Here is a 56044-nt window from a genome sequence, read left to right on the forward strand (position 1 = left end):
CGCCGGTGCCGGCCTCGGCGGCGGGGTCCGTGTCGTTGCCCGGGGGCAGGCCCCAGGTGATCTTCGGACCGTCGGTGCCCGCCGCGGCGGGCCGCCCGGGCACGGCCTTCCCCGTGTGCTTGCCGGTCCGCTGCTCCGCGGGGGCGGCCGCGCCGGTGCGCAGCACCGTCACGCCTTCCGGGGCCTCGCTGCACACCGCGAGGACGGTCGTCCCGCGGTCGGCGACCGAGCGGAGCAGGGCCCAGGCCTCGACGCGTTCGGCGTCCGAGAGCTTGAGGTCGAGGTCGTCGAGGGCCAGCAGCCGGGGGCCGCCCAGCAGGGCGATGGCCACGGACAGCCGTACGGCCTCCAGCCGTTCCAGGTCGCGTACGGAGGTCCGCTCGCCCTTGGGCAGGGTGGCGGGGTCCAGTCCTACGGCGGCCAGGGCCTCCGCGATCCGGGCCCGGGCGGTGGCACGGCGGTCGCCGCGCGGGCGCAGCAGGGTCCGCAGGGGGGCGTCGTAGCGCCGCTGGAGCATGGCTCCCTCGCGGAGCTGCTCGGCGACGGTGAGGGCCTGGTCGAGGTCGTTGACCCCGGGGACCGGGCCGAGGGCGGCGATCCGGCGGACCGCGGCCATCTTCTTCGGGAGCCGGTGGCGGCCGATCTCGGCGTGCCCTTCGGTGGCCTTCATCCGCCCGGTGAGGGCGAGGAGCAGGCAGGTCCGGCCGCTGCCGGAAGGGCCTTCGAGGGCGATGAGCGATCCGGGGGCCGCGTCGATCCCCACGCCGCGGAACACCCAGCCGCGCGGGCCCTTGAGTCCGAAGCCCTCGGCCTTGACGGCGGCGCCGTGCGGGCTGTCCACGCCCCTCTCCCTCCTTTTGAACTGACCGGTCAGTTCAAAAACTAGCAGGTTCGGGCCCGGGGAGGTGCGCGACGGGGGCCTTTGGCGGGATCCCGACGGGACCGGGGCGGGCTCGGCGAGGGATCGGGGGACGGACCGGGGAGGGATCGGGGCAGGGACCCTTCGGGGAAACATGCAGGTCAGCGCGATTGTCAGTGGCGGCCGTCACGATGGACACACGAACGCAGACACCGGCAGCACGCCGAGCACCACGCAACGACAGGAGGTTCGTCATGGCCACACCGTCCCCGTCCCCTGTCCACCCCGTCCCGCGCAGGACGTCCGCACCGCCGGCCGCCCTCGACCTGCTCGCCAAGGCCCACAGTGGCCTGGCCGAGGCGGCCCTGCTGCCCCGGCCCAACGAGCGGTACGCCACCGCCCACCTGGCGGCGCTGCGCACCGCCGCGGCCGTGCTCGCCGCGCGCGGGCGGCCCGAACCGGTGAACCCCCGGCGGCGGCCCCGGATCCGCAGCGCGTGGGAGGTGCTGCCGGAGATAGCGCCGGAGCTGACCGAGTGGAGCGCGCTGTTCGCCTCGGGTGCGGCCCGCCGGGCCCGGGCCGAGGCGGGGATACCGGACGCGGCGAGCGGCCGGGACGCGGACGACCTCGTACGGGAGGTGAGGATGTTCCTGCGGCTGGTGGAGCGGATGCTCGCGCTGCAGCCCGTGGCGCAGGCCCTGCCGCAGCCTCGCCCGGAGCGTCCGGACGCCGGATGAGCTGGCCGGTCGGCTGAGGCAATAGGGTGGGGCACGCACCGCCCCACCCTTTACGCGCCGAGGAGCCATCAGCCGTGTCGGACACTTCCCGCCCCCGCGCCTCCCTCCGCACCGCCGTGGTGTGGGAGGTCCTCAAGGAGGCCCTCGACCGCCGGGTGAAGGCGACCGGGCGGGCGGCGCTGGAGGTTCTGGACACCGGCGGCGGCACCGGCAAGTTCGCCGTGCCGGTGGCCCGGCTGGGCCACCGCGTGACCGTGGTCGACCCCAGCCCGAACGCGCTGTTCGGGCTGGAGCGCCGGGTCGCCGAGGCCGGCGTCGCCGATCTGGTGCGCGGGGTCCAGGGCGACGCCCAGGGCCTGCTGGACGTCGTCGAGCGGGACGCGTACGACGTGGTGCTCTGCCACGGCGTGCTGGAGTACGTGGACGACCCGGCCGAGGGCGTGGCCAACGCCGTCGCCGCCCTGCGCCCCGGCGGCATCCTCAGCCTGCTCGGCGCCGGCGTCGGCGGGGCCGTGCTGGCGCGGGCGCTCGCCGGCCACTTCACCGAGGCCCGTACCGCCCTCACCGACCCGGCCGGGCGCTGGGGCTCCGGCGACCCGGTGCCGCGCCGCTTCACCGCCGAGCAGCTGGGCGCGCTGGTCGGGGACGCCGGCCTGGAGGTCGGCGCGGTCCACGGCGTGCGCATCTTCGCCGACCTGGTTCCCGGGGTGCTCGTGGACACCGAACCCGGCGCGGTGGAGGCGCTGCTGCGTCTGGAGGAGGCCGCCGCCGAGCTGCCCGCCTTCCACGCGGTGGCCACGCAGCTGCACGTCCTGGGTGAGAAGCCCGCCTGATCTGCGGGCTTGCTCCGGCGGGCTTCCGGCGGATCCCCTACCTTCCGGCGCGCCGACCCGTATGATCGGGTGCACCGGTCGGCATGGCGGACTGCTCATTGGGGAATAAGCGCCTCAATGACCGCCTTGACGCCGGTACGTTCGAAGCACCCGTTCGTTCGGCACCGGGTCCGGCTCGCTGGATTTGCCTGGCACGGTGGTTTGCAGAATGTGGCGTAGAGGGCGGGTATCACGGGGGCGATTCCCCGCCTATCCTGAAGGGGACCCCTGGTCGCTACCCCCCGCGACCGACGGATGAGGAGGACTCCCGTGCCGCTCTCGGAGCACGAGCAGCGAATGCTCGAGCAGATGGAGCGAGCGCTGTACGCCGAAGACCCCAAGTTCGCGACAGCGCTTGAGGGCAGTGGACTGCGCACGTACACCCGGCGACGGGTCTACCAGGCAGTCGTAGGCATTGTGGTGGGTATCGCGCTCCTCATGACTGGTGTGATCTGGCAGGAAGTGCTCTGGATCAGCGTGGTGGGATTCCTCGTCATGCTGGCCTGTACGGTCCTCGTGGTCACCGGTTGGCGCAAGGCACCCAGGCCTGGCGAGCAGCCCGTCTCCGGAAGTGCAGGCGGTTCGGCCCGTGGCCGCAACCGGCAGCGTCGGTCGATGATGACCCGTATCGAGGAACGGTGGCAGCGCCGCCGTGACGAACAGGGGCAGTAGCCCCGCACACACTCCGTCGGTGAGGGGACGGCTGCGCGATCGCGGCCGTCCCCTCACCGTTTCCGCCCGCCCGATGGCCCGCGCTGCGGCATGCTGATCAGATGAGTGTCCTCCCCCTGGTCTTCACCAGTGGCTGGGCCAGCGGGATCAACGCCTACGCCGTGGTCCTGCTGCTCGGCGTCTTCGGCGCGACCGGCCTGTCCGACGATGTCCCCGCCTCGCTCCAGCGCACCGACGTCCTGATCGCCGCCGCCGTGCTGTTCCTGTGCGAGGCCGTGGCGGACAAGATCCCGTACGTGGACTCCTTGTGGGACACCGTCCACACCGTGATCCGGCCCGTCTCCGGAGCGGTGGTCGGCGCCCTCCTGGCCGGGCAGAGCGGCTCGCTCTCCGACCTCGCCGCCGGGGCGGTCGGCGGTTCCACCGCGCTGGCCAGCCATTTCGTCAAGGCCGGTACCCGGATGGCGGTCAACGCCTCCCCGGAGCCGTTCAGCAACATCGTGCTGAGCACCGCCGAGGACCTCGGCGTGGGCGGCATCGTCACCTTCGCCATGTTCAACCCTCAGGCGGCCGCGGTGATCGCGGCCGTGCTGCTGCTCATCGGCCTGGCCATGGTGGTCTATCTCTGGAGCCGGATCCGCCGCTTCCGGCGGCGGCGGGCCCTGCGCCGCGAGGAGAAGCGGATCGGGGGTGCCCGCGCCGCCGGCGGGGCACCGCCCGGCTGACCCGCCGGCCTCGCTCGATAGGCTCGGCGCCATGGCAAGAATTGCGGTGATCGGCGCCGGGATGGGCGCGATGGCGACGGCGGCCCGGCTGGCCGTGGCGGGCCACCAGGTGACGGTGTACGAGCGCGGCACCACGTACGGGGGTGCCGTCGGCCGGTACGAGCGCGACGGCTTCGCCTTCGACACCGGGCCCGGGCTGCTGCACCTGCCCGCCGTCTACCGCGACCTGTTCGTGAAGACCGGCAAGCGGCCGCTGGAGGACTGCGTCGACATGGTCCAGCTGGACCCCGCGGTCCGGCACGTCCTGGACGGCGCCGCCGTCACCCTCCCGGGCGCGTCCCGGGGCGGGGTCGCCACCGCCCTCGACGAGGCCTTCGGCCCGGGCGCGGGCGAACGCTGGAACGCCCTGCTGGGCCGGGCCCGCGACACCTGGGACGCCACCCGCCGCCCCCTGCTGGAGGAGCCGCTGCGCGCCGACTGGCAGGTACTGGGCCGCGACCCGTACCCGGCGCTGCGCGGCAGCGGCCTGCTGCGCCGCCGTCCGCCGACCCTGGCCGAGGTGGCCCGGCGCGAGCTCGGCGGCGGGCTCGGCGAGCTGCTGGCCGGCCGGGTCCTGGCGTACGGGCTGGACCCCGACGCGGCGCCCGCCGCCGCGGCCGCGCTGCCGTACATGGAGCAGACCTTCGGCAGCTGGTACGTCCGCGGCGGCATGCGCGAGCTGGCCACCGCGGTGTACGAGCGCTGCCGGGAGCGGAAGGTGGAGTTCGTCTTCGGCGCCGACGTCCGCTCGGTGCTGACCCACGACGGCAGGGCGGCCGGGGTGCGGCTGGCCGACGGCACCGAGGCCGCCGCCGACCACGTCGTCTGCGGCATCGACCCGAGGCAGCTGCCGGGCGCCTCCGTGCCCCGGCCGCGCGGCGGCGTACCGGCCCAGGGCGGCGAGGTGCCCGGGCGGCTGACCCTGCTGCTGGCCCTGAACGGCCCCCGCCCGGCGGACGCCGTCCACCGCACGCTGGTGCACTCCCCCGGCACCGCCGGCGTCCGGCTGGTCACGGTGCTGCGCCCGGACGACCCCGCCACCCGGCCCGACGCGGACCACGAGGCGGTCACCGTGAGCGCCGTGTGCGGCCCCGCGGGCGGTGCGCCGGTCCCGGACCCGGAGAAGCTGCTGGACCTCGCCGCACGGGCCGTCCCCGGGCTGCGCAAGCGGCTGCTGTGGCAGGAGGTGCGCACCCCGGAGGACGTGGAGGCGGCCACGGGCGCGTGCGGCGGCTCGGTGCCGGCGCCCGCGCTGCCGGGGGACGGCGGCCGGATGCTGTACCCGGCGAACGCGACGGCCCTGCCCGGGCTGTACCTCGCGGGCGGCTGGGCGCATCCCGGCGGCGGGCTCGCGCACGCCGGGATGACGGGGGCCCTGGTGGCCGGGCTGATCGTGGAGGGGGCGGAGTTCCGGGGCTCGCAGTGAGCCCCGGCCCGCCGGGCCCCGTCAGTGGCGGTACTGGCCGCCGTACTCCCCGTTGCCGTTGCCGGGGTACTGGTACGGGTACTCCTGCGGCTGCTGCGGGTCCTGCTCCGGGTAGGGCTGCTGCGGGGCGGCGTCGGTGGCGCGCTGCTGCGGGACCCAGACCCCGCCGGGCGGGGTGTCCATGGAGTACTGCTGGTGGGCCGGGTCGGCGTAGGGCGGGTAGGCCGTGCCGTCGTAGGGCGGGGCCGGGGAGACCTCGCCGCCGGTGCCGATGTACGGGTCCGAGTAGGCGGCGTAGACCTGCTGCTCGCCCCCGGGGTAGTAGCCGCCCTGGCCCTGCTGCTGGTCGTAGTAGGCCGCGTACTGGTGGGCGTCCTGCTCGGCCGTGGTGAACGGCGAGGCGAAGGGGGGCTCGGCGCCGGGCTGCTGGGGCTGCTGCGGCTGGGGGACGAAGCTCTGTATCCCGTACGAACCGGTCTCCTCGGGCACCGGCTGCGGGGTGAACACCGCACCCTGGGACCCGGTGTCGCCGCCGGGGCCCTGGTCCTGGTCGGCGTACTCCAGGCCGGTGACCTCCAGCGCGGGCTCCGGGGCCGGTGCGCCCCCGGAGCGGCGGCGTCTGCTCTGTGCCTCGCCCGGTGCGGGCCGCCCGCCCCGGCGCAGTGCCCAGCCGGCCACGAAGCCCTTGCGGAAGGACAGCGTGACGAGGGTCTGGCCGACGGCGAACGCGGTCGCGCCGGCGGCGATCACGAGCACTGACGGCAATATCACCCCGGCCACCACCCCGACGAAGCCGGTGAAGGCGAGCAGGCGCCAGCGCAGCCGGGCCTTGTACTGCATCAGGACCTCGGCAAGCAGCCACAACGCGACGATGCCGAACGCGATGTAGAGGACCGTCATTCCCATGCAAGGCCCCTCTCGGTACGGCCGCCCGCGCGGGAAGGAGAGGACGGCCGGTCAGGCCCGCTGGTGCAGGCCCAGGTTCTCGTAGATTTCGAGGGTCGCCGTGGAATTGTTCAGCGTGATGAAGTGCAGTCCCGGAACACCCTCGGACAGCAGCCTCGCGCAGAACTCCGTGGCGAACTCGATGCCAATGGAGCGTACAGCGGCCGGATCGTCCTTGACGGCGAGCATGCGTTCTTTGACTGCGTCGGGGAAGACCGCGGTGCTCAGTTGCGGCAGCCGGTCGAGCTGCTTGATGCCCACAACAGGCATGACCTCGGGGATGATCGGGGTTTCACAGCCCGCCTTGGCGACGCCGTCGCGCAGCCGCAGATAATTCTCGGGATCGAAGAACATCTGGGTGATGGCGTAGTCCGCACCGGCGCGGCACTTGTCCACGAAGTGCCGGATGTCCGTGTCCCAGTCCTCCGAGCGCGGGTGCATCTCGGGGAAGGCGGCGACGCCGACGCAGAAATCGCCGGACTCCTTGAGCAGGCGCACCAGGTCGGCCGCGTAGTCGACGCCCTCGGGGTGCTTGACCCAGGGGCCCATGGGGTCGCCCGGCGGGTCGCCGCGCAGCGCGAGCATGTTGCGGATGCCGGCGTCGGCGAACTGGCCGATGACGTGGCGCAGCTCGGCGACGGAGTGGTCCACCGCGGTCAGGTGCGCGACGGGCGTCAGGGTGGTGTCGGAGGCGATCTGCTGGGTGGCGCGTACGGTGCCGCCCCGGGTGGAGCCGCCGGCCCCGTACGTGACGGAGACGAAGCTCGGGGAGACCGCCTCGATCCGGCGGAGGGCGTTCCAGAGGTTGCGCTCGCCCTTCTCGGTCTTGGGAGCCCAGAACTCGAAGGAGTACGAGGCTCCGGACGCGAGGAGGTCGCGGACCGTGTGTGCACGGTCCGCCCAGGTGGAAGCGGTACCAAGGGCCATACCGGCAGGTTAGACGCGCCCCGGCGGACACCGAAGCGCTGTCCACAAGATGGACAGATTTTTGGACACCCCTGTGCCGTCAGCCGAGACGGGCGCGGACCCTCTTGGCGAGTTCGGCGGCGGCGGCACCGGGGTCGGAGGCCTCGGTTATGGCACGGACGACCACGACGCGGGTGGCGCCGGCGTCCAGGACCTCGTCCAGATTGCCGCCGTCGATGCCGCCGATGGCGAACCACGGGCGGTCCTGGGCGAGGGCCGCCGTGTACCGGACGAGGTCGAGTCCGGGGGCGTGGCGGCCGGGCTTGGTGGGGGTGGGCCAGCAGGGGCCGGTGCAGAAGTAGTCCACTCCGGGCTCGGCGACGGCGGCTTCCACCTCGGACTCTGCGTGGCAGGAGCGGCCGATCAGGACCCGGTCGCCGAGGATGGCGCGGGCGGCGGGGACGGGAATGTCCCCCTGGCCGAGGTGCAGGACGTCGGAGCCGATGGCGTGCGCGACGTCGGCGCGGTCGTTGACGGCGAGGAGCTTGCCGTGGTGGCGGGCGGCCTCGGCGAAGACCTGGAGGTGTTCGAGCTCCTCGCCCGCCTCCATGCCCTTGTCGCGGAGCTGGACGATGTCGACGCCGCCGGCCAGGACGGCGTCCAGGAACTCGGGGAGGTCGCCCTGCCGCTTGCGTGCGTCCGTGCACAGGTAGAGCCGGGCGTCGGACAGCTGCTGCATGGGAGTACCCCCCTGGTGGTGACGGTGTGCGGGCGGGCCGAGGTTACCCGGCCCGCCGCATCCGTGGATCAGCCGGTCAGAGGGCGAGCGCCTGGGCGCGGCGCTTCACCTCCGTGCCGCGGTTCTCCCGCAGCGCCTGCACGGGGGTGCCGGGCAGGCTCGCGTCCTCGGTGAAGAGCCACTCCAGCATCTCCTCGTCGGAGAAGCGGTCGTCTCGCAGTACGGTCAGCAGTCCGACGAGGCCCTTGACGACCTTGTCGCCGTCGATGAACTGCGCCGGAACCTGCAGGGCGCGGTTCTCGCCCCGCCGTACGGCGATCAGCTGCCCTTCCTTGACCATCTGGCGGACCCGGGTCACCTCGATGTCGAGCATCTCCGCGATGTCGGGGAGGTACAGCCAGGAGGGGACAAGGGCGTCGATCTTTGCGTCAATCTCGGTCACGGGCACAAGCCTGCCACCTCGGGCGGGCCGCCGGTACCCGACCCCGTCCGTCCGGGGGCGGGCCGGGGGCCGGACGGGGCAGTACTCGGGGCCGGACGGGGCGGCGTGCGGGGCCGGACGGGGCCTGGCGGCGGGCCCGGACGGGGCCGGACGGCGGTGCCCGGCCGGCCCCGGGGGGCGTCAGGCCAGGGCCGCCTTCAGCGGAACGGCCGGGTCCGCGACCTTGGCCGGGTCCACGGGCGCGCCGGTCTCGATCAGCTTGCGGCCCTGCGCCAGGTCCCGTGGGCGGCCCACGGCCAGCACGGCGGCCAGCGCGCCCCCGCGCAGCCAGCACACCGACCAGGTGGGGCCCGCCGGGTCGCCGCGCCACACCAGGGTGTCGGCCCCGCCGTGGTGGCCCGCGTACTGGACGAAGCGGCCGAACTGCTCGGACCAGAAGTACGGCACGGGGTCGTAGACCTGGACCGGCTCCCCGGCCAGGATGTTCGCCGCGACGGCCCGGGGGCCCTGGAGGGCGTTGTCCCAGTGGTGGACCAGCAGCCGCGCCCCGTAGCGGGCCGACGGGAAGGAGGAGCAGTCGCCGACCGCGTACACCCCGGGGAGCGAGGTGCGCAGGTACGCGTCCGCGGTGACGGAGCCGTCGGCGCCGAGCTCGACCCCGGTACCGGCGAGCCAGTCGGTGGCGGGCCGGGCGCCGATGCCGACGACGACGGCCCCGGCGGGCAGCTCCCGGCCGTCCGCCAGCAGGACCCGGCCCTCCTCGATCCCGGCCACCTTCGCGCCGGTGAGCAGGGTCGCGCCGGCCTCGGCGTACCACCGGGCCATCGGCTCGGCGACCTCGGCGGGCAGGGCCCCCGCCAGCACCCGGTCCGCCGCCTCGACCACCGTGACGGCGCAGCCGGCCTCGCGGGCCGCGGTGGCGAACTCGGCGCCGATCCAGCCCGCCCCGACCACGACGGCCTCGGGGGCGGTGGCCAGCACCGGGCGCAGCCGGGCGGCGTCGTCGAGGGTGCGCAGCAGGTGGACTCCCGGGACCCCCTCGGTGCCGGGCAGGGTCAGCGGCACGGCTCCGGTGGCCAGCACGAGGACCTCGTACCGGACCGGACCGGCCTCGGTGTCGACCTCGCGGGCCCCGTCCCGCAGCCCGGTGACCTCGATGCCGAGGCGCAGGTCGATGCGCAGGCCCTCGAAGTCCACCTCGAACGCGGAGTCCTCGGCCTTGCCGAGGAGCACCGCCTTGGAGAGCGGGGGCCGGTCGTAGGGCTGGTGGGGTTCGGCACCCAGCAGTGTCACGGGGCCCTCGTAGCCCTGTTCCCGCAGGGCCACGGCGGTCTGCACACCGGCCATTCCGGCGCCCACGATCACGACACCGGCGTTCGTCTGTTCCGTCTGCTCACTCACGCGCCCACCCTAGTGAACTGACGGCCCGTCAGGATCAGCGGGCGGCGAGATCGTCGCGCGGGCGCCGGGGAGGCAGCCTTACCCGGCTCCGGCCACGGGGCTGGAACTGCCGTTCGTCGACCAGGTGTGAGTGTGTTTTGGCGTGCGTGAGCGAGTGTCTCGTCGATGCGAGGTGGTCGACGGCAGGGTTGGAACGGGAGTTCTTGAATCGAGTGGGTGACCTTCGCGGGTGGTGGTCGTTGAGCATCGGGGACGGTCCTCGGCGGCTGAGGGGGTGCGGGGTGGGCGGGCTGCGGCAATTGTCGGCGCCGTTCGTCGCGCTCGGACCGGCTGGTGTCGCGGTGCGGACCCGGCTGAAGAACCTCACCGCGCGGGACGAGGAGGTGCTGCGCCTGACGGGCGCGCACCTCGGCACCCTGGCATCACGTGACCTCAAGGCGCGGTGTGCCGACGGGCTGGATCACTCCACGGACACGTGGGCGGCCCGCAAGCGGGAGCTCACTGCCGTATCGTCGTCGCGGTGGGCGGGGTCACTCACCAAGGCGACGCACGACCAGTGGGCTCTGGCCAGGCGCGGCCAGACGGCACACATCCAGAACCTGGAAGCCGGGATCAAGACGATCACCCACCGCCTGTCGCTCCCGGTTGGGGAGAAGGGCGGCAAGCGTGCTCCGGGTGGATACCGCACCCGGCGGGAGTGGTTCGCCAAGACCCGCCGCCTGCACGTGCTGGAAGACCGGCTGGCCCGTGCGCGGGCCGACCGCGAGGCCGGTCGGGTCCGGATCGTGCGGGGCGGCAAGCGCCTGCTGGACGCCCGGCACCACCTCGATGCCGCCCAGCTCACCGAGGCCGAATGGCGCCGACGGTGGGAAGCCGGCCGATGGTTCCTCCAGGCGGACGGAGAGTCGGGCAAGAGGTTCGGCAACGAAACGATCCGGGTGACGCCCGACGGCGAGGTGAGCATCAAGCTGCCGGCCCCGCTCGCAGGTCTGGCCAATGCCGGGCATGGCCGGTACGTCCTGGCCTGCCGTGTCGCGTTCGCGCACCGGGGTGCGGAGTGGGCCGACCGTGTGGAAGCCAACCGGGCCGTCGCCTACCGCATCCACTGGGACACCGGCCGGGGCCGATGGTATCTGACCGCCTCCTGGCAACACCCGCCTGCGAAGACCATTTCGCTCGAGGCCGCCCTCGCGCACGGGGTGATCGGTGTCGACACCAACGCCGACCACCTCGCCGCCTGGCGCCTGGACACCCACGGCGATCCCATCGGGCTGCCGCACCGCTTCTTCTACGACCTCAGCGGGTCAGCGGATCATCGGGACGCCCAGGTCCGGCACGCCCTGACCCGGCTGCTGCACTGGGCCAAACGCTGCGGCGTCGCCGCGATCGCCGTCGAGGACCTGGACTTCGTCGCGGAGAAAACCCGCGAGAAGCACGGCCGCAAGAAGCGTTTCCGGCAGTTGATCTCCGGCATGCCCACCGGGAAGCTGCGGGCCCGCCTTTCCTCGATGGCCGACCAGACAGGCATCACGGTTATCGCCGTGGACCCGGCCTACACCTCCAAGTGGGGGGCTCAGCACTGGCAGAAGCCCCTCACAAGCAAGACGCGCAAGACCACCGGTCACGATGCGGCGAGCATCGCGATCGGCAGACGCGCCCAAGGGCACCCGATCCGGCGACGAACGGCACCGCCCCACGACGACCAGAGCGATCGTCGTGGGCATCGGACCGTCCAGGCCCGAACGGGCACCCTCGGGCGTGAGGAACCCCGCCCCCGCATCCCCGGACCACGCACACGATGTGTGTCATCGGACGTGGAGCGAACGCGGGCGACCAGGACACCCAAAACCGTTCGGGATGTCCGCAGCGACCAGGAATGGGTCCAAGACTCACTCCTGCTCACTGATTAGGAACGGTTAGTCTGGCCACCGTACCTATCGCGGGAGTCCGGGCGCACCGGGCTGAGAGGGAGGCTGGCCGGCCTCCGACCGTACGAACCTGATCCGGGTCATGCCGGCGAAGGGAGGGGCTGGACGCCCATGCACTCATCTCGGAAGGGATCCGACAAGGGACCCGACGTCCTCGTCATCGGGGGCGGCATCATCGGCCTGGTCACGGCCTGGCGGGCGGCCCGGCACGGGCTGCGCACCGCACTGGCCGACCCCGACCCCGGGGGCGGCGCCGCCCGGGTCGCCGCCGGCATGCTGGCCGCCGTCACCGAGCTGCACTACGGCGAGGAGACCCTGCTCGGCCTCAACGTCGCCTCCGCCGCCCGCTACCCCGAGTTCGCCGCCGAGCTCACCGAAGCCAGCGGCGGCATGGACCTCGGCTACCGTGCCTGCGGCACCCTCGCCGTCGCCCTCGACGCCGACGACCGCCTCCACCTGCGGGAACTCCACGCCCTCCAGCGCCGCTGCGGCCTGGAGTCCGAGTGGCTCACCGGCCGCGAGTGCCGCCGCCTGGAGCCGATGCTCGCCCCCGGGGTCCGCGGTGGGCTCCGCGTCGACGGGGACCACCAGGTGGACCCCCGCCGGCTCGCCGCCGCCCTGCTGGCCGCCTGCGAACGCACCGGGGTCACCGTCCACCGGGCGCGCGCCGAGCGGCTCCTCGTCACCGCCGACCGCGCCGCCGGCGCCCTGCTCGACGACGGCACGGAGCTGCGCGCCGACCAGGTGGTACTGGCCGCGGGCTCGCTCAGCGGCCGGCTGGCCGGCGTACCCCCCGAGGCCCTGCCGCCCGTACGGCCCGTGAAGGGGCAGGTGCTGCGCCTCGCCGTACCGCCCGCGTACGCGCCGTTCCTGTCCCGGACGGTACGGGCCGTCGTGCGCGGCAGCCACGTCTACCTGGTGCCGCGCGAGAACGGCGAACTCGTCGTCGGAGCCACCAGCGAGGAACTCGGCTGGGACACCACCGTCACCGCGGGCGGCGTGTACGAGCTGCTGCGCGACGCCCACGAGCTGGTGCCCGGCATCACCGAGCTCCCGCTCGTCGAGACCCGGGCCGGCCTGCGCCCCGGCTCCCCCGACAACGCGCCGCTGCTCGGCCCCACCGACCTCCCCGGCCTGCACCTGGCCACCGGGCACTACCGGAACGGGGTGCTGCTGACCCCGCTCACCGGCGACGTGATGGCGGAGCTGCTCACCACCGGCACCGTGCCGGAGATCGCCCGCCCCTTCACCCCGCGCCGCTTCTCCTCCACGCGTCAGGAGTCCTACGCATGACCATCTCCGTCAACGGCGAGCCGCGCGAGGTCGCGGCCGGCACCACCCTCGACGCGGTGGTCGCCGCCCTCACCACCGCCCCCTCCGGCGTGGCCGCCGCCCTCAACGAGACCGTCGTACCGCGCGGGCAGTGGCCGGCGACGCCGGTGGACGAGGGCGACCGGATCGAGATCCTCACCGCGGTCCAGGGAGGCTGAACCCATGGCTGACGACGTCTTCACCCTGGGCGGCCGGACCTTCTCCTCCCGGCTGATCATGGGCACGGGCGGGGCCCCGAGCCTGGACATCCTCGAACGCGCCCTGACCGCCTCCGGCACCGAGCTGACCACGGTGGCCATGCGCCGCCTGGACCCCACCGTCCAGGGGTCGGTCCTGTCCGTCCTGTCCAAGCTGGACATCGCCGTGCTCCCCAACACGGCGGGCTGCTTCACCGCCGGCGAGGCCGTCCTCACGGCCCGGCTGGCACGGGAGGCGCTGGGCACGGACTGGATCAAGCTGGAGGTCGTCGCGGACGAGCGCACCCTGCTGCCCGACGGCGTCGAGCTGCTGGACGCCGCGGAGGTCCTGGTCGACGAGGGCTTCACCGTCCTCCCGTACACCAACGACGACCCGGTGCTCGCCCGGAAGCTGGAGGACGTGGGCTGCGCGGCGATCATGCCGCTGGGCTCGCCGATCGGCTCGGGCATGGGCATCCGCAACCCGCACAACTTCGAGCTGATCGTCGAACGCGCCGGGGTCCCGGTCATCCTCGACGCCGGCGCGGGGACCGCGTCGGACGTCGCCCTGGCCATGGAACTGGGCTGCGCGGCGGTCATGCTCGCCTCGGCGGTGACGCGTGCGCAGCAGCCGGTCCTGATGGCGGCGGCGATGCGGGACGCCGTCTCGGCGGGCCGCCTGGCCCACCGCGCGGGCCGCATCCCCCAACGCCGCTTCGCCGAAGCCTCCTCCCCGACGGAGGGCCGCGCAGCCCTGGACCCGGAGCGTCCGGCGTTCTGACCTGCGGCGCGGGGCGCATGCGTACGCAGCTCGCGGCGCGGGCCCGCTATCTCCCCCTCGAGGGGGAGGGGGCGGGCCGGTGGTTGCCCACCCGCCCCCGGGTGCGGGTGGGTGGGGTGGGGGGCGGATCCCCTCGGGCGGTCTCACAGCCGGTTTGGGGGTTTCCCGTCAGTCCCATCGTCCTTCCGGTTCGTGCCGGCCTGTCAAGGGCGCTCCCTTCGGTCGCGTCACTTCGTGATCGCCTTCGGCGACCCTTGACAGCCCGTCCCGCCCCGGAAAGCCGAAAGACTGCCGGGAAGCCCCCAAAAGAACGGCACGGTCCAGAGAGGGAGGGGCGGCCGTGTCAGCGATGAGCGACGGGGCCGGGCGTCGGCCGGCCGGGCATCCGGGCCCGTTGATCCCTGGTTCCGCGCCGGGGGCGCGCTATGCGCACGAGAGGTTGATCAGAGCGGCCTGCGGTGCACCCAGGCGCACCAGATCGCTACGCGCTTCGCATTTTTCGGCGTCCGGCGCCCGTCTTGGGCTGATACCCGCACCAGAGGACGAACAGAGCAGCCCAGGATGCGCATGGGCGCGTCAGATCGCTACGCGCTCCTCTGATCTCGGCGGGCAGCAGCTGTCTTGGGTCCAGCCACGACTGTCGGGTTTCTAGCCTCCCTGGACGCCTCGGACGACCAGGGTGCCCGTGCGCCGGCTACCCGAGGGCGGGGCAAGCACGGAGGCTGACACGTCGGTGTAACCGTGTTCCTTGAGGATCAGAGTCCACACATCGGGTTCGAAGTCCCAACGCTTGACGACGGCGGGGTCTTCTTCGGGCCCGCGCGGGATGTATGACGCCTGACAGCCGTAGCAGCCTTCGACCGGTGGGCGCTGGGAGAAGGCGAAGACTCCACCGGGTTTGAGGTTGGCGTGGACGATCGGCAGCAGGTGGCCGGGGTCGGTGAACCAGGCGGCACCGAACACGCTGTAGATCGCATCGAAGATCGTGAACGTGCCGCCGAGGTAGGTGAGGGCGTCGGCCTGGTGGAGTTCCATGCCCTCCACGCCCGCCCATCGCTGATGGGCCTTGTCGAGTTGCCGGGCGGAGAGGTCGACTCCTACGGCCTTCATACCGAGCGTCGCGAGGTGTGCGGTGTTTCCTGCAGACCCGCAGCCGAGGTCAAGTGCAGTGTCTCCGGCGTTGAGGTTGAGCACGCCGGCCCCGGGACCGTGGTCCGGGTACTGGGTCCAGTTGAACCATGTGGTCTCGCCCCTGGCGTTGGTCTGCCGCCTTTGGGGCTTGCTCTGCGAGTAGGTGTCCCACGCGGTGCTACGAGCGTCAGTCATCGTGTGTCCGTTCTCGTCCATGGCGACAGCCGCCCGGCCCGATACCGGGCGGCTGAGGCAGTGCGGCGTTACTGCTGCACGGGGCTGTCGCTGCAGCCGGCGTAGGACTGGGTGCAGTCAGCCGCATTGTCGGCAGGCCAGAACTCGGGGTCGGTGTCGAAGCCGCCTTCGCGGATCATGTCGGCCGTCCGCCGCATCGCTTTGCGGCCTTCGGTCGGGTTGTGGCCGCTGTTGCGGTCCGGGACGTGGTGGATGAACCGGCCGGAGAGTGCTTCGCAGAAGTCGGCGTAGGGCTTGGTGTGGAGCACGAACGCGTGCCAGAACAGGTCGACTCGCAGGCTCGGGGTCGCCTTCTCCGTGGTGTTCGCGGCGATGGCGAGGAAGGCCGCCATCTGATCGACTCCGCGCTCGCCCTGGCCGTCGGTCATCTCCGGCCAGGAGTCCTCGCGGACCATGGTGATGAGGTCGGTGCGCAGTTGCGGGGTGAGGAGGTCGTATACGGTCCTGGCCGTGTCGGTGATCGTCACGTCTGTGCCTTCCTGGTCTGTGAGAAGCATCGGGGGCACTCGCAGGGGGGGCCAGGCAGCAGAGTCCATGGGGGTCAACGGCTTCTCGGCCGTGCTGCTGGGGTAGATCACCTCAGAGTCGAACGTCTGGCCGGAGTCGTGGGACACCCTCGTGGTCATGCTCATCGTTCGCCTTCCGCTGCCCGATCCGGTTGGTGGATTGATGTTCCCGCTGCCGGCCGGGCAGAGCGACGACGCTTCGGGCGTCTCTCGGGCGTCACTCGCTGGGGTGTCAATGACACCCACGAAGGCGTCAAACCGGTGTCACTCCAAGGCGGTTCGGTCTAGCTTGGACTTCATGACGACGACCGCCGTGGTGCCGAACGATGTGCTGCGGGCCGTGCGTATCGGCCTGCGGTTAAGTCAGGACGACTTCGCCAAGGCGCTCCGTCGGGCAGGTGTGGAACTGGGGGAGCCGAACGAGGCTTCCAAGCGGCTGGTGCAGCGCTGGGAGTCCGGTACGAGCAAGACGCCTCGGGGTGTGTACGCGAGGGCCTTGGAACGGGTCACTGGCCGTCCGGTCGAGGCCTTGGGGTTCTCGCTGCCGGTTCCCATGGCACGAGTTCACCCAGACGGGAAGGGAGGACATGACATGGAGGCCGGAACAACAACTGGTGTTGCACCCGCCCCTGCAGGCGTGCAGACGGGTGAGGAGACGTTCTCGGGGGTTTGGCTGAGCCGCTACGAGTTCTTCTCTTCGAGCCGGGACGCCTCGTACGAGGGCAAGCACTACGTAGTGATCGTCCAGCACGGGAACCGGCTGACTGCTCAGAGCCTGCCAGGGGCGAGCAGCAACCCGGACAGCCCGCTCACCCTCGACCTCACCGTCGACCGCAACGTGGTCACGGGTACCTGGGTCGAGCAGACCGCTGCAGACGGCTACTACAACGGGGCCCGCTACCACGGCGCCATCCAACTCCTGGTCGAGCCGACCGGACGACGCATGGCCGGCAAATGGGTCGGTTTCGGCAAGGACTTCGACGTGAACACCGGTCCTTGGGAACTGCGGCTGGTGGACCGATCCACGACCAAGGCGACGCTGGAGAGGTACAGCCAGCCCCCGGAATGATCGGCTGCTAGCGCCCCATGACGTGTCTGAAGGGGCTCGGATCGGGATCATCGAGTACAAGGCGCAGGGCTACGCGAACGCGCAGCGCTGGATCGACAACAGCCGCGGGCGCCTCACCACCGAATCCGCCCAGCGCCTCGCCGACGAACTCCTCGCCCAAGGCACCCTGGACTGGCTCCGCGCAGCCATGGGCGAACAGCCCTGATCGTCCTGCCGGTCTGATCAGCACCAGACGGCCGTCAGCCGCCGAGATCAGAGGAGCGCGTAGCGATCTGACGCGCCCATGCGCATCCTGGGCTGCTCTGTTCGTCCTCTGGTGCGGGTATCAGCCCAAGACGGGCGCCGGACGCCGAAAAATGCGAAGCGCGTAGCGATCTGGTGCGCCTGGGGGCTCCGCAGGTCGCTCTGATCAACCTCTCGTGCGGGTAGTCGCGCCCCCGGCCCGGAACCAGGGATCAACGGGCCCGGATGCCCGGCCGGCCAAGCCCCGGCCCCGTCGCTCATCGCTGACACGGCCGTCCCTCCCCCTCTGGACCGTGCCGTTCTTTTGGGGGCTTCCCGGCAGTCTTTCGGCTTTCCGGGGCGGGACGGGCTGTCAAGGGTCGCCGAAGGCGATCACGAAGTGACGCGACCGAAGGGAGCGCCCTTGACAGGCCGGCACGAACCGGAAGGACGATGGGACTGACGGGAAACCCCCCAACCAGCTGCGAGACCGCCCCAGGGGACACCGCCCCCCACCCCACCCACCCGCACCCGGGGGCGGGTGGGCAACCACCGGCCCGCCCCCTCCCCCTCGAGGGGGAGATAGCCAGCCCGCGCCGCAGGCCCCGTACGCACCCGCCCCGACCTGCCCATGTCACGGCTCCGCTGCAAGCGTGGACACCCCGGACGGCTCAAACTCACCGGCTCGTAGAATCGCCGGGTGGATACGACCCTGGATGACCCCCTCGTCGGGCGCGTGCTCGACGGCCGCTACCGCGTCGACGCCCGTATCGCGGCGGGCGGAATGGCGACGGTCTACCGGGCCGTCGACACCCGCCTCGACCGGGTCCTCGCGCTGAAGATCATGCACCCGGACCTGGCCGCCGACGCCGCCTTCGTCGACCGTTTCATCCGCGAGGCGAAGTCCGTGGCGCGCCTCGCGCACCCCAACGTCGTCGCCGTCTTCGACCAGGGGACGGACGGGCCGTACACCTACCTCGCGATGGAGTACGTGTCCGGCTGCACCCTGCGCGACGTCCTGCGCGAGCGCGGCGCGCTGCAGCCGCGGGCCGCGCTCGACATCCTGGAGCCGGTCCTCGCCGCCCTCGGCACCGCCCACCGCGCCGGTTTCGTGCACCGGGACATGAAGCCCGAGAACGTCCTGATCGGCGACGACGGCAGCGTCAAGGTCGCCGACTTCGGCCTCGTACGCTCCGTCGACTCGGCCACCAACACCACCGGCTCCGTCCTCGGCACCGTCTCGTACCTCGCACCCGAGCAGATCGAGGACGGGATCACCGACACCCGCGTGGACGTCTACGCCTGCGGTGTCGTCCTGTACGAGATGCTCACCGGCTCCAAGCCGCACACCGGCGGCACCCCCGCCCAGGTGCTGTACCAGCACCTCAACGAGGACGTTCCGCCCCCGTCGGCCGCCGTCCCCGGCCTGCCCGCCGCGCTCGACGAGCTGGTCGCGCACGCCGCCGCCCGCAGTCCCGAGCTGCGCCCGTACGACGCCGCCGCTCTGCTCGGCCTGACCCGGGAGGCCCGGGCGCGGCTGGGAGAGGCCGAGCTGGACGCCGTACCGCCGCAGGCGCGGGCGCAGGAGCGGTCCGCGACCGAGGACCGCACCAGCGTGATCCCCCGGCCCGTGGGGCAGGGCGGGCCCGTGCACCACACCTCCCGCCTGGAGCGCCCGCAGGCCGCCGAGCAGCAGCCCCCCGCTCCGGCGGCGGGGCGGGGGCCGCGGCGCGGGGTGCTCCTCGTCATCGCCGCGGTCCTGCTCGTCCTCGGTATCGGCGGCGGCGTCTGGTACATCAACTCCGGCCAGTTCACCAAGGTTCCGAACCTCCTCGGCAAGACGGAGGCCCAGGCCCGCGACGAGCTCTCGGCCGCCGGCCTGGGCGTCAAGAAGATCGACCGGAAGTTCAGCGAGGCCTTCGAGCGCGGGACGGTCATGGCGACCAGCCCCGGCGGCGGCAAGCAGATCCGCGGCAACGACGCGGTCGTCCTCACCGTCTCGCGGGGCCCCGAGGTCGTCAGCGTGCCCGACCTCAAGGGCAGGCCGTTGGAGGAGGCCAAGGCGGAGCTGACGAAGGCGGGGCTGGCCCCCGGCATCGTCACGCAGGCCTTCAGCCAGGACGTCGCCCAGGGCTCGGTGATCAGCACCGACCCGGCGGGCGGCCAGAAGCGGGCCCCGGACTCCGCGGTCGCACTCGTCGTCAGCAAGGGCCGGCCGGTGCAGGTCCCGAGCGTGACGGGCAAGTCCGCGGACCAGGCCCGGGCCGCGCTGGAAGCGCTCGGCCTGAAGGTCGAGACGGCCCCGGACCAGGTCAATTCCCCCTCCCCCGCCGGCACGGTGGCCAACCAGTCGGCTGCCGCGGGCACCTCGGCCGCCGCGGGCGACACGGTCACGCTGACCCTGTCCAAGGGCCCTCGCCAGGTGCAGGTGCCGAACGTCACCGGCCAGGACGTGGACGCCGCCCGCAGGGCCCTGGAGGCCCTGGGCTTCAAGGTGAAGGTGGACCGCCCCTTCCTCTCCTTCAGCAGCACGGTGGACACCCAGTCGGTGCCCGCCGGCCAGAGCGCGCCCGAGGGCAGCACGATCACCGTCAAGACCAAGGGACTCTGAGAGCCAGTGACACGCAATCCCGTGGGCGGGCACGTCCCCGTCGCCGGCGGGCTGGCCTCGGTCGGCCTCACCTACGCCCGGGAGATGGGCGCGGAGGCCGTGCAGGTCTTCGTCGCCAACCCGCGCGGCTGGGCCACCCCGACCGGCAACCCCGCGCAGGACGAGCTGTTCCGCACCCAGTGCGCCGAGGAGTCGATCCCCGCGTACGTGCACGCCCCGTACCTGATCAACTTCGGCTCGCACACCGAGGCGACCGTCGAGAAGTCGGTGGAGTCCCTGCGCCACTCGCTGCGCCGGGGCCGGGAGATCGGTGCGCTCGGGGTGGTCGTCCACACCGGCTCGGCCACCGGGGGCCGCCCGCGCGAGGCGGCGTACGCGCAGGTCAGGGAGCACATGCTGCCGCTGCTGGACGAGCTGACGCACGACGACGACCCGTTCCTGCTGCTGGAGTCCACGGCCGGGCAGGGCTCCTCGCTGTGCTCGCGCACCTGGGACTTCGGCCCGTACTTCGAGGCGCTCGACCACCATCCGAAGCTCGGCATCTGCCTGGACACCTGCCACATCTTCGCGGCCGGGCACGACCTGGCCGAGCCGGGCGGTACCAAGCAGACGCTGGACCTGTTGGTGGAGACGGTGGGCGCGGGCCGGCTGAAGCTGATCCACGCGAACGACTCCAAGGAGGGCGTCGGCGCGCACAAGGACCGGCACGCCAACATCGGACAGGGCCACATCGGCCGGGAGGCCTTCGCCGAGCTGTTCTCGCACCCGGAGATGGACGGCGTACCGCTGATCATCGAGACGCCGGGCGGCAAGGAGGGGCACGCGGCCGACGTGGCGCTCCTGAAGGAGCTCCGCGACCTCCACTGACCCCCTGAAGATCTGTTGAGGAATACCCTGGGGGGGTATACGGTTCTGTCGTACCGACGGGACCGCTACCAGGCGTTCCCCTCAGGCTTTCGGGGGTTGTCATGGAGCACGAGAACCACGAGCACCACCAGCACCACGCACACCACCAGCAGCAGCACCACGGAGCCGAGCACCAGGACCACGCCGGCCACGGCGCCCACGACGCACACCAGGGCCACGACGCCCACGCAGGCCACGCAGGCCACGCCCACGGCGGCAAGGTCAGCTGGGCCATGGCCGCCCGGGCCACCCTGCACTGCCTCACCGGCTGCGCCATCGGCGAGGTGCTCGGCATGATCGTCGGCACCGCGCTGGGCTGGGGGAACGTCCCGACGATGATCCTGGCGATCGTCCTCGCCTTCTTCTTCGGCTACGCGCTCACCCTGCGCGGGATCCTCGCCGCCGGCGTGGACCTCCGTTCGGCCATCCGGGTGGCGCTGGCCGCGGACACCCTGTCGATCGCGGTCATGGAGCTGGTCGACAACGGCGTGATCGCCCTGTGGCCCGGCGCCATGGACGCCCACCTGTCGGAGCCGCTCTTCTGGACGGTGCTGGCGATCTCGCTCGCCGTCGCCTTCGTCCTGACCACCCCGGTCAACAAGTGGATGATCGGCCGCGGCAAGGGCCACGCCGTCGTCCACCAGTACCACCACTGAGGTACCACCAGGGGGTACCGGCCCCGAGACCCGCGGCGGCCCGTGAGCTACAGCTCCGGGCCGTCTCCCGGTTCCTCCTGGTACGAGTAGCGCTGCTCCCGCCAGGGGTCGCCGATGTTGTGGTAGCCGCGCTCCTCCCAGAAGCCCCGGCGGTCGGCGGTCATGTACTCCACGCCGCGGACCCACTTGGGGCCCTTCCACGCGTACAGGTGCGGGACCACGAGCCGCAGCGGGAAGCCGTGCTCGGCCGTCAGCAGTTCGCCACCCATGTGAGTGGCGAAGACGGTCCGGTCGGAGGCGAAGTCGGCCAGCCTCATGTTGGAGCTGAAGCCGTACTCGGCCCACACCATCACGTGCGTGACCTGCGGGGCCGGCGGGGCCAGGGCCAGTACGGTACGCGCCAGCACGCCGCCCCATTCGGCGCCCGTCATGCTGAACTTGGTGACGCAGTGCAGGTCGGCCACGACCGACTCGAACGGCAGGGCCGCGAACTCCTCGTGGTTCCAGCAGTGCTTCTCGCCGTCGGCGGTCGCGCCGAAGACGCGGAACTCCCAGCGGTCCGGCTTGAACTTGGGCACGGGACCGTAGTGGGTGACGGGCCAACCCCTCTGCAACCGCTGCCCCGGAGGGAGCTCGAGCTGCTCTGCTCCCGGAGATTCCCGGCTTTCCGGCTGACCCATGCCTCCATGGTGACAGACGTGGCGGGGTGGTCACGACCAGGTAAGACCCGATTCGGGCAAGTCGCGGCAACTCCCACTAAGGAGGCACTTACTGGACGCCCCAGGGCGGCAGTGCAAGGATGCGCGCACTGCCCAGTCACTAGCTGACATTGCCTGGAAGGAGCCTCTGCGATGCAGGGCGACCCCGAGGTCCTCGAATTCCTCAACGAGCAGCTGACCGGCGAGCTCACGGCCATCAACCAGTACTGGCTGCATTACCGCATCCAGGACAACAAGGGGTGGACCAAGCTCGCCAAGTACACGCGTGAAGAGTCCATCGACGAGATGAAGCACGCGGACAAGATCACCGAGCGCATCCTCATGCTCGACGGTCTGCCGAACTACCAGCGCCTCTTCCACGTGCGCGTCGGACAGACGATCACGGAGATGTTCCAGGCGGACCGGCAGGTCGAGGTCGAGGCCATCGACCGCCTCAAGCGCGGCATCGAGGTCATGCGCGGGAAGGGCGACATCACGTCCGCCCGCCTCTTCGAGGAGATCCTGGCGGACGAGGAGCACCACATCGACTACCTCGACACCCAGCTGGAGCTCATCGAGTCCCTCGGCGAGGCGCTGTACATCGCGCAGCTCATCGAGCAGCCGAGCTAGCCGACGCCCCTCGGACGGACCCCCGGACGGACCCCCGGACCGGCCCCCGGACGGCCCCTGGGTCGGACCCTCAGGCGGCTTCCGCCAGCTCCGGCGCGGGCGCCGCGGCGGGGTCGGCGGCGAGGACGGCCGCGGCGTTGCCCTTCTCCAGCAGCTCCCGGCGCGGGCAGGCCCCACGGCCGAGGATGCCCTGGATGGTGCGCACGCACGAGCCGCAGTCGGTGCCGGCCTTGGTGGCCGAGGCGATCTGGCGGGGGGTGCAGGCCCCGGCAGCCGCGTGTTCCTTCACCTGCTTGTCGGTGACGCCGAAGCAAGAGCAGACGTACACGCGGTTCACCTCCCTGGAGCGGAACGGTTCGGCAGGCCATCCCCTATTCGGTGAGGCTTACCTAACCGTACCCAAAGTTAGGGTCCCCTAAAAGACCCGGGTACGACGATGGGGCGCGGATCACATCGATCCGCGCCCCATTGCCGTAGGAAGCTACCTACTGATCGCGACTACTGGTCGCGGTACATCTCGGCGACCAGGAAGGCCAGGTCCAGGGACTGGCTGCGGTTGAGCCGCGGGTCGCAGGCCGTCTCGTAGCGCTGGTGCAGGTCGTCGACGAAGATCTCGTCGCCGCCGCCCACGCACTCGGTGACGTCGTCACCGGTGAGCTCGACGTGGATGCCGCCCGGGTGGGTGCCCAGCGCCTTGTGCACCTCGAAGAAGCCCTTGACCTCGTCGAGCACGTCGTCGAAACGGCGCGTCTTGTGGCCGGAGGCCGCCTCGAAGGTGTTGCCGTGCATCGGGTCGGTGACCCACGCGACGGTCGCACCGGACGCGGTGACCTTCTCGACCAGCTCGGGGAGCTTGTCGCGGACCTTGTCGGCGCCCATGCGGACGACGAAGGTCAGCCGGCCCGGCTCGCGCTCCGGGTCCAGGCGGTCGATGTACGTCAGCGCCTCGTCCACCGAGGTGGTCGGGCCGAGCTTGATGCCGATCGGGTTGGCGATCTGCGAGCAGAACTCGATGTGGGCGTGGTCCAGCTGGCGGGTGCGCTCACCGATCCAGACCATGTGGCCGGAGGTGTCGTACAGCTTGCCGGTACGCGAGTCCGTGCGGGTGAGGGCGCCCTCGTAGTCCAGCAGCAGCGCCTCGTGGGACGCGTAGAACTCGACCGCCTTGAACTCGGCCGGGTCGGTGCCACAGGCCTTCATGAAGTTCAGGGCGTTGTCGATCTCCCGCGCGAGCTGCTCGTAGCGCTGCCCGGACGGGGAGGACTTCACGAAGTCCTGGTTCCAGGCGTGCACCTGGCGCAGGTCGGCGTAGCCACCGGTGGTGAAGGCGCGCACCAGGTTCAGCGTCGAGGCCGACGCGTGGTACATGCGCTTGAGCCGCTCCGGGTCCGGGACGCGGGCCTCTTCGGTGAAGGCGAAGCCGTTGACGGAGTCACCGCGGTAGGTCGGCAGGGTGACGCCGTCGCGGGTCTCGGTGTCCTTGGAGCGCGGCTTGGAGTACTGGCCCGCGATGCGGCCGACCTTCACGACGGGCACGGAGGCCGCGTACGTGAGGACGGCGCTCATCTGGAGCAGGGTCTTCAGCTTGGCGCGGATGTGGTCGGCGGAGACGGCGTCGAAGGCCTCGGCGCAGTCGCCGCCCTGGAGCAGGAACGCCTCGCCCTTGGCGACGGCTCCCAGACGGGCGCGCAGCTGGTCGCACTCGCCCGCGAAGACGAGCGGAGGATACGACTCGAGGTCCGCGACGACAGCGCGCAGGGCCTCGGCATCGGGGTACGAAGGCTGCTGCGCCGCGGGAAGGTCTCGCCAGGTCGCCTTGGCGGCGGGGGCTTGGTTTTCAGCGTTCACGGTCACCTCGTACACATTACGTCGTCATTCGCCGTGTCCGGCCGGACGCCCACCAGATGAGACGGTGTCGTTCGGGTTCCGTTCGAAGGCCCGGGGTCCGCGGATTAACGGAATGCAAGGTTCACATGTCGGAAAAGGTCAGATGCAGCGGACCGGCGTCCCGGTGGGCTAGGGTGCCTCCCATGTACGCGCACGCCAACCTGAACTGGTGGTGGCCCGCTCCCGGCGGCCCACCCCTCTCGCGTACCCACTGACACGAGCGAAGCGAAGGCCGCCCCCGAGGGGCGGCCTTTTCCGTGTGCCGACACGGGCCGTCCCTCCCTCCGACACCCCACCGGAAGGACGCCCCATGACCAGCCCCACGCCCCGCCCCGCGCCCCGCCCCGACTTCGGCCTCACCCGGCTCCTCGACGACTCCGCCCCGCCCTTCGCCCTGCTGCGCCGGCGGACCCCGGGCCGCGACCACGACACCGTCGAGGTGCTCCTCGGCCCGGTCCACGAGGCCGGCCGCCTCGCCGACCTGCCCGTACGGGAGCTGCCCACCCTCGCCCTGGTCCCCTTCCGGCAGATCCGCGAGCGCGGGTTCGACGTACGCGACGACGGCACGCCGCTGGCCGTGCTGACCGCCGAGGAGGCGTACGAGATCCCGCTCGCCGCCGCGCTGGCCGGGCTCCCGGACCACCGCGTCCGGGTGGACGGCGGCGGCTTCGACGTCCCCGACGAGGAGTACGCGGCCACCGTCGACCGGGTGATCCGCGAGGAGATCGGCCGCGGCGAGGGCGCGAACTTCGTGATCCGGCGCACCTACGAGGGCCGGATCGACGGCTTCGGCCGGGCCGACGCGCTGGCCCTGTTCCGGCGGCTGCTGGAGGGCGAGCGGGGCGCGTACTGGACGTACGTCGTCCACACCCCGGACCGCACCCTGGTCGGGGCCAGCCCCGAGGTGCACGTGCGGATGTCCGGCGGCACGGTCGTGATGAACCCCATCAGCGGCACCTACCGCTATCCGGCCTCCGGCCCGACCGCCGAGTCGCTCCTCGGCTTCCTCGCCGACCGCAAGGAGACCGAGGAGCTGTCGATGGTGGTCGACGAGGAACTGAAGATGATGTGCACGGTCGGCGACATGGGCGGTGTCGTCGTCGGCCCCCGCCTGAAGGAGATGTCCCACCTCGCGCACACCGAGTACGAGCTCCGCGGACGCTCCTCGCTGGACGTCCGGGAGGTCCTGAAGGAGACCATGTTCGCGGCGACCGTGACCGGCTCGCCCGTACAGAACGCCTGCCGGGTGATCGAGCGGTACGAGAGCGGCGGCCGCGGCTACTACGCGGGCGCGCTGGCGCTGCTCGGCCTGGACGCGTCCGGCGCCCAGACCCTGGACTCCCCCATCCTGATCCGCACCGCCGACATCGCCCCGGACGGGGCGCTGCGGGTGCCGGTCGGTGCCACCCTGGTCCGCCACTCGGACCCGCTCGGCGAGGTGGCCGAGACGCACGCCAAGGCCGCCGGGGTACTGGCGGCCCTGGGCGTACGGCCCGCCGCGCCCCGGCCGGCCTTCGACGGGGCCGGGCTGGCCGACGACCCCCGGGTGCAGGCGGCCCTCGCCTCGCGGCGGGCGGACCTGGCGCCGTTCTGGCTCCGCATGCAGGAGCGGCCGGCGGACGCGGGCGGGCACGCGCTGGTGATCGACGCGGAGGACACCTTCACGGCGATGCTGGCCCACGTGCTGCGGGTGGCCGGTCTGGAGGTGACCGTACGCCGCTACGACGACCCCGGGCTGCGGTCCCTGGCCCTGGCCTGGGACGGCCCGGTCGTCCTCGGCCCGGGGCCGGGGAACCCGGCGGACGCGGCCGATCCCAAGATGCGGATGCTGCGCGGGCTGGCGCGGGAGCTGCTCGCCTCCCACCGAGGGGGACTGCTGGGGGTGTGCCTCGGGCACGAGCTGATCGCGGCGGAGCTGGGGCTGCCGCTGGTGCGGAAGGCCGAGCCGGCGCAGGGGGCGCAGGTGGTGGTCGACCTCTTCGGCACGCCGGAGGTGGTGGGCTTCTACAACACGTACGCCGCGGCCTGTGACGCGGAGGCGGAGGCGGAGCTGTCCGCGCACGGGGTGGAGGTGTCGCGGGACGCCGTCACGGGCGAGGTGCACGCGCTGCGGTGCGCTGCGCGGGGCTTCGCGGGGGTGCAGTTCCACCCGGAGTCGGTGCTGACCCTGCGGGGGGCGGAGCTGGTGTCCGCCGCCGTCCGCTCGGTGACGGGGGCCGCCGCCGGTCCGGCGTAGCCGGGCGGGGTGCGGGCCGTTGCCCTGCCGGGCCGGTCCCCGGGCGCTGCGCGGGGGTCCGGGGGCGGAGCCCCCGGTTTCGGGAAGGGGCGGGGTGGGGGAAAGGCCCGCCGCAGGCGCCCCGCACCCCGGCACGGATCAGCCCCCGGGAGGAACAAGGGTGTTTTCGGAGCGGCGCCCCGCCAGGTAGTCCGCCACGTTGCGGACCGTCGCGTCCACGATCTGCCCCACCGCGTCCAGCGTGTAGTACGCCTGGTGGGACGTGACGACCACGTTCGGGAAGGTGACCAGCCGGGCCAGGGTGTCGTCCTCGACCGCCTCCAGGGACCGGTCCGTGAAGAAGACCCCGGCCTCCGCCTCGTACACGTCCAGGCCCACCCCCGCGAAGCGGCCCGCCCGCAGCTCCGCGACCAGGGCCTCCGTGTCGATCAGCCCGCCCCGGCTGGAGTTCACGAGGACCGCGTCGTCCCGCATCGCCTTCAGCGCGGCCGCGTCGACGATGTGGTGCGTGGACTCCAGCAGCGGCACGTGCAGGCTGATCAGGTCGGCGGATGCGAACAGCTCGTCCTTGTCCACGTACGCCATGCCCAGTTCCACGCACGCCGGGTTCGGCACGAGGTCCCAGCCCAGCAGTTTCATGCCGAAGCCGTGGGCGATCCGGGTGAAGGCCTCGCCGATCTTGCCGGTGCCGAGGACCCCCGCCGTGCGGCCCCGCAGGTCGCGGCCCATCAGCCCGTTCAGGCGGAAGTCGAAGTCCCGGGTGCGGTTGGAGGCGCGGACGATCCGCCGGTTCACGGCCATGGCCAGGGTCCAGGCGAACTCCGCCACCGAGTAGGGGGAGTAGTACGAGACCCGGCTGACGGTCATGCGGAGCTGCCGGGCCACGTCCAGGTCGATGTTGTTGAAGCCGGTGGAGCGCTGCGCGATCATGCGGGTGCCGCCGGCGGCCAGGGTGCGCAGGACCCGGCCGTGCAGTTCGGCGTTGACGCTGGAGGAGACGACCTCGTAGCCGGCGGCGATCGGCGCGGTGTCCTCGCCGAGGAAGACGTCGAGGCAGCGGACCTCGTGGCGCCCACCGAAGTGTTCCTCGAAGGCGCGCTCCAGGAGGGGCTTCTCGTCGGCGGTCACGCCGAAGGCCAGGATCTCCACGCTCGCTCCCCACAGGTCGGCCACGGGTCGTTCCGTCACGATACGACCCGTGGCCCGGGCCCGCCCGGCTCCGCCCGGGCCCGCCCGGCTCCGCCCGGGCCCGCCCGGCTCCGCCCGGGCGTCAGCCGAAGAAGACCCCGACCTCCTCGTACAGCGCGGGGTCGACCGTCTTCAGCTTCGCGGTGGCCTCCGCGATCGGCACTCGGACGATGTCCGTCCCCTTCAGCGCGACCATCTTGCCGAAGTCCCCGTCGCGCACCGCGTCGATCGCGTGCAGTCCGAAACGGGTGGCGAGCCAGCGGTCGAAGGCGCTCGGGGTGCCGCCGCGCTGGATGTGCCCGAGGACCGTCGTACGGGCCTCCTTGCCGGTCCGCGACTCGATCTCCTTGGCCAGCCACTCGCCCACGCCCGACAGCCGGACGTGTCCGAAGGAGTCGCGGGAGACGGCGTCCTTGAGGACCAGGTCGCCGTCCTTGGGCATGGCCCCCTCGGCGACCACCACGATGGGCGCGTAGCTGGCCTTGAAGCGGGAGGTCACCCAGGCGCAGACCTGGTCCACGTCGAAGCGCTGCTCCGGGATGAGGATGACGTTCGCGCCGCCCGCCAGCCCCGAGTGCAGGGCGATCCAGCCGGCGTGCCGGCCCATGACCTCGACGACCAGGACCCGCATGTGGGACTCGGCCGTGGTGTGCAGCCGGTCGATGGCCTCGGTGGCGATGCCCACGGCGGTGTCGAAGCCGAAGGTGTAGTCGGTGGCCGAGAGGTCGTTGTCGATGGTCTTCGGTACGCCGACGCAGGGGACGCCGTACTCCTCGTAGAGCCGGGCGGCCACGCCGAGGGTGTCCTCGCCGCCGATCGCGACGAGCGCGTCGACCTCGAACTTGGCGAGGTTCTCCTTGATCGCGCGGACGCCGTTCTCCGTCTTGAACGGGTTGGTGCGCGAGGAGCCGAGGATGGTGCCGCCCCGGGGCAGGATGCCCCGGACGGCGGGGATGTCCAGCGGGACGGTGTCCCCCTCGATCGGCCCCCGCCAGCCGTCCTTGAAGCCGACGAACCCGTATCCGTACTCCTGCGTGCCCTTGCGGACGACGCCCCTGATCACCGCGTTGAGTCCGGGGCAGTCGCCGCCGCCGGTGAGCACTCCGACCTTCATGGAATCTCCCTTCGCCATGACCGTCACGCTAGTGGTGACACAGGTCACAGCAAGGGTCCTGGAGGGGTCAATTCCGGTGAAAACACGGGACGTTGCGTACTCCCCGTTCACTCGTACGGGGAGGCGGGGTGGAAGTAAGTACGACGTACGAACGGGTTACGCGTCGTCGAGCCCGCGCTCTATCGCGTAGCGGACGAGCTCCACCCGGTTGTGCAGCTGGAGCTTGCCGAGGGTGTTCTGCACGTGGTTCTGGACCGTGCGGTGGGAGATCACCAGCCGCTCCGCGATCTGCTTGTACGACAGCCCCTTCGCCACCAGCCGCAGCACCTCGGTCTCCCGGTCGGTCAGCTGCGGGGCCTTCGGCACGTCGGGGGCGGCCGGCGCCGGGTCGGTGGCCAGGCGCCGGTACTCGCCGAGGACGAGACCCGCCAGGCCCGGGGTGAACACCGGGTCGCCGGCCGCCGTACGGCGGACCGCGTCGATCAGCTCCTGCGCCCCGGCCGACTTCAGCAGGTAGCCGGTCGCCCCGGACTTCACCGCCTCCAGGACGTCGGCGTGCTCACCGCTGGCCGACAGGACGAGCACGCGCAGTGCGGGATCGGCGCCGACCAGCTCCTTGCAGACCTGTACCCCGGGCATGCCCGGCAGGTTGAGGTCCAGGACCAGCACCCGCGGCGCCGCCGCGCGGGCCCGGCGTACCGCCTCCGGCCCGTCACCGGCCGTGGCGACGACGTCGAAGCCCGCGGCGGCCAGGTCCCGGGCCACCGCGTCCCGCCACATCGGATGGTCGTCGACGACCATCACCTTGATGTCCTGGAGCTCGCTGCTGTCGTCGTTCACTGGGTCCTCCCCCTCGGTACTTTCAGTTCCACTTCGGTGCCCTGTCCGGGGACGGACACCAGCTCGGCGCTGCCGCCGAGGTCGCGCAGGCGACCGCGGATGGACAGGGCCACGCCCATGCGCCCCTCGCCCTCCGCCTGGTCGAGCCGGCCGGCCGGGATGCCCGGGCCGTCGTCCCGTACGGTCACGATCACCTCGTCGCCCCAGTCCTCGACCAGGATCCAGGCACTGGCCGCCTCCCCGGCGTGCTTGCGCACGTTGTCGAGGGCCGCGCCGACCGCCGCCGCCAGTTCCCGCGCGGCGGGCGCTGGCAGCACCACCGGGGTGCCCGGCTCGGCGAAGCTCACCCGGGAGCCGGCGTGCGGGGCCAGCAGGGAGCGCAGGTCCATCTCCGCCCCCTCCGCGCCGGGCTCCTCCACCTCGTACGTGTCCACCAGCGCGCCGAGCGACCCGTCGCGCGAGACCCGGGAGGGCTGCACCAGCCCGCTGGAGACCAGCGTGCGCAGCGCCACCTCCTGCTCGCCCGCCATCCGGCCGAGCTCGGCGGCCTCCCCGCCCAGCTCGGTGCCGCGCCGCTGGACCATGGCGAGGACCTGGAGGACCCCGTCGTGGATGTCGCGGGCGAGGCGCTCGCGCTCGCGGGTCGCGGCCTCGATCTCCAGGGCGCGGGCGAGGGTGGCCTCACTGGCCCGCGCGACCTCGACGACGTAGCCGATGGCTATGGAGGCGACCCAGACCAGCAGCACGTTGTGGAGGGTGTCCCGGGTGGGGTCGCCGCCGTGGATGACGAGGTTGGCGGCGGCCACGAAGGTCGAGGCGAAGCCGGCCCAGCGCCAGCCGCCCTTGAGGGCGAAGGCCAGGACCGAGCCGGCCGTCCAGATGCTGGGGAGGGTCGGGCCGCCCTCCGTGATCCGCTGGTGGGTGTCGGCGAGCGGGGTGAGCAGGATGCCGGTCAGCGCGACGGCGAGGTCGGCGACGAGGAAACCCTTGGTGCAGCTGGCCGCGTTCGCCACCCGGCGGTGGGTGGCCAGCGTCCAGACGGCGAGGAGGGCGAGGTAGCCGGCCGCCACCCCGGGGTGGTCGAACTTCCGGTAGGCCGCGGCGAACAGCAGGGCCGCGTAGACCATGGTGAGCAGCCGGTACGCCGTCAGGGCCTGCCACAGCGGCTGCTCGACCGACATCCGTACGACGCGCTCGCGCTTCGCCATTTCCCCCACCCGCCCCGATCTCGCGGGCACGGCCTCCAGGCCGGCCCGCCGCGCGCACTACTCCGCGCCCGTCTCTCCCTTGGCCTTCTCGGCCTCGGCCTTCTCCGCTTCGGCCTTCTCGGCCTCGGCCTTGGCCGCCTTGTCGGCCGCCTTGCCGCTCTCCTTGGCCGCCTTCTCCGCGTCCGCGATCTGCCGCTTGGCGGCCGTCGCGTAGATGTCCACGTACTCCTGGCCGGAGAGCTTCATGATCTCGTACATGACCTCGTCGGTCACCGAGCGGAGGATGAAGCGGTCGCCGTCCATGCCCTGGTAGCGGCTGAAGTCCAGCGGCTTGCCGATCCGGATGCCCGGGCGCATCAGCTTCGGGACCACCTTGCCGGGCGGCTGGATCTTCTCGGTGTCGATCATCGCGACCGGGATCACGGGCGCGCCCGTGGCCAGCGCGACCCGGGCCAGACCGCCCGGCTTGCCGCGGTAGAGGCGGCCGTCGGGTGAACGGGTCCCCTCGGGGTAAATACCGAACAGCTCCCCGCGCTCGATGACCTCGATGCCGCTCTTGATGGCCGCCTCGCCCGCACCGCGCGCGCCGGAGCGGTCCACCGGGAGCTGCCCGACGCCCTTGAAGAAGGCCGCCGTCAGCTTGCCCTTGACCCCCGGGGAGGTGAAGTACTCCGCCTTCGCGATGAAGGTCACCTTCCGGTCCAGTACGGCCGGCAGGAAGAAGGAGTCGGAGAAGGACAGGTGGTTGCTCGCGAGGATCGCCGGCCCCTCGGCGGGAATGTTCTCGAGGCCCTCCACCCACGGCCTGAAGGCGAGCTTCAGGGACCCTCCGATGGAGAACTTCATTGCGCCGTAGATCAACTCGAAAGCCTTCCTGTGTCTGTCGAACAGACCATATCCCGTGGGCCCGCGCGGAGCGCCCGACGGCCCTGGTCGGTGTCATCCCGGTCGCGTACGGTGAAGTCACACAGCGCAACGCACCCCCCACCCTTCGAAGGAGACCCTGGTGCCCGTCCTCCCTGGAGCAGAGCCGTTCCGCCACGAGGGCGGAGAGGTGGGCGTGCTTCTCTGCCACGGCTTCACCGGTTCGCCTCAGTCGCTCCGCCCCTGGGCCGAGTACCTGGCCGAGCGCGGGCTGACCGTCTCGCTCCCGCTGCTGCCCGGGCACGGGACGCGCTGGCAGGACATGCAGCTCACCGGCTGGCAGGACTGGTACGCCGAGGTCGACCGGGCGCTGCGCGAGCTGCTGGAGCGGTGCGAGCAGGTCTTCGTCTTCGGGCTCTCCATGGGCGGCGCGCTGACGCTGCGGCTGGCGGCCCGGCACGGGGACGCGATCAGCGGCATCGTCCTCGTCAACCCGGCCAACAAGGTGCACGACCCGCTGGCCGTCGCCCTTCCGGTGGTCAAGCACTTCATCCGGTCGACGCCGGGGATCGCCAGCGACATCGCGAAGCCCGGCTCTGCGGAGGTCGGCTACGACCGGGTCCCGACGAAGGCCGCGCACTCGCTGCGGAAGTTCTTCCAGCTCGTGGACACCGAGCTGCCGCAGGTCACTCAGCCCGTGCTGCTGCTCCACAGCCCCCAGGACCACGTGGTCCCGCCGGTGGACTCGGCGCGGATCCTGTCCCGCGTGTCGTCGGCCGACGTCACCGAGACCCTGCTGGAACAGAGCTACCACGTGGCGACGTTGGACCATGACGCGGAGCGGATCTTCGCGGACAGCTACGCGTTCATCGGGCGGCTCGCGAAGAGTGTCGGCAGGGAGGGGGCGGCCAGCGGTGGCTGAGCACGAGGAGTCCTCCGGGGGCGTGCCCCCGCTGGACGAGGAAGCGGCGTGGGCCGCGATCGTCGCCGGGTACGGACAGGAACCGCCGGACCCGCCGGGGGCGAGGCCGTTCCGGCCGATCGAGAACCTGATGCTGCCGGAGGAGGACGTGAAGCCCGAGCCCAAGCCCGAGCCCAAGCCGGAGCCTCCGGCGGCCGAGCCGAAGCCGGAGCCGGAGCCGGAGCCCGGGCTGGGCAGCTCGATCACGTTCGCCCCGGGCGTGGGCGTACCGGTACCGACCCCCGCGCCGGGCCCCAGGGACCACACCCCGGCCGAGCCGGCGGACGAGGGCCACTTCGTGCCCCCGGAACCGGAGCTGCCGGAGGCGGACACGACGGCGAAGTTCGCGTGGCTCGCGGTGATCGGCGGGCCGGTGCTGCTGTTGCTGGCGGTGCTGTTCCAGTGGGACATGACGTGGTGGCTGACCACCCTGGGCATCGGCGGCTTCCTGGGCGGCTTCGCCACCCTGATCGCCCGCATGTCGGGCGGCGACGACGAGGACGACGACGACCCGGGGCGCGGCGCGGTGGTGTAGGCGGTCGGGGGTACGCGCCTTGCGGCGCGGGCCCGCTATCTCCCCCGCGAGGGGTGCGGGCGGGGCGGTGGCCGCCCACCCGCCCCCTTGTCTGCGGGCCGGGGGGCGGGGAGCGGTATCCCCTTGGGCGGTCTCGCAGCTGGTTCGGGGGTTTCCCGTCAGTCCCATCGTCCTTCCGTGTCGTGCCGGTCCCTCAAGGGCGCTCCCTTCGGTCGCGTCGCTACGCGATCGCCTTCGGCGACCCTTGACCGACCGACCCGCCCCGGAAAGCCGAAAGACTGCCGGGAACCCCCCAAAGGAACGGTCACGGGGCAGGAGAGCAGGGGCGGCCGTGTCAGCGATGAGGCGACGGGGCCGGGCCTCGGCCCGCCGGGCATCCGGGCCCGTGGATGCCGGATTCGGGGCCGGGGGCGCGACTAGGCGCACGAGAGGTTGATCAGCGCGACCTGCGGACCACCCAGGCGCGACAGATCGCTACGCGCTCCCCTGGTCTCGGCGGCCGGCGACCGCCTGTGGCTGATACCCGCACCAGAGGTTGATCAGGGCAGCGTGGGAAGCACATGGGCGAGACGGATCGCTACGCGCTTCTCTGATCTCGGCGGCCGGCGGCCGTCCGGGGCTGGTCGTGGGCGGGTTCGACGTTGGTGGCGGCGGTCGTGAATTCGCGGCCGGAGGCGTTGCGGATGTAGGCGAGCTCCATCCAGCGCTCGATACCGGTGTCGGAGACGTTCTCGCTGATCACCGCCATCAGCACGCCCTCGGTACCCGATGCGATGTCGCGGACGCGCTGGCGGAGGAGGCGGTGGGGCACGTACTCGTAGCACTCACTCATCGGACGCCGCCTTGAAGGTCGTGAGGAAGCGCTCCCAACCGGCTTGGGCGCGATCGAGGAGCTCCTGGCTGGCTCTGGCATCGAGCCCTCGCCAGGGCGGTGTTTCCGGTTTGTCGTCTGCATGGAAAGGCATGGGGCGGTTCCTCCGGCTGGCTGGCGTGCTGGTTCGATCGGGCACACCAAGAGGATCTGGTGACATTGGGTACACCGTCGATATCCGCACGGTAATCTCACGGTGGGATGGGGTCCCATCTCGTAGGCGGATGACGGAAGTCGTCGTGGCCACACGCCTGGTACCGGCTTCCCTGCCCGATTGGGCCTGGGAGCGGGCGGAGGTGCGTCAGGCTCTTCGCGCGCGTGACGTGGGTGCGATGTTCCGCTACGTGCAGCAGTACAGCGGTGTAAGTCAGGGGCGCATTGCTGCGGCGGTCGGCATGACGCAGGCACGTGTGAACGAGATCATCAACCGTCGCCGTGAGGTGTCGCGTCTCGACGTCTATGAGCGGATCGCTGACGGGCTGGGCATGCCGGATGACGCTCGCCATCTCCTGGGGCTGGCGGCGGGCCGTGAGCGGCGCTCCGGCGGCGCCGCGTTCGATCTCGCGGTGTTTCCAGAAGTCGTCCGCGTGTACTCCGCCCAGGTCTCCGCTAGGGAGGAGATCCAGCAGCAAGCAGGCGAGGCCGAAGAGATCGACATTCTTGCCGTCCGTGGTCTTGGTCTGGTCGGCCTGAAGGACTCAATGCTGCGAACTCACCTCGCGAGGAAGGCCAGTGATATTCGTGTCCGGGTGCTGTTGCTCGATCCGGAGTCGCCGGCCCTTGCCATACGAGCGGCCGAGATCGGCGAATCGCCGGAATCGCTCGCCAGCGGTGTACGACTGGCCGAGGCTCGACTGCGCGAGCTTGCGGGAATCTGCGATATCGAGGTGTACAGGTACGCCATGCTGCCTACATGGCGGTTGATCCGGGCTGACTCCGTCCTGTTCGTCGGAGCGTTCGATGCAGGGTGGGAAGGGCACGAGTCCGCCACGTACAAGGTGATGGAGACACCGCACGGTCCTCTGTTCCGAGGCTTTCGGCGCATGTTCGAGGTGATCGTCAGGGGCGCGGAACGCACGGTTTGAGGGAGGACGGACGAATGATCGAAGCGGAGCTGAAGGCCCGTGTGCCCGTGCCGCAGGAGACGTTGAGGCGGCTGGACGCCCGGGCTGAGGGCCGGGCTGAGGTGTATCGGGACACTTACTACGACACGGTGGACGGAGGCTTGGGGGCCAAGGACCAAGAGCTTCGAGTCCGCACGGTGCACGCTTCGGATTCGACCCGCACGGTCCTCACCTACAAGGGCGCCCGGGTCGATGAGGCGTCTGGATCCAAGCCGGAGCACGAGACTCGGGTTGAAGACGCCGAGGCCGTACACGCCATGCTCCGCGCCCTCGGCTATGCCCCGGCCATCGAGTTCGAGAAGAGGTGCAGGAACTACTCCTTCCAGGCGCGGGGCCGGCAGATGCTCGCCACCTTGGTGCGGGTCCCCGAGCTGGACGGCACTTTCCTGGAGTTGGAGACCCTCGTCGAGGAAGCCGACGTGCCTGCGGCACTCGATGATGTCCGTGCTGTTCTGGCTGAGCTGGGCATTGGCGCGGACGACTTCACTCGTGAGCTGTACACCGATGCCGTGAAGGCTCGTCGCCGGGGCTAGAACCCCTTCCGAGCCCAAGGCGCGAGTTCACGCAGACGGGAAGGGAGGACATGACATGGAGGCCGGAGCAACAACCGGCACTGCACCCGCCGTTGCAGGCGCGCAGACGGGTGAGGAGACGTTCTCGGGGGTTTGGCTGAGCCGCTACGAGTTCTTCTCTTCGAGCCGGGACGCCTCGTACGAGGGCAAGCACTACGTAGTGATCGTCCAGCACGGGAATCGGCTCACCGTTCAGAGCCTGCCAGGGGCGAGCAGCAACCCGGACAGCCCGCTCACCCTCGACCTCACCGTCGACCGCAACGTGGTCACGGGTACCTGGGTCGAGCAGACTGCCGCAGACGGCTACTACAACGGGGCCCGCTACCACGGAGCCATCCAACTCCTGGTCGAGCCGACCGGACGGCGCATGGCCGGCAAATGGGTCGGTTTCGGCAAGGACTTCGACGTGAACACCGGCCCTTGGGAACTGCGGCTGGTGGACCGATCCACGACCAAGGCGACGCTGGAGAGGCACAGCCGGCCCCCGGAGTGAGCCGACCTTCCCACAGTGCTGATACCCGCACCAGAGGGCGATCAAAGCGCCGTGGGAAGCGCGTCAGATCGCTACGCGCTTCTCTCATCTCGGCGGCCGTCTGTCGTCTGCGGCCGATGCCTCTCAGGGGCTGAGGAGACAGCTGGTGAAGCCGTCGCGGACGAGAGACTGATATGCGGCATGCACGTCCTGCGGTACGTGCTGGGCGATGGCGAAGCCCTGCCTCGGGTACTCGATCACGCGTTGCAGGTCGCCAACAATCATGCTGATCACGGATTCCTCGTCGTCCACGCCCTTGAGGTAAGCGTCGAAGGACAACGGGTCGGAAGCGCAAACCACTTCGATGTCAGGCCACTGCTCGCGGCAGGTGGCGAAGGCCCGTCGCTCCATGTACGGCATGCTGATCAGCAGCACGGAGCCGGGCCGGACGCCGGCGGCGGTCAGCACCTCGCGCGCGAACGCGATGTTCTGCCCGGTGTTGGCGGCCTTCGGCTCCAGCAGCATCGCGTGGGCGGGTACGCCGAGCGCGAGGGCATGTTCGTGGAAGTGCACTGCTTCGCCACGCGGGAACACGTTGATGGTGGCCGCGCTGTTGCCGCCGGTGAGCACCAGGGTGGGGAAGAGCCCGGCTTTGTACAGGTCGGCGGCGTAGGTGCTGACGCCGAGGTCGTTGCAACCCAAGGCGATGGCCACATCGCACGGGCGGAGTTCGTGACGCATGTGGTGGTAATCCCAGATCAGCTGGGCTGCCTGCCGCTGCTCCTCCGTGACTTCCTGCGGTCGTCCGTCTGCCACTACCTGCTCCCTGGTCGGTGGTGTAGGGGCTTGAAGGCTCCCTCGCACGTCCGTCTGATGGCCTCGATGCTACGTAGTTGACGTCCGAGGTCGGACTGTGCGGCGATCTGAGCGGCTTCGTCGAGAAGGCGGATCCCCTCGTCACGGGTGGCGGGAGCAGTGCGAAAGATGTGGGCTTGAGCGGTGGTGGCGCTCTGGTCGCCCTCTGGTGCGGGTATCAGCCACAGGCGGTCGCCGGACGCCGAAACGACAGGAGCGCGTAGCGATCTGGTGCGTCTGGGTGCTCCGCAGGTCACTCTGGTCGCCCTCTCGTGCGGGTAGCCGAGCCCCCGGCCCCGGACCAGGCCTCCAAGGGCCCGGATGCCCAGTCGGCCAACGCCCGGCCCCTCGTCTCGTCCCTGACGGGCCCGCTCCCCCTCTCCTGCCCCGTGACCGTTCTTTTGGGGGCTTCCCGGCAGTCCTTGTCTTTCCGGGGCGGGACGGGCTGTCAAGGGTCGCCGAAGGCGATCACGAAGTGACGCGACCGAAGGGAGCGCCCTTGACAGGCCGGCACGACACGGAAGGACGATGGGACTGACGGGAAACCCCCAAACCAGCTGCGAGACCGCCCCAGGGGCTACCGCTCACCCACCCCACCGGCCCGCAGACAAGGGGGCGGGTGGGCAGCCACCGACCCGCCCCACGGGGTCGAGGGGGAGATAGCGGGCCCGCGCCGTAGTAGTCAGCCCCCCGCCGGCAGGCGGAGCGTCGCCAGGACCGGGAGGTGGTCCGTTGCTGCGCGGAGGTCGGGGGTGGTGACCCCCGGGAGGCGCGCCGGGACGCCGCAGGCCAGGACCTCCACGCCCCGCGAGGCGAACACCGCGTCGATCCGCCGGTCCGGTGCCGCCGAGGGGAAGGTGTCGCCGTCGCCCCACGGGGACACCGTCCAGCAGTCCTGGAGCGTCCCCGACAGCCGGCCGAAGGCGGGACCCCCCGCCGCCTCGTTGACGTCGGCGGCCGCGATCACGTGCGGTGCGCCCAGCGCGGCGGCCCGGTCCAGGAGCAGGTCCGCCTGGGCCCGCCGTTCCCGCGCGTCCAGCGAGAGGTGGGCGCTGACCACCCCGACCCGGGCGGCCCCGAAGCGGACGACGGCGGTCGCGAAGCCCCTGCGGTGCAGGCCGGGGGTGCGCGGGAGCAGAACGTCCTCGGTGCGCTCCACGAAGGCCCGTAGCGAGCACAGCAGCAGCGGCCCGGCCGCCGTCGCTCCGCCGCTGAGCACCACGAGGTCGGTCTTCGCGGCCAGCCTCGCCGCGTGCTTGCGCCAGCGGAAGAACCGGGGCGCTTCCTGTACGAGGACCAGGTCCGGGGCGCAGGCGCGGATGACCCGGGCCAGGGCCTCCTCGTCGTCGCGCAGCGAGCGGATGTTGTAGCTGAGCGCCCGGATCACGGCTGAACCGTCGGGCTCGGTCACGGACTTCGGCAGGGTGTGCAGCGTGTGCGGCATGCCCCGAACATACGCAGCCGCCCGCCGCTCCCACAGGGGGCGCGGCGGGCAGTGACTGCCGAACGGGAGGGCGGGGTGTCAGCCCTGGCGGGCCAGGTCCGCGGCGCCGACGAGCCCGGCCTTGCCGCCGAGCTGTGCGGCGAGCACCTGTGCGTGCGGGCGCCAGGCGCCGCCGACGAGCCAGCGCTTGAAGGACTTGCGGATCGGGTCGAGGACGAGGTCGCCCTCGTCGGAGACGCCGCCGCCGACGATGAACGCCGACGGGTCGAAGAGGGAGGCGAGGTCGGCCAGGCCGGCGCCGGCCCAGCGGGCGAGCTCGCGGAAGGCGTCGATGGCGACGAGGTCGCCGGCCCGGGCGGCCTCGCTGATGTGCTTGCCCTCGATGCCGTCGGCGGTGCCGTCGCCGAGGCCGAGCAGGATCGCCGCGTTCTCGGGGGTGGCGTTGGCGCGCTGCTTCGCGTACCGGACGAGGGCGCGGCCGGAGGCGTACTGCTCCCAGCAGCCCTGGCTGCCGCAGCCGCAGAGCAGGCCGTCGGGGACGACCCGGATGTGGCCGAATTCGGCGGCGACGCCGAAGCGGCCGCGGCGCAGCTTGTTGCCGATGATGATGCCGCCGCCGAGGCCGGTGCCGAGGGTGATGCAGATGACGTCCTCGTGGCCCTGGCCCGCGCCGAAGCGGTATTCGCCCCAGGCGGCGCAGTTCGCGTCGTTCTCGACGACGACGGGCAGGCCGATGCGCTGTTCGACCTTGTCCTTGAGCGGTTCGTGCCGCCAGTTGATGTTGGGTGCGAAGAGCACCGTGGCGCGCTTGTCGTCGACGTATCCGGCGGCGCCGATGCCGACGGCGTCGATGGTGTGGTTGCTGCTGACCTCGGAGACGGCGGCGCAGATCGCCTCCGTCACGCCGTCCGCGGTCGGCGGGGTGGGCACCTTGTACGTCTCAAGGATGGTGCCCTCTTCGTCGACCACGCCGGCCGCGATCTTCGTGCCGCCGATGTCGACGCCGATGGTGAGTCCCATTAGTCCCTCGGTTTCCGGTCAAACCCCGCCACGGCCAACCGTACACGGGGCCGGCGGAGGTTCAGTCGAGATCGATCCGCTCGGCCGGGCCCGTATCGGGGCCCTCGTCGCCCTTGTCGGAGGGCTTGCGGGGGGCGGGCGGTTCGTCGTGGGTCCAGCGGCGCTCATGGCCTTCGACGGCGGAGCGGTAGGCGGCGAGGAGTTCGGATCCGGCGGCCGCGAGGTGGCCGAAGACCTCCGGGTTGCGTTCGATGACGGGCTTGGCGGCGGTCTTGGCCTGGTTGACGAACTGGCGTACGGCGTCCTGTGCGGCGGCGCCGACGGCCGGGTTGTTCAGGGAGGAGACCTTGTCGGCGACGGCCTCGAAGAGTTTGAACAGTTCCTCGGCGGCGGTTCCGGTTCCGGTGCCCGTGCCCGTGCCGGACCGTGCCGACCTGCGGCGTTCCTTCTCGGCGGCGAGGTCCTCGGCGCATGCCCGCGCCCAGGCGTCGTCGGCGGCGGGGTGGTCGGTGGCCTCGCTCATGGCGGACTCTCCTGGCGGCAGCTGCGGTGGGTCTTACTTCGACGGTACCCGAACGGCGGTACGGGTCTCAGCGCTCCCTCGGCCACAGCCGCGGGTCGGGGGCGAAGCGGACGCGGAGGGCGCCGTCGGCGAGGGCGGCGCCGGAGACGGTGCAGCGGCGCAGGGCGGAGGGCAGCGGAACGATCCTGCGGTGGGGTCCCGCCGCGACGAGCAGCTCGTCCCCGCGCCGGACCAGATCGAGCTCGCTCTTGCGGGCGCGGGGCAGCGGGATCGCCCAGACGAGCACCCCGTCGTCCGCGAGCCGGTCCTCGACGGTCCAGCCGGGGTCGGGGCCGGGCGCGGGGGCTGGGGCGGGGGCGACCCCCCGGGCGGCGCCGAGCGCCTCCAGGTCGTCGGTGCCCCGGGGGTCCCGGCCGAGGTGGGCCAGCTCGTGGACGGGAAGGCCGGCGCCGGCCCATTCGTCGAGGAAGGCCCGCTGCTGCGCGGCGAGTCCCGCGGCCCAGGGGTGGGCCGCGGCGGCGTCCGGCGGCAGGAGCCGGTTGGCCACGAGGGACTCGGTCCGCAGCTCGTGCAGGGCGAGCCCGAGCAGTCCGGTGCGCAGGGCGGTGCCGGCGGCGGGGCCGGGCTCGGCGACGAGGCGGATCCGGGTGGTGGGTGCCTCCACGACGGCTTGGACGGCGGCCAGCTCCTCGTCCCAGCGTGCGGCGGTCTCGTACAGCCACTGCGCCGGCATGGGCACTCCGGCCAGCTGGGCGAGTACGGGGCGCAGGGCGCGGGCGGCCTGCCGCTCGGCGGGGAGCAGCCGGGCGAGGTAGCGGCGCAGCTGGGCGGGGAGCGCGAGGGTGGCGACGGCCTGGTGCAGCGGGGGCATGTCCACGACGACGAGGTCGGTGGCGGGTTCGGCGGCGGCCCGGCGCAGGGCGCGGAGCAGGGCGAACTGTTCGGCGCCGGGGAGCTCGGTGAGTTCCTCGGCGCCGAGGGGGCGGCCGCCGAGCATGCCGATGAGGGAGGCGCCGCGTTCCTGGAGGGCGGCGAGCTCGGTGCGGAACTCCTGGCCGGAGTCGACGGGGGTGACGCGCAGCCCCGGGATCCCGTCGGGGAGGGGGGCGGCGCCGGCGTCGCACAGCAGCAGCACCCGCTGTCCGTCGCGCGCGGCGGCGAGTGCGGTGGCGGCTGCGACGGTGCTGCGGCCTGCGCCTCCGGGGCCGGTGACGAGGAGGGTCTGCATGGTGGTGCCGTGCCTTTGCTCTTCTGGTCCGTGCTGCGCGGGTCCCCTTCCGGGCGCCGCGCGCGCGGTGTCCCGGAAGGGCCCGGTGCGTCAGGAGCGGGGGGTCTCGACGCGCTTCTTCAGGCCGGCCAGGGCGCGGTCGATGATGACCTTCTCCGCCTTGCGCTTGATCATGCCGAGCATGGGGATCTTGACGTCCACGGTCAGCTGGTAGGTGACCTCGGTGCGTCCGCCGTCCAGGGGGGCCAGCCGGTAGGAGCCGTCCAGCTGCCGCAGCATCTGGGACTTGTCGAGCGTCCAGCTGACCTCGTCGGCGCCCTTCCAGGTGTACGCGAGGGTGTGGTCGTCCTTGATCGCGCCGGCGTCCAGCAGGAGGCGGACCTTCTCGGCGCGGCCTTCGGCGTCGGTGGCGAGCACCTCGGCCTCCTTCACCTCGCCGGTCCACTCCGGGTAGCGGGCGAAGTCGGCGATCACGGCCATCACGTCGGCCGGGGAGGCATCGATCGTGATGCTTGAGCTGGTGTGTTCCGCCATCGCGGTGGCTCCTCCGGGGAGTGAGTCGAGGAAGTGTGCGGCCTGCGGCCGCCGCGTGCAGGCTACCGTGCGTGTGGAGGTCACCACTCCAGGGAGGTCACCCGGAGGTCACCACTCCAGCGCCCAGGGCCTTCCGGTGGCGGCGAAGTGGCCGACGTTCACGCACTCGGTGGCGCCGATCCGGGCCCGCCGCGCCAGCGGCTGGTGGACGTGGCCGAAGAGGGCGTACCGGGGCCGGGTCCGGCGGATCGCGGCGAGCAGGGCTTCGCTGCCCCGCTCGAAGCGGCGTGCGACGGTGTCGTAGCAGAGCTCGGGGACCTCCGGCGGGATGTGCGAGCAGAGCACGTCGACCTCGCCGAGGGCCTCGACCTTGGCGGCGTACTCCTCCGGGTCGACCTCGTAGGGCGTGCGCATGGGCGAGGGCAGTCCGCCGCCGACGAAGCCGAAGACGCGGCCGCCGATCTCCACGCGCTGGCCGTCGAGGACGGTGGTGCCGGGTCCGGCGTACTCGCTCCACAGGCCGGGGACGTCGACGTTGCCGTACGTCGCGTACGTCGGGCTGGGGAAGGCGGCGAACATCTGCGCGTACTGCCGGCGCACCGCTTCCTCGATCATGCGTTCCCGGTCGAGTCCGTCCCACAGCCGGCGGCCGAATTCGCGCGCTTCCGCGAAGCGGCGGGCGGTGCGCAGTTCGACGATGCGGTGGGCGTTCTCGACGCCGAACAGGTCGGGGAAGATGCCGCGGGAGTGGTCGGCGTAGTCGAGGAAGAGCACCAGGTCGCCGAGGCAGAGGAGCGCGTCGGCGCCGTCTCCGGCGCGTGCGAGCGCTTCGGTGTTGCCGTGTACGTCGCTGACGACGTGGACCCGCGTACGACTCTTCCTGCCACCCATGCCGCTCACCCTAGGGGGGCCGGCCCGGGCCGGGTAGAGGGAGGGTCGCAGGCGGCCGGACCTGCGGTTACTTCCGAGTCGCGCACACGGTCGACTACTGTCGGCAGCGTATTGGCGGTTCTTGCGGCGCATCGTGATGTACAGAATGTGACGCACGGAACATCTGGCCGGTTCCCTCTATCGGGAACCCACTACCGGTGGGTAACGTCCGGTCGGTCCACACGGTGGCGATGGCGCCCAGAGGAGCAGCAGTCTTGCGCGAGTTCAGCCTTCCGGCCCTGTACGAGGTCCCGTCGGACGGGAACCTGACGGATCTCATCCGCCGCAACGCCGCCCAGCACCCAGACACCGCCGTCATCAGCCGCAAGGTCGACGGCCGGTGGCAGGACGTGACCGCGACGGAGTTCCTCGCCGAGGTGCGGGCCGCCGCCAAGGGCCTGATCGCCTCCGGCATCGAGCCCGGCGACCGGGTCGCCCTGATCTCCCGCACCCGCTACGAGTGGGTGCTGTTCGACTTCGCGATCTGGACCGCGGGCGGCGTCACCGTCCCCGTGTACGAGACCAGCTCCCCCGAGCAGATCCAGTGGATCCTCGGCGACTCCGGGGCCGTCGCGGCCATCGTGGAGAGCCCCGGGCACAGCGCGAGCGTGGCCTCCCTGCGCGACCGGCTCCCGGAGCTGCGCGAGGTCTGGGAGATCGAGAAGGACGCCCAGGGCGTGCTCGTGGCCGCCGGCGCCGAGGTCAGCGACGCCGAGGTGGACGCGCGCAGCGCCCTCGCGGTCGCCGACGACCCGGCCACGATCGTCTACACCTCGGGCACCACCGGCCGCCCCAAGGGCTGCGTGCTGACCCACCGCAACTTCTTCGCCGAGTGCGGCAACGTGGTGGAGCGGCTGAAGCCGCTCTTCCGCACCGGCGAGTGCTCCGTGCTGCTCTTCCTCCCGGCCGCGCACGTCTTCGGCCGCCTGGTGGAGGTGGCGGCGGTGCTGGCGCCGATCCGGCTGGGCTGCGTACCGGACATCAAGAACCTCACCGACGAGCTGCAGTCCTTCCGCCCCACGCTGATCCTCGGCGTGCCGCGCGTCTTCGAGAAGGTCTACAACTCGGCGCGGGCCAAGGCCCAGGCCGACGGCAAGGGCAAGATCTTCGACGCGGCCGCCGACACGGCGATCGCGTACAGCCGGGCGCTGGACACCCCCTCGGGCCCGTCCTTCGGCCTGAAGCTGAAGCACAAGCTGTTCTCCAAGCTCGTCTACTCCAAGCTGCACGCCGTCCTCGGCGGGCGCGGCGAGTACGCGATCTCCGGCGGCGCCCCGCTCGGCGAGCGGCTGGGCCACTTCTTCCGCGGCATCGGCTTCACGGTCCTGGAGGGCTACGGCCTGACGGAGACCTGCGCGGCCACCGCCTTCCTCCCGTGGGACAAGCAGAAGATCGGTACGGTCGGCCAGCCGCTGCCCGGTTCCGTGCTGCGCATCGCCGACGACGGTGAGGTGCTGGTGCACGGCGAGCACGTCTTCAAGGAGTACTGGAAGAACGAGGCGGCCACCGCCGAGGCGATGACGGACGGCTGGTTCCACACCGGCGACGTCGGCACCCTCGACGAGGACGGCTACCTCAAGATCACCGGCCGTAAGAAGGAACTCATCGTCACGGCCGGCGGCAAGAACGTCGCCCCCGCGGTGATCGAGGACCGGATCCGGGCGCACGCGCTGGTCGCGGAGTGCATGGTGGTCGGCGACGGGCGGCCGTTCGTGGCCGCGCTGGTCACCATCGACGAGGAGTTCCTCGGCCGGTGGGCCGCGGAGAACGGCAAGCCGGCCGGGGTGACGGCGGCGGAGCTGCGCGAGGACGCGGAGCTGATCGCCGCCGTCCAGAAGGCCGTCGACGACGGCAACGCGGCGGTGTCCAAGGCGGAATCGGTGCGGAAGTTCCGCATCCTGGGCTCCCAGTTCACGGAGGAGTCCGGCCACATCACGCCGTCGCTGAAGCTGAAGCGCAACGTGGTGGCGAAGGACTTCGCGGACGAGATCGACGCTCTGTACCGCGGTTAGACACGGCCTGGGTCTCAGGGCTGGGCGAGGATCCGCTCCATGTTCCGCTCGGCGAGGGCCGTGATCGTCACGAACGGGTTCACGCCGAGCGAGCCGGGTACGAGTGACCCGTCGAGCACGTACAGCCCCTGGTAGCCCTTGACCCGCCCGTAGGCGTCGGTGGCCTCGCCGAGGACGCAGCCGCCGAGCGGGTGGTAGGTGAAGTCGTCGGCGAAGGCCTTGTTGTCGCCGAACAGGTCGTAGCGGTAGATGGTGACGTTGCGGCGGTTGATCCGGTCGAAGAGGTTCTTGGCCGCCGCGACCGCCGGGGCGCTCTGGTCCCGCCTCCAGTTCAGCCGCGCCGAGTCGCTCGCGGCGTCGTAGGTGAAGCGGGCCCGCTCCGGGTTCCTGGTGATGGCCAGGTACATCGAGATCCAGTGCTCGATGCCCATGGGGAGCGGGGCGATCTCCGCGAAGACCGGGTTGGCCGCGTTGTCCCAGTCGTCGATGCCGAGGGCGGGCATGGTGGCCTGGTTGCAGCCGACCGTGTCCCACAGGTGGTTGGCGCGGGCGGTCATGACGTTGCCGTTGGGGCCCCAGCCGAGTCCGACCTTCTCGCTGAGCGCGGGCAGTGCTCCGGTCTCGCGGGCGCGCAGCAGGATCTCGGTGGTGCCGAGGCTGCCGGCGCCCAGGAAGAGCTGCCGGCAGCCCAGTTCGCGGACCTGGGTGACGCGGCCGGTGAGGTCGCTGGTGTGCACGGTCAGGACGTAGCCTCCGGCCGGGTCCTGGCGTACGGCGACCACGCGCTGCATGGTCTCGATGGTGACGTTGCCGGTGCCGAGGGCGGCGGCGAGGTAGGTCTTGTCGACGCTCTTCTTGCCGTGGTTGTTGCCGTAGATCACCTCGCCGGCGAGGGCGGAGCGGGTGGCGGTGCCGGCGGCCTCGCGCTTCATGTACTCGAAGTCGTAGACGTTGGGCACGAAGGTGGTCTTCAGCCCGGTGTTCTGGGCGTGTTTTCGGGAGATCCGGGCGAAGCGGTACCACTCCGTGGACTCGAACCAGGCGGGGTCGATCTCGTTGACGCCGAGCATGGCGCGGGCGCGGGGGTAGTAGGTGCCGTACATCTCCCCGGCGTCCACGCCGGGGAACACCTCGGTGAAGTAGGAGCGTCTGGGGGTCGGGGCCATGCCGCCGTTGACGAGGGAGCCGCCGCCCACGCCGCGGCCCACGTAGACGGACATGTCCCCGTGGTTCACGCGGTCCAGGACCCCGGGGTAGGGGCTGATGTCGCGGTTGACCACGTCGAGCCAGAGGAACTGGGCGAGCGGAGCCTCGGTGCGGTTGCGGAACCACATGGAGCGCTGGTCGGGCGCGGACGTGGAGGGGAAGACCTTGCCGTCGGGCCCGGGGGTGTCCCACAGCCGCCCCATCTCCAGGACGACGGTCCGGACGCCGGCCTGCCCGAGGCGCAGCGCGGCGACGGCGGATCCGTAGCCGGAGCCGACGACGACGGCGGGCGCGTACGGGGCGGCGGGGGGTTCCGCCGCGGCGGCGGCGCCGAGTCCGATGCGGGTGATGCCGAGGGCTGCGGCGGCGCGGAGGGCGTTGCGGCCGAGTTGACGGCGCGTCAGGTTGTGTGTCATGGCCGCATCATGAGCGGATTCCGCCCAACCGGCCATAACTCGCACTGCCATGTATGTGAGTAACAGTCAGACATGTGTGGACCGTAGCCACGCGGGGGGCCTGGCCGGCCGTTTTGGCGGAGTCCGCCCGCGGATGAGCGTGGGTGACCGTGGTTGACCGGCGATGCCGCCTCTTGTCGGTACTCCGCTCGCCCGGTGGCCTCGGCCGAGGCCCGTGGGTCGGGTGCGGGTGGTTGGTCGCTGCGCGGGGCGAGGTCCCCTACCCGCCCTTCGCCCGTTCCCCGGGCTCCGCCCGGACCCCTTCTGGGGGCTCCGCCCCCAGACCCTCCCCCAGCTACCGCTGGGAGGTGCCCCCAGCGCCTCAAACGCCGGCGGGGCTGAAAGGTCCCGGGCTGCGCCCCGGACCCCGCGCCTCAATCGCCGGCGGGGCTGGGATTTGCCGGTCCGGGTCGGCAACCTCCGCCCCGCCGGCGTTTGAGGCGCGGGCGCGGTAGCGCCGTGCAGTGAGCCGCACCGGCGCGGAGCGCCAGGTCCCCCCAGCCGCGCCCGGCGACTGAGGCCTGGGGGTCCCCCCGGACGGAGTCTGGGGGAGGGTGAAGGGCGGGGAGGGGCAAGCCCCGCGCAGCGGCACCCCACCCGCACCCGCCCCACCGCCCCCAGCCACCCGAACCGATCCCGCCCCGGGTCCGCCGGACGGAGTCCGGCGCAGCGGCGCGAAGCCGGGGAGGCCCGCCAGGGCCGAGCCGCGCGAGCGGCGCGTCAAGGAGAGGACCGCGGGAAAATCACAGCAACGCGCGGAGCCCCTCGGCCAGGTGGTCCCAGCGCCACTGGCGTTCCACCCACGCGCGGCCCGCCTCGCCCATGCGGGCGCGGAGCTCCGGGTCGCGGAGCAGGGTGATGACGCGGTCCGCCGCGTCGTCGGGGGCGCCGCCCCGGACCACCCAGCCGGTCTCTCCGTCCAGCACCGCGTCCGGCGCCCCGCCCGAGTCGCCCGCGACCACCGGCAGGCCCGTCGCCGAGGCCTCCAGGTAGACGATGCCGAGCCCCTCCACGTCCAGCCCGCCCCGCCGGGTCCGGCACGGCATCGCGAAGACGTCCCCCGCCCCGTAGTGCGCCGGCAGCTCCGACCACGGGACGGCGCCCGTGAAGACCACCGAGTCCGCGACCCCCTTCGCGGCGGCCAGCGCCCGCAGGTCCGCCTCGTACGGCCCGCCGCCGACGATCAGCAGCGCCGCGTCCGGCACCGCCGCCAGGATCCTCGGCATCGCCTCGATCAGGGTGTCCTGCCCCTTGCGCGGGACGAGACGGGAGACGCACACCACCACCGGGCGGTCGGACAGGCCCAGCCGGGCCCGGACCTCCGCTCCGCCCGAGCCGGGGTGGAAGGTCTTCTCGTCGACCCCCGGCGGGAGTTGGACCATCCGCGCCGCCGCCCGCTCCGTCACCGCCGAGGCGATCCGCGAGCGCGTGTACTCCCCGAGGTAGGTCAGGGTGTCCGTGCCCTCGCCGATCCGCCGCAGCAGCTGCCGCGCGGCCGGCAGCTGCGCCCAGCCGGCCTCGTGCCCGTGGGTGGTGGCGACGATCCGCCGCGCACCCGCCCTCCGCAGCGCCGGGCCCATCAGCCCCAGCGGGGCCGCGGCTCCGAACCACACCGACTCGCAGCCGTGTTCGCGCAGCAGGGACACCGCCCGGCGGGTCACCCGGGGCGTCGGCAGCAGCATGGTCGTACGGTCGCGCACGACCCGGAACGGCTGTTCCGCGTCGAAGGCGGCGGTGGCCTCGCGGCCCTCCGCACCGTGCTTCCAGGTGGACGCGTAGACGACGACCCGCTCGGGGTCCAGCCGCAGCGCCATGTTGTGCAGGAAGGCCTGGATGCCGCCCGGGCGCGGCGGGAAGTCGTTCGTCACGATCAGCGTCTTGTGCATCCCCGCCAACGTACCGGACCGCTACCGCAGCTCCTGCCGCAGCGTCTCCTGCCAGGCGGCCGTGAGCCCGGCCGGGTCCGTCCCCAGGGCCTGTTCCAGCGCGGCCGGCAGGGCTTCGCGGCCGGCCAGCTCGTAGAGGCGCACCAGCGCCGCCTCGCCCCAGCGGGCGGCGACGAGCCTGCAGGCCAGCCAGGCGCCCTCGTACGCCCGGGCGGCCGCCGACGGGTCGCCGCCGAAGGTGAAGTCGCCGTCGGCGGGGAGCGCGCCCGGCAGCTCGCCGCGGCGCACGGCGCGCGCCAGCTCGGGGGCGCCCTCCGCCGGGGTGGTGGGGGTCCCCCGGTACGCCGCCCAGTCCGCGAAGCCCTCGGACAGCCACTGCGGGGTCCGCGCCGAGGTGGCGGCGCGGGTCGCGACGTGGGTGACCTCGTGGGTGAGGACGATCCGCCGCCCGGCCTCCGAAAGGCCCGCGTACCCCTCCGGGTTGACGACGACCCGGTCGGCCGGCGCCGGGCCGCCGCCGGTGCTGCCGGTGGTGACGGCCCCCAGGCCCCGGTAGGTGTCGGCCGGCCGGCCCAGCAGCGCGGCCATCGCGTCCAGCGTCGCGGGGGCCAGGACCACCACCCGTCCCGCCCACTGCCCCGGCCAGGCGGCGCTCACCGCCGGCACCGCCCGGTCGGCCTCGGCCGCGAGGGCGGACAGCTCCGGCCGGCTCCGGCCGACGCCGAGGACCAGGCTGTGCTCCCCGCGCACGGCGGCCGGATCGCCCTGGTCCCACAGCTGCGCCGGCGCGCCGGGGGCGGGCCGGTCGGCGGTGACCCGCCAGCCCGTGCCGTCCCGGAGCAGCTCCACCTCGCGGGCCGAGGAGGCCGGTGCCGCGTCGTAGCCGGCCAGCCGGTAGCGCAGCTCCGCACGCGCGAAGGCCCGTACGCCGTCCTGCCGGACCGAGGTGACCCCGTACGACCAGCCCTCCAGCGGGATCCCGGCGAGCCTCGCGGGCGGGGCCGCCGACCAGTCGGCCACGGCCCGCCGTACGGCCGCGTCGGCGGGGGCGACGGGCGCCGGGTCCGCGCAGCCGGCCACCGCGGGGAGCGGGCACAGCGCGAGCGCGAGGAGGCGTACGGCGGTGCGGCGGCGGACCGGGATCATCCGCCGATCGTACGCAGGGCCGGACTCAGGGCCGGGTCACCGAGGACACCGGCATCATCCCGACGGGGTCGTACCGCACCCGCGCGCCCGGGTAGGGGGCGTGCACCACCTGGCCGTTGCCCACGTACATGCCGACGTGGCTGGCGTCGGAGCGGTACGTCACCAGGTCCCCGGGCTGCGCCTGCGAGAGCGGGACCTGCCGGCCCGCGTACCGCTGGGCCTGCGAGGTGCGCGGCAGGGAGACCCCGGCCTGACGGTACGACCACACCATCAGCCCGGAGCAGTCGAAGCCGGAGGGGCCGGTGGAGCCCCACACGTACGGCCGGCCGACGGCGGCCCGGGCGGCCATCACGGCGGCCATGGCGCGGCCCGAGGCCCGGCCGCCTCCGGAGGGCAGGCCGGGCAGGCCGTCGGCCTGGCCGCGGCCGCCGGAGCGGGATGCGCGCTCGAAGTCGGCGCGCTCCTCGGAGGGCATCTCGTTGAGCAGCCGGCGCGCGGCGGCGAGCTTGGCCGTGACGGAACGCTTCTGGGTGGCCACCTCGGTGCGCAGGGCCTCCAGTTCGGCGAGTTTGCGGGAGGCCTCCTGGCGCTGCTGCCCGATCCGCCGCTGCTCCTCGCGGAGTTCGCCCAGCTGCTGGGCCCGGCGGCCGCTGAGCCGGCCGAGGACGGCGGCCTTGTCGAGGTAGGCGGCGGGGTCGTCGGAGAGCATCAGCTCGACGGTGGGGTCGAGGCCGCCGGAGCGGTACTGGGCGCCGGCGAAGGTTCCGAGGACCCCGCGCATGGTGTTGATGCGGTCCTGGCCGCGGGCCACCGCGTCCTGGGCCCGGCTGATCTCGGTGCGCAGGGCGTCGGCCTTCTCGCCGGCCTGGTTGTAGCGCTCGGTGGCCTGCTCGGCCTCCTCGAAGAGCCGGTCGACCTGGGCGCGGGCGCCGCCCGCGGGTTCCTCGGGAAGCCCCGGGGAGGCGAGCGCGGGCGCGCCCGTGATGGCCACGGCGGCGCCGGCCGCGGCGGCGGTGAAGGCGGTGACCTTGGTGTTCCGGTCGAGGCCGCTGAGCCCGGGCCGGCGGTGGGACGCCATGGGGAACCGCTCCCTTCCGCTGCGCGGGGCCCGGGTCCGCCCCCCGTGGACGGCCGTGTGCCGGGTTCCGCGCTGGCAGACAGTAGCCGCGCGGCCACGCACCGGCCAACGGCCGCCGGGGAGCGCACATGACGGCGCCCCGCCTCAGACGCAGGTCATGGGCGGGGCGCGAGGTCGGAGCGGGTCCGCGCAATTCGCCCGGATGGGCGGTGTACGGCGGCCCCTCCCTGCCGCGTCAGATGCGGACGCCGAACTGGAACGGCATGTTGTCCATCGACTCGTACTTGACGCCGCCGCGCGGGTTGGAGGCGTGCAGGGTCATGTTGTTGCCGGCGTACAGGCCGACGTGGTGCAGGTCGTCGTAGAAGAAGACCAGGTCGCCGGGCTGGAGCTGGCTGCGGCCGATGCGCGTGCCGTCGTTCGCCTGGGTGTAGGTGGTGCGGCTGATGCCGACGCCGGCCTGTCCGTAGGCCCACTGGGTCAGCCCGGAGCAGTCGTACGCGCTGGGGCCGGTGGCGCCCATGATGTACGCGCTGCCCAGCTTGGTCTTCGCGGCTGCCAGTGCGGCCCCGGCGCGGCCGGAGGCGCTCACGGCGGGGGCGGCCTTCTCGCCGGCCTTGCTCTGCTTGGCCTCCTCCTCCTTGAGCCGGGCGCGTTCCTGCGCGCTCAGCGTGTTGAGGAGGGCCTGGGCCTCGGCGAGCTTGTCCTGGGCCGCCTTCTTCTTCTCGCCGAGCTCCTTGCGGGTGGCGTCGAGGTCGGCGAGCTTGCCCGCGGCTTCCTGGCGCTGCTGGGCGAGGGCGCGCTGCTTGGCCTGGATCCTGGCTATCGCCTCCAGCTGCCTGCCGCTCACCTGCTGGAGCGTGGCGGCCTTGTCGAGGTAGGTCTCGGGGTCGCCGGAGAGCAGGAGCGCGACGGAGGGGTCGACTCCGCCGCCGCGGTACTGGGCGGTGGCGAGCGAACCGAGCGTGTCGCGCAGGTCGTTGAGTTCGCCCTGGTCGCGGGCCACGGCGTCCTGGAGCCGCGCGATCTCCTTTTCGAGCTCCGCCTGGCGCTCGCGGGCCCCGTTGGACTTCTCGGTGGCCTGCTCGGCCTCCTCGTAGAGGGCGTCGACCTTGCTCTTGACCTCGTCCTTGTCCGGGCCGGCGGGAGCGGCCATGGCCGACTGCGAGGAGAGGGCGACCGCCGCGGCGGCGGTGGCGGTGAGCACGGTCACGCGCGTGCGGGCCGGCTGCTTGGGTCGGCGGTGGGACGCCACGGGGGCGGGCTCCTTCTTCGTAGGACCGCCGAGGACGCGGGCGGCACCTCCGCCCGCACCCGAATGGGTGAGCTACCGCACGAAGGTTTGAGCGGACCCTAGCGACACGCCCGTGATCACTTCAAACCCCCTGCAGAAAAATCCCGATGCCGTTCCGCTTTCTTCACCGAAGCCCCACGCTGCGTGCCGAAGGGCTGACGGTACGTCTTCCGTTTGTGCCGCCGACCACGGCATTTCCGGCGGCAGTTACGAAACGCGCGAAAGGCGCTTGAGCAGCAATGCGGACGTCACCGGACGGGCACCCGCCTTCGCCACCCCGTCGGCCACCTCGCGGTCGGTCGAGACCACCACCACCGGCCGGCCGGGCGGCTCGGCCCGCACCAGCTGGCGGATCAACTCGTCGGCCGTCACACCCGCCTTGGAGAACAGCACCCGCACCCCGCGCGGCGGCGCGAGCAGCACCGGAGCCGCCAGCTCCGCGCCGTCGAAGACGCACGTCATCTCGGCACCCGTCTGCGCGGCCAGCATCGACAGCCCGCCCAGCAGCCGCAGCCGCTGCTTCTCCAACGGCATCGTCGGATAGCCGGTCTTCGTCACGTTGTACCCGTCGACCACCAGATGCGCCTGGGGGAGCGCCAACAGCTGGTCCAGCAGCGCCGGATCGGTCTCCGACAGGGCGCGCGCCGCGATGTCCTTCGGAGTCATCCGGCCCGGCTCCACCGCGTCGACGGTGTCGGCCGGCCGCGTCGAGACCGGCGGCAGCGCCAGCTCGCGGCGCAGCCCCGCCGCCGCGTCCAGCACGGTGTCCAGCAGCAGCCGCAGCCGCATGTCCTCGATGCTGCGCCCCTCCCGGGTGGCCCGGCGCGAGGTCTCCAGCGCCGACTCCACCTCCGCGAGACGGGACTTGAGGCGCCGGGACTCGCTCTCGGCGGCGGCCACCTGCGCCGCCGCCTCACCGCGGATCCCGTCGATCTCACCACCCAGCTTGCGCAGGGCCGCCTCGCCCCGTTTGACGTCGCTCAGGGCGCTGCGCAGCTTGCGCTGAAGCGATTCCGCTTCCTTGCGGGCGGCCTCCAGCTCGGCCCGCACCTGCTCGCCCCCGGCGCGCTGGGCCTCCTTCAGGTGGGCCAGCTCCTCGCGCAGCCGCTCCAGCTCCCGCCGGGTCTCGTCGCCCACCCGCTCGGCGTCGGCGCGCTGCGCCTCCTCACCGGCGGACGCCACCAGCTTGACCCAGCCGACCGGGCGCAGCACGTACGCGGCGGCCGCCACGTCCAGCGGGTCCGCCGCGGCGGGCGGCGCCCCGGACTCCAGCGCCCCGGCCAGCTCCGGCTGCGCCTCGCGCAGCTTCTCCGCGATCCGGCTGCGGAAGACCCCGTCGGTCTCCACGGCCGCGGCCATGGCGTTGCCCGCGAACTTGGCGCGCCGGGTCGGGGTGAACCGGGCGTACTGGCGCAGCTGCGCCGGGAGGTCCCCGACCGTCAGACCGCCGAAGGCGTCCGAGACGATCGTGACGACCCGGCGCCGCACGCCTTCCGGCAGCGGGCGGTCGAGGACCTCCGCGGCGTCGCCGGCCGCGTCGGCCGGCCTCGCGCCGCTTGCTGGCTCCACAATCCGTCACCCCTACCGTGATCTACTGTGGGCCCGGCTCCGTCAGGAGTCGGTGCCCGGCCTGTCCACGAGCTCGATCTGGTCCACCGCGTTGCACCAGCGGCAGCGGACCGACTCGATGGTCTCACTGACCACCTCGCGCTCCTCGACCTTGGGCTCCCCGGCAAGATCGAGGTGGACGTACTCCACGACCTTCGACGATCGGGTGACATCGAACCGCGTGAGGTTGCCGCACAGGGTGCAGCGCCACCGGGTGGTGTCGGTCGGCAGGGGAACCGTCATCAGGCCGCTCTCTCCTTCGTAGCTCATTCAATTAAAGCCCTACGGTGCGGTCGGCGGACCGCAGCACGTAACCCTACGGCCTGGCACCACCCTCAGGTGGGTGCACCTGCGTCATGCTCTGTCTCATGATCGTAAAGTGGCGGACCCTGTGCGATGCCGCGCGGGGGCCCGTGGTCACGTACGCGCTGATCGCCGCCTGCTGCGCGGTGTTCTTCCTCGGCCCGGCTTCTGGCCTGAACCCGGCCTACGGGACGGGCGATCTGCTGACCGAGACGGGGACGGCGTACTTCCGGCACTGGGGCGTCGTCCCGGACGAGCTGTTCTCGGGGGCCGGGCGCCCGCTGCTGACCCCGCTGACGGCGCTCTTCGTCCACGGCAGCTGGCTGCACCTGCTCGGGAACATGCTGTTCCTCTACGTCTTCGGCGCGATGACGGAGGAGCGGATGGGCCGGACGCCGTTCCTCGTGTTCTACGTCTGTACGGGATACCTCGCGCTGGCGGCCTACGCGGCGGCCAACGCGTCCTCGGACCAGACCCTGGTGGGGGCGTCCGGGGCGATCTCAGCGGCGCTCGGGGCCTTCCTGTGCCTCTTCCCCCGGGCCCGGGTGACGAGCCTGTTCCCGTTCCTGCTCTTCCTGCCGCTGCGCTTCCCGGCGTGGATCGTGCTGCTGTTCTGGTTCGGCCTCCAGTGGCTGGCGGCGCAGCGCGCGGGGAGCGGTCCGGGGGTGGCCTATCTGGCCCACGTGGTGGGCTTCTCGCTCGGCTTCTGCTACGCGTGGGCCCGCTATCGCCGTACGACTAGAGTGAGGAGACCAGTGACTGCCGGCGAGGGAGACAGCCAACCGTGATCACCGCGATCGTGCTCATCAAGACCAGCGTGGACCGGATCCCCGAGATCGCCGAGTCCATCGCGCAGCTGGACAGCGTCAGCGAGGTCTACTCCGTCACCGGTACGTACGACCTGATCGCCCTGGTCCGCGTGGCCCGCCACGAGAACCTCGCGGACATCATCCCGGGCCGCATCAGCAAGATCCCGGGCGTCGAGGCCACCGACACCCACGTCGCGTTCCGCACGTACTCCCAGCACGACCTCGAAGCCGCCTTCGCCATCGGCCTCGACGCGTAGCCCTCTCCCGGGCCGGTAGACCGGGCTGCCGCTGCGCGGGCTACACCGCCGGGACGCAGCGGCCCTCTTCCGTGCGGTACTGCCACTTCGCGCCGTTCTCGACCAGTTCCCGAACCGCCCTCACGAAGCGCTCGACGTGCTCGTCGGGGGTGCCGGCCCCGAAGCTGACCCGGATCGCGTTCAGCGACCGCTCCCCCGGCGCCGCCTCCGGCGCCCCGCACTCCCCCTGGGCCTGCGGCTCGCTGCCCAGCAGGGTCCGTACGAGCGGGTGGGCGCAGAACAGCCCGTCCCGCACCCCGATCCCGTACTCGGCGGACAGCGCGGCCGCGAAGTGCGAGCTGTTCCAGCCGTCGACCACGAACGAGATGACGCCGACGCGCGGGGAGTCGTCCCCGAACAGGGACAGCACGCGCACGGCCGGGACCTCCGCCAGGCCCTCGCGGACCTTGGCGATGAGGTGCTCCTCCCGGGCGACGAGGTTCTCGAAGCCGGCCTCCCGAAGCGCGCGGCAGGCGGAGGCGATGGAGTAGACGCCGATGACGTTCGGGGAGCCGGCCTCGTGGCGGGCGGCGGAGGTGTGCCACTCGACGTCGACGCCGCCGTCCTCGCGGCGGGCCACCTTGCGGGAGGCGCCGCCCCCGGCGAGGTACGGCTCCGCCTCCTGGAGCCAGTCGGCCCGGCCGGCGAGCACCCCCGAGCCGAAGGGCGCGTACAGCTTGTGCCCGGAGAAGGCGACCCAGTCCACGTCCAGCTCCCGTACGGAGACGGGGTGGTGGGGGGCCAGCTGGGCGGCGTCCAGCACGATCCGCGCGCCGTGGGCGTGCGCGGCGGCGGCGAGCTCCTTCACCGGCCACAGTTCACCGGTGACGTTGGAGGCGCCGGTGACGCAGACCAGGGCCGGGCCGTAGGGGGCGCGGTCG

At 72.3% G+C, this 56044-nt stretch carries 54 protein-coding genes, 2 pseudogenes and 1 riboswitch (1 of these 57 running past the window's edge); of the genes and pseudogenes, 24 read left to right on the forward strand and 32 right to left on the reverse strand.

Annotation, left to right across the window (positions count from 1 at the left end):
* A partial coding sequence (locus ACZ518_RS13855) for an ATP-binding cassette domain-containing protein (protein WP_469113243.1) occupies window positions 1-841 on the reverse strand: 841 nt, incomplete at its 3' end.
* 272 nt (window positions 842-1113) lie between these two features.
* Between ACZ518_RS13855 and ACZ518_RS13860 the strand changes: the two genes are divergently transcribed.
* The 5 genes from ACZ518_RS13860 to ACZ518_RS13880 all read left to right on the forward strand — a co-directional run bounded on the left by ACZ518_RS13860 (window position 1114) and on the right by ACZ518_RS13880 (window position 5330).
* The gene (locus ACZ518_RS13860; RefSeq protein ID WP_469113244.1) at window positions 1114-1596 is read left to right on the forward strand and encodes an SAV_6107 family HEPN domain-containing protein; all 483 of its coding nucleotides are present in this window, start codon (window positions 1114-1116) and stop codon (window positions 1594-1596) included.
* A gap of 74 nt (window positions 1597-1670) precedes the next feature.
* Window positions 1671-2429, forward strand: a complete 759-nt coding sequence (locus ACZ518_RS13865; RefSeq protein ID WP_469113245.1) for a methyltransferase — start codon at window positions 1671-1673, stop codon at window positions 2427-2429.
* A 309-nt stretch (window positions 2430-2738) separates the two neighbouring features.
* A complete protein-coding gene (locus tag ACZ518_RS13870) occupies window positions 2739-3140 on the forward strand; it encodes a DUF3040 domain-containing protein (RefSeq protein ID WP_469113246.1) in 402 nt (133 codons plus the stop codon).
* A 101-nt stretch (window positions 3141-3241) separates the two neighbouring features.
* Window positions 3242-3865: a DUF4126 domain-containing protein gene (locus ACZ518_RS13875; protein ID WP_469113247.1), complete on the forward strand. Its 624-nt coding sequence runs from the start codon at window positions 3242-3244 to the stop codon at window positions 3863-3865.
* Window positions 3866-3896: 31 nt separating this feature from the next.
* Window positions 3897-5330: a phytoene desaturase family protein gene (locus ACZ518_RS13880; RefSeq protein ID WP_469113248.1), complete on the forward strand. Its 1434-nt coding sequence runs from the start codon at window positions 3897-3899 to the stop codon at window positions 5328-5330.
* 21 nt (window positions 5331-5351) lie between these two features.
* On the opposite strand, the gene ACZ518_RS13885 is transcribed toward ACZ518_RS13880, so the two are convergent.
* The 5 genes from ACZ518_RS13885 to ACZ518_RS13905 form a co-directional block, all read right to left on the reverse strand.
* Window positions 5352-6236 carry a hypothetical protein gene (locus ACZ518_RS13885; protein WP_469113249.1) on the reverse strand — a complete coding sequence of 295 codons (885 nt, stop codon included), beginning with the start codon at window positions 6234-6236 and terminating at the stop codon, window positions 5352-5354.
* A 51-nt stretch (window positions 6237-6287) separates the two neighbouring features.
* Window positions 6288-7202 (reverse strand): methylenetetrahydrofolate reductase [NAD(P)H], encoded by a 915-nt coding sequence (gene metF / locus ACZ518_RS13890; RefSeq protein WP_469113250.1) that lies wholly within the window; start codon window positions 7200-7202, stop codon window positions 6288-6290.
* Window positions 7203-7281: 79 nt separating this feature from the next.
* A complete protein-coding gene (gene thiE, locus ACZ518_RS13895) occupies window positions 7282-7920 on the reverse strand; it encodes a thiamine phosphate synthase (protein ID WP_469113251.1) in 639 nt (212 codons plus the stop codon).
* A 76-nt stretch (window positions 7921-7996) separates the two neighbouring features.
* Window positions 7997-8362, reverse strand: coding sequence for an Rv2175c family DNA-binding protein (locus ACZ518_RS13900; RefSeq protein ID WP_362468403.1), 366 nt, complete (start codon window positions 8360-8362; stop codon window positions 7997-7999).
* Between the two features lie 180 nt (window positions 8363-8542).
* The gene (locus tag ACZ518_RS13905; RefSeq protein ID WP_469113252.1) at window positions 8543-9763 is read right to left on the reverse strand and encodes an NAD(P)/FAD-dependent oxidoreductase; all 1221 of its coding nucleotides are present in this window, start codon (window positions 9761-9763) and stop codon (window positions 8543-8545) included.
* 281 nt (window positions 9764-10044) lie between these two features.
* Between ACZ518_RS13905 and ACZ518_RS13910 the strand changes: the two genes are divergently transcribed.
* From ACZ518_RS13910 to ACZ518_RS13925, 4 genes are all read left to right on the forward strand, one after another.
* Complete coding sequence (locus ACZ518_RS13910) at window positions 10045-11673, forward strand: IS200/IS605 family accessory protein TnpB-related protein (protein ID WP_469113253.1); 1629 nt, start codon at window positions 10045-10047, stop codon at window positions 11671-11673.
* Between the two features lie 19 nt (window positions 11674-11692).
* Window positions 11693-11805: riboswitch (TPP riboswitch) on the forward strand.
* The gene (thiO, locus tag ACZ518_RS13915) at window positions 11803-12984 is read left to right on the forward strand and encodes a glycine oxidase ThiO (RefSeq protein WP_469113254.1); all 1182 of its coding nucleotides are present in this window, start codon (window positions 11803-11805) and stop codon (window positions 12982-12984) included. Its footprint overlaps the riboswitch before it by 3 nt.
* Window positions 12981-13181, forward strand: coding sequence for a sulfur carrier protein ThiS (thiS, locus tag ACZ518_RS13920; protein ID WP_469113255.1), 201 nt, complete (start codon window positions 12981-12983; stop codon window positions 13179-13181). Before thiO ends, thiS begins: the two co-directional genes overlap by 4 nt.
* A 4-nt stretch (window positions 13182-13185) precedes the next feature.
* The gene (locus ACZ518_RS13925; protein WP_469113256.1) at window positions 13186-13980 is read left to right on the forward strand and encodes a thiazole synthase; all 795 of its coding nucleotides are present in this window, start codon (window positions 13186-13188) and stop codon (window positions 13978-13980) included.
* Window positions 13981-14628: 648 nt separating this feature from the next.
* On the opposite strand, the gene ACZ518_RS13930 is transcribed toward ACZ518_RS13925, so the two are convergent.
* Both ACZ518_RS13930 and ACZ518_RS13935 read right to left on the reverse strand, forming a co-directional pair.
* Window positions 14629-15306 carry a class I SAM-dependent methyltransferase gene (locus tag ACZ518_RS13930; RefSeq protein WP_469113257.1) on the reverse strand — a complete coding sequence of 226 codons (678 nt, stop codon included), beginning with the start codon at window positions 15304-15306 and terminating at the stop codon, window positions 14629-14631.
* Between the two features lie 68 nt (window positions 15307-15374).
* The gene (locus ACZ518_RS13935) at window positions 15375-15833 is read right to left on the reverse strand and encodes a glycine-rich domain-containing protein (RefSeq protein WP_469113258.1); all 459 of its coding nucleotides are present in this window, start codon (window positions 15831-15833) and stop codon (window positions 15375-15377) included.
* Between the two features lie 337 nt (window positions 15834-16170).
* On the opposite strand from ACZ518_RS13935, the gene ACZ518_RS13940 reads away from it, so the two are divergent.
* From ACZ518_RS13940 to ACZ518_RS13960, 5 genes and pseudogenes are all read left to right on the forward strand, one after another.
* Window positions 16171-16941: a helix-turn-helix domain-containing protein gene (locus tag ACZ518_RS13940; RefSeq protein WP_469113259.1), complete on the forward strand. Its 771-nt coding sequence runs from the start codon at window positions 16171-16173 to the stop codon at window positions 16939-16941.
* A gap of 49 nt (window positions 16942-16990) precedes the next feature.
* A pseudogene (locus tag ACZ518_RS13945) lies at window positions 16991-17146 on the forward strand (HD domain-containing protein); the annotation flags it as partial.
* 717 nt (window positions 17147-17863) lie between these two features.
* Window positions 17864-19774 (forward strand): Stk1 family PASTA domain-containing Ser/Thr kinase, encoded by a 1911-nt coding sequence (gene pknB / locus ACZ518_RS13950; protein ID WP_469113260.1) that lies wholly within the window; start codon window positions 17864-17866, stop codon window positions 19772-19774.
* 6 nt (window positions 19775-19780) lie between these two features.
* The gene (locus ACZ518_RS13955) at window positions 19781-20641 is read left to right on the forward strand and encodes a deoxyribonuclease IV (protein WP_469113261.1); all 861 of its coding nucleotides are present in this window, start codon (window positions 19781-19783) and stop codon (window positions 20639-20641) included.
* Window positions 20642-20742: 101 nt separating this feature from the next.
* Entirely contained in the window at window positions 20743-21336 is a 594-nt protein-coding gene (locus ACZ518_RS13960) for a DUF4396 domain-containing protein (RefSeq protein ID WP_469113262.1), read from the forward strand.
* Between the two features lie 47 nt (window positions 21337-21383).
* Here the strand turns inward: ACZ518_RS13960 and ACZ518_RS13965 are convergent, their stop codons facing one another.
* The gene (locus tag ACZ518_RS13965) at window positions 21384-22016 is read right to left on the reverse strand and encodes a sulfite oxidase-like oxidoreductase (protein ID WP_469113263.1); all 633 of its coding nucleotides are present in this window, start codon (window positions 22014-22016) and stop codon (window positions 21384-21386) included.
* 171 nt (window positions 22017-22187) lie between these two features.
* Here ACZ518_RS13965 and bfr point away from each other — a divergent pair, with 171 nt between their 5' ends.
* A complete protein-coding gene (bfr, locus tag ACZ518_RS13970) occupies window positions 22188-22664 on the forward strand; it encodes a bacterioferritin (protein WP_388935547.1) in 477 nt (158 codons plus the stop codon).
* 70 nt (window positions 22665-22734) lie between these two features.
* On the opposite strand, the gene ACZ518_RS13975 is transcribed toward bfr, so the two are convergent.
* Window positions 22735-23001: a (2Fe-2S)-binding protein gene (locus ACZ518_RS13975; RefSeq protein WP_469113264.1), complete on the reverse strand. Its 267-nt coding sequence runs from the start codon at window positions 22999-23001 to the stop codon at window positions 22735-22737.
* 161 nt (window positions 23002-23162) lie between these two features.
* Window positions 23163-24527, reverse strand: coding sequence for a class II 3-deoxy-7-phosphoheptulonate synthase (locus tag ACZ518_RS13980; RefSeq protein WP_469113265.1), 1365 nt, complete (start codon window positions 24525-24527; stop codon window positions 23163-23165).
* Window positions 24528-24861: 334 nt separating this feature from the next.
* On the opposite strand from ACZ518_RS13980, the gene ACZ518_RS13985 reads away from it, so the two are divergent.
* Window positions 24862-26787: an anthranilate synthase family protein gene (locus ACZ518_RS13985; RefSeq protein ID WP_469113266.1), complete on the forward strand. Its 1926-nt coding sequence runs from the start codon at window positions 24862-24864 to the stop codon at window positions 26785-26787.
* Between the two features lie 138 nt (window positions 26788-26925).
* Here ACZ518_RS13985 and ACZ518_RS13990 read toward each other — a convergent pair whose 3' ends face one another.
* From ACZ518_RS13990 to ACZ518_RS14010, 5 genes are all read right to left on the reverse strand, one after another.
* The gene (locus tag ACZ518_RS13990) at window positions 26926-27936 is read right to left on the reverse strand and encodes a 2-hydroxyacid dehydrogenase (RefSeq protein ID WP_469113478.1); all 1011 of its coding nucleotides are present in this window, start codon (window positions 27934-27936) and stop codon (window positions 26926-26928) included.
* A 121-nt stretch (window positions 27937-28057) separates the two neighbouring features.
* Entirely contained in the window at window positions 28058-29089 is a 1032-nt protein-coding gene (locus ACZ518_RS13995) for a 6-phosphofructokinase (RefSeq protein WP_469113479.1), read from the reverse strand.
* 156 nt (window positions 29090-29245) lie between these two features.
* Window positions 29246-29890 (reverse strand): response regulator, encoded by a 645-nt coding sequence (locus tag ACZ518_RS14000; RefSeq protein WP_042803204.1) that lies wholly within the window; start codon window positions 29888-29890, stop codon window positions 29246-29248.
* 35 nt (window positions 29891-29925) lie between these two features.
* The gene (macS, locus tag ACZ518_RS14005) at window positions 29926-31137 is read right to left on the reverse strand and encodes a MacS family sensor histidine kinase (RefSeq protein WP_469113267.1); all 1212 of its coding nucleotides are present in this window, start codon (window positions 31135-31137) and stop codon (window positions 29926-29928) included.
* A gap of 57 nt (window positions 31138-31194) precedes the next feature.
* The gene (locus ACZ518_RS14010) at window positions 31195-31983 is read right to left on the reverse strand and encodes a lysophospholipid acyltransferase family protein (protein ID WP_469113480.1); all 789 of its coding nucleotides are present in this window, start codon (window positions 31981-31983) and stop codon (window positions 31195-31197) included.
* A 160-nt stretch (window positions 31984-32143) separates the two neighbouring features.
* On the opposite strand from ACZ518_RS14010, the gene ACZ518_RS14015 reads away from it, so the two are divergent.
* Window positions 32144-32923: an alpha/beta hydrolase gene (locus ACZ518_RS14015; RefSeq protein WP_469113268.1), complete on the forward strand. Its 780-nt coding sequence runs from the start codon at window positions 32144-32146 to the stop codon at window positions 32921-32923.
* A complete protein-coding gene (locus ACZ518_RS14020; RefSeq protein WP_469113269.1) occupies window positions 32916-33497 on the forward strand; it encodes a hypothetical protein in 582 nt (193 codons plus the stop codon). The genes ACZ518_RS14015 and ACZ518_RS14020 overlap by 8 nt, the downstream gene beginning before the upstream one ends.
* A 577-nt stretch (window positions 33498-34074) precedes the next feature.
* Here the strand turns inward: ACZ518_RS14020 and ACZ518_RS14025 are convergent.
* Window positions 34075-34329: a hypothetical protein gene (locus ACZ518_RS14025; protein WP_469113270.1), complete on the reverse strand. Its 255-nt coding sequence runs from the start codon at window positions 34327-34329 to the stop codon at window positions 34075-34077.
* Window positions 34330-34592: 263 nt separating this feature from the next.
* Here ACZ518_RS14025 and ACZ518_RS14030 point away from each other — a divergent pair, with 263 nt between their 5' ends.
* The 3 genes and pseudogenes from ACZ518_RS14030 to ACZ518_RS14040 all read left to right on the forward strand — a co-directional run.
* Complete coding sequence (locus ACZ518_RS14030) at window positions 34593-35453, forward strand: helix-turn-helix domain-containing protein (protein ID WP_469113271.1); 861 nt, start codon at window positions 34593-34595, stop codon at window positions 35451-35453.
* 14 nt (window positions 35454-35467) lie between these two features.
* Window positions 35468-36025 carry a class IV adenylate cyclase gene (gene cyaB / locus ACZ518_RS14035; protein ID WP_469113272.1) on the forward strand — a complete coding sequence of 186 codons (558 nt, stop codon included), beginning with the start codon at window positions 35468-35470 and terminating at the stop codon, window positions 36023-36025.
* Window positions 36026-36038: 13 nt separating this feature from the next.
* A pseudogene (locus ACZ518_RS14040) lies at window positions 36039-36557 on the forward strand (XRE family transcriptional regulator); the annotation flags it as partial.
* Between the two features lie 123 nt (window positions 36558-36680).
* On the opposite strand, the gene ACZ518_RS14045 reads toward ACZ518_RS14040, so the two are convergent.
* The 7 genes from ACZ518_RS14045 to ACZ518_RS14075 all read right to left on the reverse strand — a co-directional run bounded on the left by ACZ518_RS14045 (window position 36681) and on the right by ACZ518_RS14075 (window position 43031).
* A complete protein-coding gene (locus ACZ518_RS14045) occupies window positions 36681-37352 on the reverse strand; it encodes a YdcF family protein (RefSeq protein ID WP_469113273.1) in 672 nt (223 codons plus the stop codon).
* Window positions 37353-38073: 721 nt separating this feature from the next.
* A complete protein-coding gene (locus ACZ518_RS14050; protein ID WP_469113274.1) occupies window positions 38074-38835 on the reverse strand; it encodes an endonuclease/exonuclease/phosphatase family protein in 762 nt (253 codons plus the stop codon).
* A 78-nt stretch (window positions 38836-38913) separates the two neighbouring features.
* The gene (locus tag ACZ518_RS14055; RefSeq protein WP_467893321.1) at window positions 38914-39855 is read right to left on the reverse strand and encodes an ROK family glucokinase; all 942 of its coding nucleotides are present in this window, start codon (window positions 39853-39855) and stop codon (window positions 38914-38916) included.
* A 61-nt stretch (window positions 39856-39916) separates the two neighbouring features.
* Complete coding sequence (locus ACZ518_RS14060) at window positions 39917-40378, reverse strand: DUF5304 domain-containing protein (protein WP_469113275.1); 462 nt, start codon at window positions 40376-40378, stop codon at window positions 39917-39919.
* Between the two features lie 67 nt (window positions 40379-40445).
* Window positions 40446-41606: an ArsA family ATPase gene (locus ACZ518_RS14065; RefSeq protein ID WP_469113276.1), complete on the reverse strand. Its 1161-nt coding sequence runs from the start codon at window positions 41604-41606 to the stop codon at window positions 40446-40448.
* Window positions 41607-41696: 90 nt separating this feature from the next.
* Window positions 41697-42140 (reverse strand): SRPBCC family protein, encoded by a 444-nt coding sequence (locus tag ACZ518_RS14070; RefSeq protein WP_469113277.1) that lies wholly within the window; start codon window positions 42138-42140, stop codon window positions 41697-41699.
* Window positions 42141-42248: 108 nt separating this feature from the next.
* Entirely contained in the window at window positions 42249-43031 is a 783-nt protein-coding gene (locus tag ACZ518_RS14075; protein ID WP_469113278.1) for a metallophosphoesterase family protein, read from the reverse strand.
* Window positions 43032-43285: 254 nt separating this feature from the next.
* On the opposite strand from ACZ518_RS14075, the gene ACZ518_RS14080 reads away from it, so the two are divergent.
* The gene (locus tag ACZ518_RS14080; RefSeq protein WP_469113279.1) at window positions 43286-45082 is read left to right on the forward strand and encodes an AMP-dependent synthetase/ligase; all 1797 of its coding nucleotides are present in this window, start codon (window positions 43286-43288) and stop codon (window positions 45080-45082) included.
* Between the two features lie 14 nt (window positions 45083-45096).
* Here ACZ518_RS14080 and ACZ518_RS14085 read toward each other — a convergent pair whose 3' ends face one another.
* From ACZ518_RS14085 to ACZ518_RS14115, 7 genes are all read right to left on the reverse strand, one after another.
* Entirely contained in the window at window positions 45097-46704 is a 1608-nt protein-coding gene (locus tag ACZ518_RS14085; protein WP_469113280.1) for a GMC oxidoreductase, read from the reverse strand.
* 782 nt (window positions 46705-47486) lie between these two features.
* On the reverse strand, window positions 47487-48629 hold the full coding sequence (locus ACZ518_RS14090) for a glycosyltransferase family 4 protein (RefSeq protein WP_469113281.1): 1143 nt from the start codon (window positions 48627-48629) through the stop codon (window positions 47487-47489).
* A 21-nt stretch (window positions 48630-48650) separates the two neighbouring features.
* Window positions 48651-49775, reverse strand: coding sequence for a hypothetical protein (locus ACZ518_RS14095; protein WP_469113282.1), 1125 nt, complete (start codon window positions 49773-49775; stop codon window positions 48651-48653).
* 25 nt (window positions 49776-49800) lie between these two features.
* Window positions 49801-50853, reverse strand: coding sequence for a C40 family peptidase (locus ACZ518_RS14100; protein WP_469113283.1), 1053 nt, complete (start codon window positions 50851-50853; stop codon window positions 49801-49803).
* 235 nt (window positions 50854-51088) lie between these two features.
* Window positions 51089-52108, reverse strand: coding sequence for a C40 family peptidase (locus ACZ518_RS14105; protein WP_469113284.1), 1020 nt, complete (start codon window positions 52106-52108; stop codon window positions 51089-51091).
* A gap of 246 nt (window positions 52109-52354) precedes the next feature.
* Window positions 52355-53719 (reverse strand): NYN domain-containing protein, encoded by a 1365-nt coding sequence (locus ACZ518_RS14110; protein WP_469113481.1) that lies wholly within the window; start codon window positions 53717-53719, stop codon window positions 52355-52357.
* 39 nt (window positions 53720-53758) lie between these two features.
* On the reverse strand, window positions 53759-53998 hold the full coding sequence (locus ACZ518_RS14115; RefSeq protein ID WP_007263676.1) for a hypothetical protein: 240 nt from the start codon (window positions 53996-53998) through the stop codon (window positions 53759-53761).
* A gap of 113 nt (window positions 53999-54111) precedes the next feature.
* On the opposite strand from ACZ518_RS14115, the gene ACZ518_RS14120 reads away from it, so the two are divergent.
* A complete protein-coding gene (locus ACZ518_RS14120; RefSeq protein ID WP_469113285.1) occupies window positions 54112-54846 on the forward strand; it encodes a rhomboid family intramembrane serine protease in 735 nt (244 codons plus the stop codon).
* Complete coding sequence (locus ACZ518_RS14125; RefSeq protein ID WP_007263678.1) at window positions 54843-55124, forward strand: Lrp/AsnC family transcriptional regulator; 282 nt, start codon at window positions 54843-54845, stop codon at window positions 55122-55124. Before ACZ518_RS14120 ends, ACZ518_RS14125 begins: the two co-directional genes overlap by 4 nt.
* 40 nt (window positions 55125-55164) lie before the next feature.
* On the opposite strand, the gene ACZ518_RS14130 is transcribed toward ACZ518_RS14125, so the two are convergent.
* Window positions 55165-56044: the 3' portion of an aminotransferase class V-fold PLP-dependent enzyme gene (locus ACZ518_RS14130; protein ID WP_469113286.1), read on the reverse strand. It continues 509 nt past the right edge of the window; 880 of the gene's 1389 nt are visible here — the last part of the coding sequence; its start codon lies beyond the right edge, outside the window; its stop codon occupies window positions 55165-55167.

It is taken from the genome of Streptomyces sp. NPDC033966, assembly GCF_055575955.1.

Bases quoted from the DNA above. Each gene is read 5' to 3' on its own strand.
- ACZ518_RS13925 (WP_469113256.1), top strand. From the start codon at position 13,186: ATGGCTGACGACGTCTTCACCCTGGGCGGCCGGACCTTCTCCTCCCGG.
- thiO (WP_469113254.1), top strand. From the start codon at position 11,803: ATGCACTCATCTCGGAAGGGATCCGACAAGGGACCCGACGTCCTCGTC.
- ACZ518_RS14115 (WP_007263676.1), bottom strand. From the start codon at position 53,998: ATGACGGTTCCCCTGCCGACCGACACCACCCGGTGGCGCTGCACCCTG.
- ACZ518_RS14075 (WP_469113278.1), bottom strand. From the start codon at position 43,031: ATGGGTGGCAGGAAGAGTCGTACGCGGGTCCACGTCGTCAGCGACGTA.
- ACZ518_RS14120 (WP_469113285.1), top strand. From the start codon at position 54,112: ATGCTCTGTCTCATGATCGTAAAGTGGCGGACCCTGTGCGATGCCGCG.
- ACZ518_RS13940 (WP_469113259.1), top strand. From the start codon at position 16,171: ATGACGACGACCGCCGTGGTGCCGAACGATGTGCTGCGGGCCGTGCGT.
- thiE (WP_469113251.1), bottom strand. From the start codon at position 7,920: ATGCAGCAGCTGTCCGACGCCCGGCTCTACCTGTGCACGGACGCACGC.
- ACZ518_RS14010 (WP_469113480.1), bottom strand. From the start codon at position 31,983: ATGAAGTTCTCCATCGGAGGGTCCCTGAAGCTCGCCTTCAGGCCGTGG.
- ACZ518_RS14095 (WP_469113282.1), bottom strand. From the start codon at position 49,775: ATGATCCCGGTCCGCCGCCGCACCGCCGTACGCCTCCTCGCGCTCGCG.
- ACZ518_RS14030 (WP_469113271.1), top strand. From the start codon at position 34,593: ATGACGGAAGTCGTCGTGGCCACACGCCTGGTACCGGCTTCCCTGCCC.
- ACZ518_RS13860 (WP_469113244.1), top strand. From the start codon at position 1,114: ATGGCCACACCGTCCCCGTCCCCTGTCCACCCCGTCCCGCGCAGGACG.
- bfr (WP_388935547.1), top strand. From the start codon at position 22,188: ATGCAGGGCGACCCCGAGGTCCTCGAATTCCTCAACGAGCAGCTGACC.
- ACZ518_RS13995 (WP_469113479.1), bottom strand. From the start codon at position 29,089: ATGAAGGTCGGAGTGCTCACCGGCGGCGGCGACTGCCCCGGACTCAAC.
- ACZ518_RS13985 (WP_469113266.1), top strand. From the start codon at position 24,862: ATGACCAGCCCCACGCCCCGCCCCGCGCCCCGCCCCGACTTCGGCCTC.
- ACZ518_RS14000 (WP_042803204.1), bottom strand. From the start codon at position 29,890: ATGGTCGTCGACGACCATCCGATGTGGCGGGACGCGGTGGCCCGGGAC.
- ACZ518_RS13960 (WP_469113262.1), top strand. From the start codon at position 20,743: ATGGAGCACGAGAACCACGAGCACCACCAGCACCACGCACACCACCAG.
- macS (WP_469113267.1), bottom strand. From the start codon at position 31,137: ATGGCGAAGCGCGAGCGCGTCGTACGGATGTCGGTCGAGCAGCCGCTG.
- ACZ518_RS13885 (WP_469113249.1), bottom strand. From the start codon at position 6,236: ATGGGAATGACGGTCCTCTACATCGCGTTCGGCATCGTCGCGTTGTGG.
- ACZ518_RS14070 (WP_469113277.1), bottom strand. From the start codon at position 42,140: ATGGCGGAACACACCAGCTCAAGCATCACGATCGATGCCTCCCCGGCC.
- ACZ518_RS14055 (WP_467893321.1), bottom strand. From the start codon at position 39,855: ATGGGACTCACCATCGGCGTCGACATCGGCGGCACGAAGATCGCGGCC.
- ACZ518_RS14100 (WP_469113283.1), bottom strand. From the start codon at position 50,853: ATGGCGTCCCACCGCCGGCCCGGGCTCAGCGGCCTCGACCGGAACACC.
- thiS (WP_469113255.1), top strand. From the start codon at position 12,981: ATGACCATCTCCGTCAACGGCGAGCCGCGCGAGGTCGCGGCCGGCACC.
- cyaB (WP_469113272.1), top strand. From the start codon at position 35,468: ATGATCGAAGCGGAGCTGAAGGCCCGTGTGCCCGTGCCGCAGGAGACG.
- ACZ518_RS13880 (WP_469113248.1), top strand. From the start codon at position 3,897: ATGGCAAGAATTGCGGTGATCGGCGCCGGGATGGGCGCGATGGCGACG.
- ACZ518_RS13875 (WP_469113247.1), top strand. From the start codon at position 3,242: ATGAGTGTCCTCCCCCTGGTCTTCACCAGTGGCTGGGCCAGCGGGATC.
- ACZ518_RS14050 (WP_469113274.1), bottom strand. From the start codon at position 38,835: ATGCCGCACACGCTGCACACCCTGCCGAAGTCCGTGACCGAGCCCGAC.
- ACZ518_RS14090 (WP_469113281.1), bottom strand. From the start codon at position 48,629: ATGCACAAGACGCTGATCGTGACGAACGACTTCCCGCCGCGCCCGGGC.
- ACZ518_RS14085 (WP_469113280.1), bottom strand. From the start codon at position 46,704: ATGACACACAACCTGACGCGCCGTCAACTCGGCCGCAACGCCCTCCGC.
- ACZ518_RS14065 (WP_469113276.1), bottom strand. From the start codon at position 41,606: ATGCAGACCCTCCTCGTCACCGGCCCCGGAGGCGCAGGCCGCAGCACC.
- ACZ518_RS13965 (WP_469113263.1), bottom strand. From the start codon at position 22,016: ATGGGTCAGCCGGAAAGCCGGGAATCTCCGGGAGCAGAGCAGCTCGAG.
- ACZ518_RS13930 (WP_469113257.1), bottom strand. From the start codon at position 15,306: ATGACTGACGCTCGTAGCACCGCGTGGGACACCTACTCGCAGAGCAAG.
- ACZ518_RS14025 (WP_469113270.1), bottom strand. From the start codon at position 34,329: ATGAGTGAGTGCTACGAGTACGTGCCCCACCGCCTCCTCCGCCAGCGC.
- metF (WP_469113250.1), bottom strand. From the start codon at position 7,202: ATGGCCCTTGGTACCGCTTCCACCTGGGCGGACCGTGCACACACGGTC.
- ACZ518_RS14060 (WP_469113275.1), bottom strand. From the start codon at position 40,378: ATGAGCGAGGCCACCGACCACCCCGCCGCCGACGACGCCTGGGCGCGG.